General features: G+C 57.8%; 42 protein-coding genes (1 of these 42 running past the window's edge). 18 read left to right on the forward strand and 24 right to left on the reverse strand.

The window, feature by feature from the left end; all coding sequences use genetic code 11:
• Positions 1–187: 187 nt before the first annotated feature.
• Genes ACZRMH_RS20315 through ACZRMH_RS20325 form a run of 3 tightly spaced genes read right to left on the reverse strand, consistent with a single transcriptional unit; the run spans position 188 to position 1,797 of the window.
• Positions 188–700 carry an N-acetyltransferase family protein gene (locus ACZRMH_RS20315; protein ID WP_464014966.1) on the reverse strand — a complete coding sequence of 171 codons (513 nt, stop codon included), beginning with the start codon at positions 698–700 and terminating at the stop codon, positions 188–190.
• Positions 701–712: 12 nt separating this feature from the next.
• Complete coding sequence (locus tag ACZRMH_RS20320) at positions 713–1,351, reverse strand: LysE family translocator (protein ID WP_464014967.1); 639 nt, start codon at positions 1,349–1,351, stop codon at positions 713–715.
• A complete protein-coding gene (locus ACZRMH_RS20325) occupies positions 1,348–1,797 on the reverse strand; it encodes an NUDIX hydrolase (protein ID WP_464014968.1) in 450 nt (149 codons plus the stop codon). Before ACZRMH_RS20325 ends, ACZRMH_RS20320 begins: the two co-directional genes overlap by 4 nt.
• A 307-nt stretch (positions 1,798–2,104) precedes the next feature.
• Here ACZRMH_RS20325 and ACZRMH_RS20330 point away from each other — a divergent pair, with 307 nt between their 5' ends.
• From ACZRMH_RS20330 to ACZRMH_RS20340, 3 genes are all read left to right on the forward strand, one after another.
• Complete coding sequence (locus ACZRMH_RS20330; RefSeq protein WP_464014969.1) at positions 2,105–3,724, forward strand: FMN-binding glutamate synthase family protein; 1,620 nt, start codon at positions 2,105–2,107, stop codon at positions 3,722–3,724.
• Positions 3,725–4,031: 307 nt separating this feature from the next.
• Positions 4,032–8,939 carry a dermonecrotic toxin domain-containing protein gene (locus ACZRMH_RS20335; protein ID WP_464014970.1) on the forward strand — a complete coding sequence of 1,636 codons (4,908 nt, stop codon included), beginning with the start codon at positions 4,032–4,034 and terminating at the stop codon, positions 8,937–8,939.
• Between the two features lie 145 nt (positions 8,940–9,084).
• Entirely contained in the window at positions 9,085–10,206 is a 1,122-nt protein-coding gene (locus ACZRMH_RS20340; RefSeq protein WP_464015003.1) for an OpgC family protein, read from the forward strand.
• A 58-nt stretch (positions 10,207–10,264) separates the two neighbouring features.
• Here ACZRMH_RS20340 and ACZRMH_RS20345 read toward each other — a convergent pair whose 3' ends face one another.
• On the reverse strand, positions 10,265–11,686 hold the full coding sequence (locus tag ACZRMH_RS20345; RefSeq protein WP_464014971.1) for an amino acid permease: 1,422 nt from the start codon (positions 11,684–11,686) through the stop codon (positions 10,265–10,267).
• A gap of 394 nt (positions 11,687–12,080) precedes the next feature.
• On the opposite strand from ACZRMH_RS20345, the gene ACZRMH_RS20350 reads away from it, so the two are divergent.
• From ACZRMH_RS20350 to ACZRMH_RS20360, 3 genes are all read left to right on the forward strand, one after another.
• Complete coding sequence (locus tag ACZRMH_RS20350; protein ID WP_464015004.1) at positions 12,081–15,191, forward strand: transglycosylase domain-containing protein; 3,111 nt, start codon at positions 12,081–12,083, stop codon at positions 15,189–15,191.
• A 130-nt stretch (positions 15,192–15,321) separates the two neighbouring features.
• Positions 15,322–15,900: a PadR family transcriptional regulator gene (locus tag ACZRMH_RS20355; protein ID WP_464014972.1), complete on the forward strand. Its 579-nt coding sequence runs from the start codon at positions 15,322–15,324 to the stop codon at positions 15,898–15,900.
• A complete protein-coding gene (locus ACZRMH_RS20360; protein WP_464014973.1) occupies positions 15,897–16,682 on the forward strand; it encodes a siderophore-interacting protein in 786 nt (261 codons plus the stop codon). The genes ACZRMH_RS20355 and ACZRMH_RS20360 overlap by 4 nt, the downstream gene beginning before the upstream one ends.
• Positions 16,683–16,791: 109 nt before the next feature.
• On the opposite strand, the gene ACZRMH_RS20365 is transcribed toward ACZRMH_RS20360, so the two are convergent.
• Both ACZRMH_RS20365 and ACZRMH_RS20370 read right to left on the reverse strand, forming a co-directional pair.
• Positions 16,792–17,430, reverse strand: coding sequence for a Pr6Pr family membrane protein (locus ACZRMH_RS20365; RefSeq protein ID WP_464014974.1), 639 nt, complete (start codon positions 17,428–17,430; stop codon positions 16,792–16,794).
• Between the two features lie 7 nt (positions 17,431–17,437).
• Entirely contained in the window at positions 17,438–17,668 is a 231-nt protein-coding gene (locus ACZRMH_RS20370; RefSeq protein WP_153377795.1) for a VF530 family protein, read from the reverse strand.
• 219 nt (positions 17,669–17,887) lie between these two features.
• Here ACZRMH_RS20370 and ACZRMH_RS20375 point away from each other — a divergent pair, with 219 nt between their 5' ends.
• From ACZRMH_RS20375 to ACZRMH_RS20385, 3 genes are all read left to right on the forward strand, one after another.
• Positions 17,888–19,924, forward strand: a complete 2,037-nt coding sequence (locus tag ACZRMH_RS20375; protein ID WP_464014975.1) for a TonB-dependent receptor — start codon at positions 17,888–17,890, stop codon at positions 19,922–19,924.
• A 541-nt stretch (positions 19,925–20,465) separates the two neighbouring features.
• Positions 20,466–21,848 carry a carbohydrate porin gene (locus ACZRMH_RS20380; RefSeq protein ID WP_464014976.1) on the forward strand — a complete coding sequence of 461 codons (1,383 nt, stop codon included), beginning with the start codon at positions 20,466–20,468 and terminating at the stop codon, positions 21,846–21,848.
• Between the two features lie 130 nt (positions 21,849–21,978).
• A complete protein-coding gene (locus tag ACZRMH_RS20385) occupies positions 21,979–24,393 on the forward strand; it encodes a glucose/quinate/shikimate family membrane-bound PQQ-dependent dehydrogenase (RefSeq protein WP_464014977.1) in 2,415 nt (804 codons plus the stop codon).
• Positions 24,394–24,451: 58 nt separating this feature from the next.
• Here ACZRMH_RS20385 and ACZRMH_RS20390 read toward each other — a convergent pair whose 3' ends face one another.
• Entirely contained in the window at positions 24,452–26,794 is a 2,343-nt protein-coding gene (locus tag ACZRMH_RS20390) for an EAL domain-containing protein (protein WP_464014978.1), read from the reverse strand.
• Positions 26,795–27,126: 332 nt separating this feature from the next.
• On the opposite strand from ACZRMH_RS20390, the gene lon reads away from it, so the two are divergent.
• The 6 genes from lon to cmoB all read left to right on the forward strand — a co-directional run bounded on the left by lon (position 27,127) and on the right by cmoB (position 33,166).
• Positions 27,127–29,556: an endopeptidase La gene (lon, locus tag ACZRMH_RS20395; protein ID WP_464014979.1), complete on the forward strand. Its 2,430-nt coding sequence runs from the start codon at positions 27,127–27,129 to the stop codon at positions 29,554–29,556.
• A gap of 229 nt (positions 29,557–29,785) precedes the next feature.
• A complete protein-coding gene (locus tag ACZRMH_RS20400) occupies positions 29,786–30,280 on the forward strand; it encodes a hypothetical protein (RefSeq protein WP_464014980.1) in 495 nt (164 codons plus the stop codon).
• Positions 30,281–30,355: 75 nt separating this feature from the next.
• On the forward strand, positions 30,356–30,748 hold the full coding sequence (locus tag ACZRMH_RS20405) for a protease inhibitor I42 family protein (RefSeq protein ID WP_464014981.1): 393 nt from the start codon (positions 30,356–30,358) through the stop codon (positions 30,746–30,748).
• Position 30,749: 1 nt separating this feature from the next.
• A complete protein-coding gene (locus tag ACZRMH_RS20410; RefSeq protein ID WP_464014982.1) occupies positions 30,750–31,385 on the forward strand; it encodes a lysoplasmalogenase in 636 nt (211 codons plus the stop codon).
• Between the two features lie 84 nt (positions 31,386–31,469).
• Positions 31,470–32,213, forward strand: a complete 744-nt coding sequence (cmoA, locus tag ACZRMH_RS20415; protein ID WP_464014983.1) for a carboxy-S-adenosyl-L-methionine synthase CmoA — start codon at positions 31,470–31,472, stop codon at positions 32,211–32,213.
• Positions 32,210–33,166, forward strand: coding sequence for a tRNA 5-methoxyuridine(34)/uridine 5-oxyacetic acid(34) synthase CmoB (gene cmoB, locus ACZRMH_RS20420; protein ID WP_464014984.1), 957 nt, complete (start codon positions 32,210–32,212; stop codon positions 33,164–33,166). The genes cmoA and cmoB overlap by 4 nt, the downstream gene beginning before the upstream one ends.
• 40 nt (positions 33,167–33,206) lie before the next feature.
• On the opposite strand, the gene tadA is transcribed toward cmoB, so the two are convergent.
• From tadA to treP, 7 genes are all read right to left on the reverse strand, one after another.
• The gene (gene tadA / locus ACZRMH_RS20425; RefSeq protein ID WP_464014985.1) at positions 33,207–33,698 is read right to left on the reverse strand and encodes a tRNA adenosine(34) deaminase TadA; all 492 of its coding nucleotides are present in this window, start codon (positions 33,696–33,698) and stop codon (positions 33,207–33,209) included.
• Positions 33,698–35,074, reverse strand: coding sequence for a multicopper oxidase family protein (locus ACZRMH_RS20430; protein ID WP_464014986.1), 1,377 nt, complete (start codon positions 35,072–35,074; stop codon positions 33,698–33,700). Before ACZRMH_RS20430 ends, tadA begins: the two co-directional genes overlap by 1 nt.
• 275 nt (positions 35,075–35,349) lie before the next feature.
• Entirely contained in the window at positions 35,350–35,625 is a 276-nt protein-coding gene (locus tag ACZRMH_RS20435) for a PTS transporter subunit EIIB (RefSeq protein WP_464015005.1), read from the reverse strand.
• A gap of 2 nt (positions 35,626–35,627) precedes the next feature.
• Positions 35,628–38,153, reverse strand: a complete 2,526-nt coding sequence (gene ptsP / locus ACZRMH_RS20440) for a phosphoenolpyruvate--protein phosphotransferase (RefSeq protein WP_464014987.1) — start codon at positions 38,151–38,153, stop codon at positions 35,628–35,630.
• Positions 38,154–38,212: 59 nt separating this feature from the next.
• A complete protein-coding gene (locus ACZRMH_RS20445) occupies positions 38,213–39,436 on the reverse strand; it encodes a carbohydrate porin (protein ID WP_464014988.1) in 1,224 nt (407 codons plus the stop codon).
• A 40-nt stretch (positions 39,437–39,476) separates the two neighbouring features.
• Positions 39,477–41,123: an alpha,alpha-phosphotrehalase gene (treC, locus tag ACZRMH_RS20450; RefSeq protein ID WP_464014989.1), complete on the reverse strand. Its 1,647-nt coding sequence runs from the start codon at positions 41,121–41,123 to the stop codon at positions 39,477–39,479.
• A 101-nt stretch (positions 41,124–41,224) separates the two neighbouring features.
• A complete protein-coding gene (treP, locus tag ACZRMH_RS20455; RefSeq protein WP_464014990.1) occupies positions 41,225–42,667 on the reverse strand; it encodes a PTS system trehalose-specific EIIBC component in 1,443 nt (480 codons plus the stop codon).
• 208 nt (positions 42,668–42,875) lie between these two features.
• Between treP and treR the strand changes: the two genes are divergently transcribed.
• Positions 42,876–43,580 (forward strand): trehalose operon repressor, encoded by a 705-nt coding sequence (gene treR, locus ACZRMH_RS20460; protein ID WP_464014991.1) that lies wholly within the window; start codon positions 42,876–42,878, stop codon positions 43,578–43,580.
• Between the two features lie 51 nt (positions 43,581–43,631).
• Here the strand turns inward: treR and ACZRMH_RS20465 are convergent, their stop codons facing one another.
• From ACZRMH_RS20465 to ACZRMH_RS20485, 5 genes are all read right to left on the reverse strand, one after another.
• Entirely contained in the window at positions 43,632–44,288 is a 657-nt protein-coding gene (locus ACZRMH_RS20465; protein WP_464014992.1) for a trypsin-like peptidase domain-containing protein, read from the reverse strand.
• A 325-nt stretch (positions 44,289–44,613) separates the two neighbouring features.
• Positions 44,614–46,191: a glutamine-hydrolyzing GMP synthase gene (gene guaA, locus ACZRMH_RS20470; RefSeq protein ID WP_464014993.1), complete on the reverse strand. Its 1,578-nt coding sequence runs from the start codon at positions 46,189–46,191 to the stop codon at positions 44,614–44,616.
• A gap of 102 nt (positions 46,192–46,293) precedes the next feature.
• Positions 46,294–47,763: an IMP dehydrogenase gene (guaB, locus tag ACZRMH_RS20475; RefSeq protein ID WP_464014994.1), complete on the reverse strand. Its 1,470-nt coding sequence runs from the start codon at positions 47,761–47,763 to the stop codon at positions 46,294–46,296.
• Between the two features lie 283 nt (positions 47,764–48,046).
• Complete coding sequence (locus ACZRMH_RS20480) at positions 48,047–48,595, reverse strand: sugar ABC transporter ATPase (protein ID WP_464014995.1); 549 nt, start codon at positions 48,593–48,595, stop codon at positions 48,047–48,049.
• A 158-nt stretch (positions 48,596–48,753) separates the two neighbouring features.
• On the reverse strand, positions 48,754–49,500 hold the full coding sequence (locus ACZRMH_RS20485; RefSeq protein ID WP_464014996.1) for a sulfite exporter TauE/SafE family protein: 747 nt from the start codon (positions 49,498–49,500) through the stop codon (positions 48,754–48,756).
• Between the two features lie 80 nt (positions 49,501–49,580).
• Here ACZRMH_RS20485 and xseA point away from each other — a divergent pair, with 80 nt between their 5' ends.
• Positions 49,581–50,960 (forward strand): exodeoxyribonuclease VII large subunit, encoded by a 1,380-nt coding sequence (gene xseA / locus ACZRMH_RS20490; RefSeq protein WP_464014997.1) that lies wholly within the window; start codon positions 49,581–49,583, stop codon positions 50,958–50,960.
• Positions 50,961–50,963: 3 nt separating this feature from the next.
• Entirely contained in the window at positions 50,964–51,788 is an 825-nt protein-coding gene (locus ACZRMH_RS20495; protein WP_464014998.1) for a peptidoglycan DD-metalloendopeptidase family protein, read from the forward strand.
• On the opposite strand, the gene ACZRMH_RS20500 is transcribed toward ACZRMH_RS20495, so the two are convergent.
• The 5 genes from ACZRMH_RS20500 to ACZRMH_RS20520 form a co-directional block, all read right to left on the reverse strand.
• The gene (locus ACZRMH_RS20500; RefSeq protein ID WP_464014999.1) at positions 51,785–52,306 is read right to left on the reverse strand and encodes a hypothetical protein; all 522 of its coding nucleotides are present in this window, start codon (positions 52,304–52,306) and stop codon (positions 51,785–51,787) included. The genes ACZRMH_RS20495 and ACZRMH_RS20500 overlap by 4 nt on opposite strands.
• Entirely contained in the window at positions 52,306–53,121 is an 816-nt protein-coding gene (locus ACZRMH_RS20505; protein ID WP_464015000.1) for a winged helix-turn-helix domain-containing protein, read from the reverse strand. The genes ACZRMH_RS20500 and ACZRMH_RS20505 overlap by 1 nt, the downstream gene beginning before the upstream one ends.
• Before the next feature lie 397 nt (positions 53,122–53,518).
• Positions 53,519–54,772 carry a hypothetical protein gene (locus tag ACZRMH_RS20510; protein ID WP_464015001.1) on the reverse strand — a complete coding sequence of 418 codons (1,254 nt, stop codon included), beginning with the start codon at positions 54,770–54,772 and terminating at the stop codon, positions 53,519–53,521.
• Positions 54,773–54,870: 98 nt separating this feature from the next.
• The gene (locus ACZRMH_RS20515; protein ID WP_464015002.1) at positions 54,871–56,145 is read right to left on the reverse strand and encodes a hypothetical protein; all 1,275 of its coding nucleotides are present in this window, start codon (positions 56,143–56,145) and stop codon (positions 54,871–54,873) included.
• 81 nt (positions 56,146–56,226) lie between these two features.
• Positions 56,227–57,671, reverse strand: partial view of a TcfC E-set like domain-containing protein gene (locus tag ACZRMH_RS20520; protein ID WP_464015006.1) — the 3' portion only. Its footprint extends 1,063 nt past the window's final position; the window shows 1,445 of its 2,508 coding nt (coding positions 1,064–2,508); its start codon lies off the right edge, out of view — the gene reads right to left on this strand; it ends in the stop codon at positions 56,227–56,229.

Raw genomic sequence — 57,671 nt, forward strand, 5'->3', positions numbered from 1 at the left:
ATTTTGTGGGTGCCACACACCCTGTGGGAGCGGGCTTGCTCGCGAAGGCATCACCGCGGTTTGCCAGACTGACCGCGCTGTCTGCATCGCGAGCAGGCTTGCTCCCACAATAATCTCAGCAAGTTTTGAGCTTTGTGGGTGCCACACACCCTGTGGGAGCAGGCCCGCTCCCCCAAAAAAACCACATTCAAGCGTCCTCAATATTAACCAACCGGCGCATATGCACCCGGTCGTAGTACTCCTCCCCCACCCGAATCGCGCAATCTTCCAGCCCCGACTGCGCAAACCCGCAACGTTTGTACAGCGCCAGCGCCGCAGGGCTACTGGCGCTGACGCTGAGTTGAAGCACTTTGATTTCCGGCTCTTGTTCGGCCAAGGACAGCACTGCCTGCACCAGATCTTCACCCAGCCCTTGCCCGCGAAAATCCTTGGACACATACAAACCAAACAGGGTGGCCATATGCTGGGCATCTTCCCAGGGCTCGAAAGCCAGGCCGACAATCCCCACCAGTTGCGAATCGACAAAGGCACCAAACAGGGTACTCAACTCATCATCAAGCTGTGATTCCCACCAACTCAGCGGCAATTTCTCACGCCGAGTAATGCTTGAGACAAACGCCTCAGGGTGCAGTTCGTAGGCCTCCAGCATCAGCTGGCGATAGGCCTTGGCGTTTGAGGGGGCAAGCAGTTCTATAGCCATTACACGTCCAGATCATGCGGTTTTACGTTGTTCCAGCATCAGCCTCACTGCCAGTGCAGCCAGCACACAGCCCATCACATAACGCTGCGCGGCCAGCCACAGCGGATTGCGCACAAACCACACGGCAATGCCGGAAGCGAACAGCGCAATCAGCAGGTTAACAGTGAAGCTGACGCTGATTTGAGTCAGGCCCAATACAATACTCTGAGTCAACATCGAACCGTGCTGCGGGCTGATAAATTGCGGGAAAACCGACAGATAAAACATCGCCACCTTGGGGTTCAGCACGCTGGTCATAAAGCCCATCAACACCAGTTTTGATGATGAGTCCGGTGCCAGCTCCTGTGCCTCAAAGGGTGAGCGGGCACCAGGCCTGACCGCTTGCCAGGCCATCCACAGCAAGTACAGGGCACCGGCCCACTTTAGTGCTTCATAGGCCATCGGCACCGCCAGAAACACTGCCGTGAGCCCCACTGCCGCAGCAAACATATGCACAAAAAACCCGGCCACCACCCCAAGTAATGAGGTGACCCCGGCCTTGCGGCCCTGGCAGATCGAGCGCGAAATCAGATAAATCATGTTCGGACCCGGCGTCAACACCATCAGCAGGCAGGCCGCTGCAAAAATCAGCAAGTCATGGCTCGGGATCATGGCGCAGCCCTGGTCAGCAACGTATTGCGATAAAACGGCAAGACCAGATCCCGGGTCAAAGGCGCCAGTACCAGGCCACCATCACCGTCAGGGTCGATCCATTGCACTTCTTCAATTTCCGCAGCCGGGGTTACAGGCTCGCTGATCTGCAGCAGAAATAACTCGGCCTGCACCTCAAAACCCGGTTCATTGACCGCGGGGGCGGCAAAATGGCCCAGGTACACAGCGCTGGCAGGGTCGATCACCAGCGCCAGTTCTTCTTCCAGCTCACGGGCCAGCGCACTGACAGGCAATTCACCGGTTTCGATCTTGCCACCGGGCTGCATAAAGGCCTGAGTGCCGCGTTTGCGCACCAGCAGGGTTCGACCATCGGGGCCGATCAATACTGCAGCGGCAATACGAATGGTCTTGGGTGTTACCTCGGTGAAGTGTTCTAGAGAAGTCACAAAAATCAGCCAGCCAGGTAGGAAGTGCACAAAGGATCACATGCCTCAGCGAGCCTGAAAATACACAGATGGCACTTTTACCCTGACGTTCTGTATGAAGCGCCCGACTTTGGTCGGGATGCTGCCACAGATGAAATCCCGTTCAATGAATAATCTGACAGGAAGATGGCATTTGCGTGATACATGACCAACACTCCCCCCTGCAAACCTCCGACTCAAAGAGAGGGTTCTATTGTCCTTTTTCTGTTCTCAACCACTTCAGGCGTCACCGCCTGACGGAACAGACCAGCCTGAAACAGGAAACCGTATGAGCCTGTCACTGCTAAGCCGTTATGCGTTTTTTGCATTCTGCGTCATCTTCACCCTCGCCAGCCTGCCGTTTATGCACCATGAGTGGTTATGGCCCTTTACCGCCATTACCCTTGCCCTGAGCCTGCTGGGCATTTTCGACCTGCTGCAAAGCCCCCATGCGGTGCGCCGCAACTACCCGATCCTGGGCAATATTCGCTATCTGGTGGAAGCCATCCGCCCGGAAATCCGCCAGTACCTGCTTGAGTCTGACAGCGACGCGCTGCCCTTCTCACGGGCTCAACGCTCGCTGGTGTACTCGCGGGCCAAGAATGAAAGCGCCGATAAACCCTTCGGCACCCTGGTTGACGTCTACCAGCCCGGCTTTGAATTTATCGGCCACTCCATGCGCCCGGCCCCGCTGACCGACCCCACGAGCTTTCGCATCGTGGTGGGTGGCCCACAATGCAGCCAGCCGTACTCGGCGTCGATTTTCAATATTTCAGCCATGAGCTTTGGCTCGCTCAGCGCCAATGCCATTCGCGCCCTGAACCAGGGCGCCAAGCTCGGTAACTTTGCCCACGACACAGGGGAAGGCAGTATCAGCGCCTATCACCGTGAGAACGGTGGTGACCTGACGTGGGAACTGGGCAGCGGCTACTTCGGCTGCCGTACCGCTGACGGGCGCTTCGACCCCGAGCGCTTTGCTGCCCAGGCCCGCACGCCACAAGTGCGGATGATCGAGATCAAGATGAGTCAGGGCGCCAAACCGGGCCACGGCGGTATCTTGCCCAAGCACAAGGTCACCGAGGAAATTGCTACAACCCGTGGTGTGCCGATGGGCGAAGACTGCATCTCGCCTTCGCGCCACAGCGCATTCTCAACGCCGATAGAGCTGATGCAATTTATCGCGCAGTTGCGTGAGTTGTCCGGCGGCAAACCCGTAGGCTTCAAGTTTTGCCTGGGTCATCCCTGGGAGTTTATGGGCATCGCCAAGGCCATGCTGGAAACCGGTATCCTGCCGGACTTTATCGTCATCGACGGCAAGGAAGGTGGCACCGGCGCCGCCCCCGTGGAGTTCACCGACCATATTGGCGCACCGCTGCGCGAAGGCCTGTTGTTCGTCCACAACACCCTGGTGGGTCTGAACCTGCGGGACAAGATCAAGCTCGGCGCCAGCGGCAAGATTGTCAGCGCCTTCGATATCGCCAGCGTCCTGGCCATTGGCGCCGACTGGGCCAACTCGGCCCGTGGTTTTATGTTCGCCATCGGCTGCATTCAATCGCAGTCCTGCCATACCAATAAATGCCCCACCGGCGTGGCTACTCAGGATCTCCTGCGCCAGCGTGCCCTGGTAGTGCCGGACAAGGCCCAGCGGGTATTCCAGTTCCACCGCAATACCTTGAAGGCCCTGGCCGAGATGCTTGCCGCGGCCGGCCTGGAACACCCGGCACAACTGTCGGCCAAACACCTGGTACGCCGTATGTCCGCTACCGAGATCAAACTGTTCTCGCAACTGCATGTATTCCTCAAGCCCGGCGAACTGCTGACCGGCGAGGTCAATGGCGAATTCTATTCGCGCATGTGGCAAATGGCCCGAGCGGACAGTTTTGAGCCCAACGATATTGCGGCAGCCTGAATCGCTTGCTGCTGACACCGGGTGGGAAATGACCACCCGGTTTGGCTGTTAATACAGTGCAGGTATTAGATATATATATATCAGGACTAAATACTTGCTTAACCGGACACCAGCCCTATCCACTTTTTAGACTTTTTAGCGCCCCACTTCCTTTATAAACTCAGGAGACATTTAACAATACGGATATTGACCCATGCCAGATACCACTCCGGCTCTTGATGCATCAACGTCGCCTGCCCCCGACCTGCATAAAGTTGGTATACACCATGACTTTATCAAAACACATGCTGCGTCTGTACCCACGCACTTGGTAACGCATTTAAACAGCCTCACCTTCAATCTGCCTGAATGGTTTACCAAGGCAACACGCCAGCAGCGTCATAATCTTAAATATTCGCAGCATCTGAATCAGCAATCGTTTGGCGCCGTCAGTCATTACCTGGATCAAATCAGCACCGTAGAAGCCTTTGCAGCCCCCTTGCTGGAGCGCGGCATAAAAGAGAAATTCGGTATTACCTGCGACGTCAAAAAAAACGTCATCACCATCACCACACTTAACTGGTTCACCAAAGAAGTTGAACGTTCGACCACCCAAACACTTCTGCAAGCCGCGCTGCATAACTTTACCGCCGACCAGGCCGAACCCGAGGGCATCCCGAAATACTCACATTTGTGGGACTACAAATCACGCAGTTCCAGCGGCCCACCCCCCAAAAGGATAGATATCGAGCCGGTAGATTTTGCACGCCTGTGCCGTGAACTGGATATCGGCGGTCAATATCAAGCTCACCTGAATGCTCTGTTCAACCCACCCGACACGTCTGAAAGAACACGACTGGAACAAGCCTTTATCCAGCATGAACGCAACACTTTAAGGCTGCAGGCTGATATTGCCCTGATTAAAGGGGACATTGCTCAAAGCACACACTCAACCCTGATCAACTACTGCAACAGCGACAACCCCCCATTATTCAATGGACGGCCACTCACCTGTCACTCGCTGGCTCTGGACGATATTCATTTCAGCTCAATGATCCTTACCCACGGCACCCCCATCGAGGCCGATCGTCGCTGCATTGTGTATATACCCGGCGACCCGATAAGTTGCCTCAAGGAATACCCCAGCGCCCGGCAGGCAGCTGCCGGATTGATGGACAAGCTGAAAGAACAAAGCTACCGGAATTTCTTTGTCCAACTGGCACCACAATACCAAAAACTTAAACTGACAAAACGTTTGAACAACCACTTTATCAATGATGTTCGCGACCCGTTTGAAATGCAGTTCAAGCCGATCCAGCACAACCTGTTTGACTACTTGTACACGCAAAAAAAACAGCAACTCTTGCGCGACGCTTACTTTCTGGCAGTGCCTACAGCGGCTATCAACCGACTCTCCCTGATTGAGCGTGTCGAACATTATTTCGATGCAGCACTCAATGTGCTTAATGTGGCGGCACTGTTTATACCCGGCCTGGGTGAGGTGATGGCCGTGGTCTTTGCCGCGCAGGTCATGACCGATATTTATCACGGCATTGAAGCCTGGGAGCAAGACGAACAAGCCTTGGCCTGGTCCTACACCAAAAGTGTGCTAATCAACCTCGCCTTTGTTGCAGCCGCCGGGAAACTGACCAGTGAAGTGGCCAAACCGGCCCTTGTTGAAAAATCCCCCTTTGTTGAAGAACTGGATGTCATCACCACGCCAGAGGGTAAAACCCAACTGTGGAAGCCCGACCTCAAACCCTATGAGCACGACATCAGTTTTGACTCATCGACAAAACCCGACAACCAAGGGCTGTATTACCGCGGCGATAAAAACTACCTGAAACTCGAAGGCAAGCATTATCAAGTTGAAGCCGCTGCCGATGGCAGCTATCACCTGCAACATCCTGAAATCCCGGATGCCTATGCCCCGTTAATCACCAGCAACAGTCAAGGCGCCTGGGTGCATGAAGCAGAAGAGCTGACACGCTGGGACGAACCCACTTTTGTACGACGCCTGGATGCTGCACTTCACGACCTGAGCGACAAGCAGGCTCTCGACATGCTGCATGCCGCCGACGCTGATGCAACCCATCTGCGCCAGACCTTTATCGATCAGCAGCCGCCTCCTGCACTGCTGGACGATTGCATCCAACGCTTTGACACCAATCAAAACCTGGATCACTTCATCGCCCAGATGCGTGCCGCAAACATGAATGCCGATCCGTCCCTGCAACTACGAGTGCTGACGGCCCCCGCTATATGGCCACGCACCAAAGCGTTGCGCATCGTCGACAACGCTGGCAAGACCATCGCGGAATACGGCACCCACGCCACTTTACACTTGCCCGTTATTCAAGTGCTCGACAGCCAGGTGCGCCAGGGGGAACTGTTCAAAACCATACTGCAATCACTTAACACCGATGAAATCAGATCCCTGGTCGGACCTGATCCGCTCACAGGTGGTGTGGTGTACGAACTTGACGAACAAGTCCGGCAACTGGGCCTGAGGATTGCCGAGCACAGCGAACAGATGCGCGAGTACTTGTTCGCCTCCCAGTACGGCCTGACCCAACACTCCGACGACCCTCTGGTAAAACGCCTGGTCGATACCTATCCGCTACTGCCGCTCAGCGCAGCCAATGAGATGATCCGTGCTGCTACATCAGCCGAAATCTGGCAGTTGGCGGATGGCACCCGTATCCCCCTGCGTCTGCAGGAAGAAGCCCGCACATTTGTTGAACAGACCCGACTGATGCGCGCGTACGACAGCTATTTCTTTGGTTACAACACCACCGCAGATACGCAAAAACTGATTTTGCACAGCCTTGAGCGGATGCCTGGCTGGCCCACCAACCTGCGCCTTGAAGTGCGCGAGCACAGGCTTTCCGGACGCCTGCTGGACCATGTTGGTACGCCAGACGCGCCGGTTCGTAAAGTACTGGTCAAAGAGGGCAACCGCTACAGCACCTACAACGGCCACGAACAAATGTTGCACGGTCTGGATGATATCTACGCCTCGGTACTCCATGCGCTGCAAGACGAGCAGCGTGCCGCGCTGGGCTTTCCCCATACAGGCCAGGGTCAGGCGTTAAAAGAGGCGTTGACCGCTCGGGGGCCGATGGACCGCCAAACATTGAGACGGGTATTGGGCATTCAACCCACCACCCTGAAAACCGAATCGCCGCTGCAACTGGCCAAAGGCCGTGAAGGTTACCCTGCCGTTGAGGTAGAGCCCGCACGCTGCGGCCGCGCGCCTTTTGCCTGTTTCCCGGCAAACCCGAGACGGATCAGGCACCTGAAGTCCAAGCTGTTCCCCATGCATACCAATGAAGTTGTTGAGCGGTTTCTGGAACTTGAGAGTCTCTACAGCCGTGCAGGCCTGTCCCGGCTTGAGGCCCTGAACAAAGAGTTCAAAGACCTCAAGAACACCCTCGACGACTGGATCAGCGGGCCGCTGGAAATGGTTCAGGTCAGCGAGAACCATATACGTCCCGTCCATATCAGCGACAAGACCCGTGTTGCCAATAAAATCATCCGGTGCTGGCAGCGAAGCTCCGGACTCGGCGGAGAACACCCTGGAGCCAGGCTCAATATCAGCGATATCAACCTCGCCAAATTGCCCGTTCTCAATGCCGACTTCAGCCACGTCACATCATTGCAAATGAACGATATGTATCTGCATGGCAGCATCGATTCATTCCTCGCTCACTTCCCCAATCTGCAAGAGCTGAGATTTGAATCGGCGCACTTGAGAGAACTCCCGCAATCACTGTTTAACCTGCAGGCGCTGAAACAGCTCCACCTGCCGTACAACCGGATCACACTCACATCTGAAGCCGCAGGCAAGCTGGCCACCCTGAAGAATCTGCGGATAGTCAACCTGAGCAACAACCCCCTGGGCGCCATACCGGATTTCAGCCAAATGTCGGAGCTGGCGCGCCTGAACCTTAAAAAAACCGGACTCAGCCAATGGCCAGCAGGCGTTGAGCATCTGGAACGGCTGACACACCTGGATCTGCGCGAAAACAACCTGACAACCCTGCCAGAGGGCTATTTCCAGATACCGGCGCAACGGCTGGCAAACACATTTTTGCACGACAACCCCTTGGACCATTCGACCTTTGAAGCGGTCAATGCCTACAGAACCCGCCTGGAACTTCCCCTTGAGTCACGTGTGCATGCGCCAGCACCCAGCCTGCGGGTCAATTTATGGCTCGATCGCACTTTGAGCGAGTCTGAACGGGCACTTAAAACAGACCTTTGGGCAGCATTGGAGGCAGAACCCCATTCCGAAAACTTCTTCAGGGTCATTCGCGACCTGGTCGCTTCAGCGGACTATGAGCGCGACCGCCAACAGTTGACCGAGAGGGTCTGGAAAGTACTGGAAACCACTGCCGAAGACGCTGGGTACCGGGAAGAAGTGTTTGCAGCATCCCTGGAAAACGAAACCTGCGTTGACCGCACTTCGACGATTTTCAGCCGTTTCGGCTTCAAGTTTTTACTGCGCGAAGCATTGCTGGCTGAAGGCAGTACTAAAGAAACCAAATTGCTCAAGCTGATGAAGGGCCGCGTGCGTTTACTCGAACTGGACGATATTGCCGAAACGCAAATTGCCTTGCAGAACCATGCCTATGAGACGGCCGTGAGCGAAGGCGTACTGTCGCCTCTGGAAATACAAAACCTCAAACCTGACGAGCTTGAAGTGAAGCTGATCTATCAAGTGGATCTGGCGCAACGCCTCGAGCTGCCCTGGCAACCGGCGCATATGCGATTCCGGGATCTGGCCAAAATATCCCCGGCACAAATCGAGGAGGCTTATGAGATTGTATTGAATCAGGAAGCCATACCCGGTTACATGACCAAAAAACTGCTTGCCGAAGGCATCTGGCGCGACTTTATCGAGTCGGCTTACAGCAGCGAAATCAAGAACACCAACGTACTGCTTGAACAACGTCATCACGACCTGGAAGCACTTCAGGAAAAACAGCAGGAGTGGGTGGACACCATGGGCAGCGATGACACCCAGGCGCGGGCCCTGCTGCAAGGTGAGTTAAAACAGCTGGCACAACGGCTGGTTATTGATGAGGCCAGAGTTTTTACCGGCGAGCCGATGGCGGATGCCGATTATTACGACGAGCTGGAAAAACTGGACCAGCAGAAAAAGAAAACCCTGGAGCGCATTACCCAACGAATCCTTAATAAAAAACCTCTGGAAACCATTCTAGAAGAGTGATGGCTACCCTTCGGTAACAAATCGCTACAATCCACGGGCTTTGCATTCAGGCCCTATAACCGTCACCCTGCGCGCCGCCAACAGGTGGCGCGCATTTACCACTGCGCCCATTTTTTATTCAATCTTGATCTGAGTACTCGCCGTGATACTTAACGGACGCGACCACCGCATCGATTTCTTTCGCGGGCTGGCGCTGATTTTTATTTTCTGGGATCACATCCCGCACAACCCGCTGGCAGAACTGACTGTGCGCAACTTCGGCCTCAGTGATGCGGCGGAAATTTTTGTGTTTCTGGCCGGTTATGCGGCCGTGCTGGCCTACGGAAAAATTGCTCAACGCGACGGGTTTATGGTCGCCAGCGTAAAAATCCTGCGCCGCGCCTGGGTGCTGTATGTGGTGCATATCTTCCTGCTGGCGGTGCTGATGGGCATCGTGTTTTATGCCAACAGCCACGTTGAAACCCGGGACCTGGTGCAGGAGATGGGCCTGCAGTATTTCCTGAGCAACCCGCAACAGGCCCTGACTGACGAGTTGCTGCTGCGCTTCAAACCCAACCTGATGGACCCCCTGCCGCTGTATATCGTGCTGTTGCTTGGCTTGCCGCTGGTGCTGCCGGTACTGCTGCGCAAGGCCCTGTATGTGGTGACTGTATCCCTGGGGCTATACCTGCTGGCGCCGGTGTGGAACCTGGCAGCGCAGGAAGGCGGGGTGTGGTTTTTCAACCCTATGGCCTGGCAGTTCCTGTTTATTCTGGGCGGGGCGGCAGCTATTCACGGGCAGCGTGCCAAGGCTCCTGAGACACGGTCATTGGCACGCCAGCCTCTGTTTGTGGCAGCAGCGGTATATCTGTTGATCACCGGTTTGCTGGCCCTGTCATGGAAATGGCCACAGTTTCACGACGCGCTTATGCCGCTATGGCTGGGAGAACACCTGTATCCGATCAGCAAGACCAATCTGTCACCGGTACGTTTGCTGCACTTTTTGGCCCTGGCTTACGTATCGGCAAAAGTGGTGCCCCACAGTGGCTGGCTCAACAACTGGTTTGCCCGCCAGACCTGTCGCATGGGCCGCTATTCACTGGAGGTGTTCTGCCTCGGTGTGATCCTCGCGCCACTGGCCGACATGCTCAATGCCCTGGGCGGTGACGAGTTCGTCATGCAGCTGTTCAGTGCCTTGATGGGCGTGGGCATCATGGCCGTGCTGGCCGCCTGGCTGGACTGGAACAAACGCTTGGGCATACCTGCAAAGGTCACAACCAAACCCTGAATGTCAGTCATAAAAAAACCGGTCAACAGACCGGTTTTTTTATGTGCAGGCATTCAGATCAATTGACAGATTGGCCATCAGCCGCTGTTGATTGAGTCGGCTGCAGCTTGAACACATAGAACAGCACGGTCAGCAGGATCAAGAAAGCCGGGCCTACAAACAGGGCGATTCGGGTTTCTTCGAAGTAGGCCATAAGCCCTACTACCATCAACAAGAAACCCAATGCCGCGTAAGAACTGTACGGATATAGCCACATACGGTACTTGAGGGCTGCGGCTTCCTGCGGGCTCAGGTTCTTGCGGAAACGCAGTTGCGCCAGCAGGATCATCAGCCAGGTCCAGATCGCGCCAAAGGTCGCAATGGCCGTTACCCAGACAAACACCTTCTCCGGTGCCATATAGTTAAGCACCACACCCAACAGCAACACAGCAATCGACAGCAACAATGCCTGACGCGGCACACCGTTTTTCGCGGTGGTGGCAAAGTTGGCCGGAGCCTGGCCGTTTTGCGCCAGGCTGTAGAGCATGCGGCCAGTGCTGAAAATGCCGCCATTGCACGACGACAAAGCCGCCGTAATGACCACGAAGTTGATAATACCAGCCGCCGTCTTGATCCCCAGACGTTCGAAGGTCATCACAAACGGGCTGCCCGATGTGCCGATTTCGTTCCACGGGTAGATCGACAGGATCACGAACAGTGCGCCCACGTAGAACAGCAGGATGCGCCAGAACACTGAACCGATTGCACTCGGAATGGTCTTTTGCGGGTTCTTGGCTTCACCGGCAGTCAGGCCGATCATCTCGACACCGAGGTAGGCGAACATCACCATTTGCAGGGACATCAGCACGCCCTGGATGCCATTAGGCAAGAAGCCACCGTGGGCCCAGAGGTTGGAAATACCCAGGGCAACGCCATCATTGCCGAAACCGAACGCGATAATGCCGATACCGCCGAACACCATCGCAATGATGGTGACGATCTTGATCAGGGCAAACCAGAACTCGAACTCACCGAACGCTTTAACTGCGATCAGGTTGATCGAACCCATGCTCACCAGTGCCGCCAGAGCCCAGATCCAGCGCGGCACATCGGGGAACCAGACGCCCATATACACCGCCACTGCAGTGATTTCGGCAACACAGGTCACCAGCCACAGGAACCAGTAATTCCAGCCGGTCAAGAAGCCAGCCAACGGGCCAAGATAATCCTGGGCGTAGCGGCTGAACGAACCGGCTACCGGGTTGTGCACGGCCATTTCGCCGAGTGCGCGCATGATCACCAAAATGGCCAGGCCACCGATGATATAAGACAGCATGATGGCCGGACCGGCCATTTCAATAGCTTTGGCCGAGCCCAGAAACAGGCCTACGCCGATACAGGCGCCAAGCGCCATCAGGCGAATATGGCGTTCGCCCAGTTCGCGTTTGAGGGGACCGCCTTGCACGCTGTCCGCGTGGGGCTGGTGGTTGCCGACTGGCATAAAAGTACAACCTCGTATTGTTATTGGGTATGCATCAATAGAGCGCTCGAAAAGACCGGCGGATCACCCGTCTTGCCTCCTGATCAGCCCAGGCTTTGTAGGCCGTTAGATCAAAAGAGAAATGCCCTACTGAGATCGGCGGCGAGTATTGCACAGGGTTGGTGCACAGTCATGCCCCTACCTAGGACCTATTTACCTGTCGCGAGGGCTCTATCCCTACACTTACAAGGGAGATCCAATTGGCTACGGCAAGCGAATCCGGCATCAATGGAAGCCATAAACAAACCATTGCCTACAGAATTATCAGATAAGGCGCACAAAATTTTCACCTGCATCCGCCAGCGTCTACGCTTCTATCAAGCGCAACCAAGATGCGTACGTGGATCTGTCGACTATGGGCGTACTGTGGAACTCCAACTCCAGTAAGACGACGGTGTCATCAGCAGTAATGGACGATGCTGTACCCCCGCCGCAACCTCCTGAGCCAAGGCGTTATGGGTGGCTCGTGTTCGGGCTGATCGTACTGGCCGCATTGGTTGTGCTCGGGTTGGTGATTGCCCAGGAGGTGCGCAGCTCCAGGCTGCAAGCCCGTGAGTTCAGCCGCTTTGCCGCGTCCCTGAGCTATTCGATGCACGCAGGGCCCAGCGACGCGATGCTTTATCCCGGTGACGGCCCCTTCGATAAGCGCTTGGGGTACAGCGCATTGGGCGACTTTCTGCCGCGTCTTTTAAAGCGTGACTACGTCATCACACAACAAAGCCGCTTTTCGCCAGCGCTATTGAGCTATAGCGAGAAAGGGTTTTTCGTACCTTATTCGGAAAAAATCCAGACCGGGCTCTCGATCACCGATTGCGCAGGCAGCTCGCTCTATCAATACAATTACCCGCAGCAGTTGTATTCAAGCTTTGCCAGCATTCCCCCACTGGTGGTTCACAGCTTGCTGTTTATTGAAAACCGCGACTTGCTCAACCCTGAGGAAGCCCAGGCCAACCCCGCAGTGGACTGGCCACGTTTTGCCATGGCCGCCTACTCCCAGCTCGCCAAGCTCCTGCACCTGCCGGGGCAATCCGCAGGTGGCAGCACCCTGGCCACCCAGCTTGAAAAGTATCGGCACTCACCCGATGGGCTGACGCTGTCGGGAGGCGAGAAACTGCGCCAGATGGTCTCGGCCAGCGTGCGAGCGTATCAGGAAGGCCCGCAAACACTGCCCGCCCGGCAAAAGGTCGTACGCGATTATCTCAACAGCGTGCCGCTGTCGGCCGTACCCGGCCACGGTGAAGTCCACGGCATGGCTGAAGGGTTGCGGGTGTGGTACGGCGCCGACTTCAATCAGGTCAACCAGCAGTTGAGCAGTACCGCCACTGATCCAAAAAGTCTGGCACTAAGAGGCTTGGCCCTGCGCGAAGTGCTGTCATTGATGATTGCCCAGCGCAGGCCCTCACACTATCTGGCCAGAGGCCGTGACGAACTGGCACAACTGACCGACAGCCATATACGCCTGCTGGCGCAAAACAACGTGATCGACCCTGCCTTGACTGCGGCTGCACTCGCCAGTCAGGTGACCTACCGCGACTGGGCGCTTGCGCCGACCATGCAGCCGAACGAAACCAACAAAGGCATCAGTGTGGCCCGCAGTCGACTGTCCGCACTGCTCCAACGACCGCTGTATGACCTCGATCGTCTTGACCTCTCGGCCACCAGCACCTTGCAAGGCGATTTACAGGGTCAGGTCAGTGACTACCTGCGCCAATTGGCAGACCCCGCCTTTGCAGAAAAAATCGGCGTGCTGGGCCCTTACCTCTTGACCCCTACCAGCACTGCACAAGTGCGCTACAGCTTTACCCTGTTCGAACTCACCCCGGACGGTGCACGCGCTCGGGTACAAACTGACAGTACCGACCAGCCCTTCGATATCAATGAGGGTAGCAAGCTTGAGCTGGGCTCAACCGCCAAGCTGCGGGTACTGACCACCTACCTGCAAATCATTGCAGAGCTGCATGATCGCTATGCCGCCCAATCCGGCGCCACACTGAAAAAAAACCAGATCAAGGATCAAGACCCTCTGACTCGCTGGGCTCTGGGTTATCTGATCGAAAACCCCGGCGCCAAACTTGCTCCCATGCTCGATGCCGCACTCAACCGCGAGTATTCGGCCAACCCCGACGAAGGCTTCTTCACCGGTGGCGGCATGCATCGCTTTCACAACTTCCGCAGCCAGGACAATAACCGCGTCGCAACGCTGCGCGACTCGATACGCGAGTCGATCAACCTGCCCTTTGTGCGCCTGATGCGCGACGTGGTGCGCTACACCAGCTATCAGTCACCCACCAGTAACGCCGAGCTGCTCAGTGACGACCGTAACCCGTTACGCCAGGAGTATCTAAGCCGCTTTGCCGACCGTGAAGGCACGACGTTCATGCTCAAGTTCTGGAAGAAGTACCGCGGCAAAGACTCCAAGGCCCGCCTCGATACTTTCCTCGACAGCATGCACCCTACCGCCATACGCATATCGGCAGTCCATCGCTATCTGTTTCCCAGCTCGGATCAGGCCACCTTTAACCGGTTTGTACGCTCACACCTGAGCAGCGACAAAATCACTGACGAGCGGCTCACCAAACTCTATCAAGGCTACGGCCCCGGGGCCTACAACCTGCCTGATCAGGGCTACATTGCCAAAGTCCACCCGCTGGATCTGTGGCTGCTGGGGTATTTGCTCAACAACCCGCAGGCCACATTCAGCCAAGCAGTCAGCGCCAGCGAGCGTGAGCGTCAGGAAGTTTACAGCTGGCTGTTTAAAAGCCGGCACAAGAGCGCCCGCGACAGCCGCATCCGCACCATGCTGGAAATCGAGGCTTTCCTCGATATCCATCAACGCTGGCAGAAGGTCGGCTACCCCTTCGACCATCTGGTGCCTTCCCTCGCCACCGCGCTGGGCAGCTCCGGGGATCGTCCGGCTGCGCTCTCCGAGCTGATGGGGATCATTCTTAACGATGGCGTACGTTTGCCGGTGTTACGTATCGATACCCTGCATTTTGCCGCCGATACCCCCTACGAAACCCGCCTGGTCAACGACCCCGACAAAGGTCTGCGCGTCATGCCAAGCGAAGTCGCCACGGCCCTGCGCGAAGCCCTCTCACAAGTGGTGGATGCAGGTACCGCGCGCAGGGTTTCAGGCAGTTTCAAACTCGACGATGGAACACCACTGGCCATGGGCGGCAAGACGGGTACGGGTGATAACCGCATCGAGAGCATGGGAGCTGGCGGAAGGATTCTCAGCTCCAAGTCGATCAACCGTACTGCAACCTTCGTGTTCTATATCGGCGAGCATCACTTCGGCACCTTGACCGCCTTCGTACCGGGGCGCTCGGCCGAGGCGTTCAAGTTCACCTCGGCGTTGCCGGTGCAGGTGCTCAAGGGCATGGCACCGATCCTCACGCCCTACCTGCAACCTGGCACCAACACCTTGTGCACTGCGCCAGCGGCGGCACAAACCGTAGCGAAGTAACCCCCTTAACATTGCCACACCTACAACCCCTGCGGAATGATGAGAATCATTACCGTTCGTCGCCTGCCTTTAGACACTTCTTAAGATATATCTTAAGTTGTATCTAACTTGCAGAGAGGACGAAGAGAAAATGAGAGAACATCATCCCCACCACCGCGAACATGGCGCGGGTCAAGACGGTTTCGAAAAACGCACCGGCCGTGAACGCGGCGGGCGCGGCCCCCGAGTATTCGCTCCCGGCGATTTGAAATTGCTGCTGCTGGCGCTGATCGCCGAGCAGCCTTGCCACGGCTACGACCTGATCCGCCAGATCGAAGGCCTGTTCGACGGCGCCTACAGCCCGAGCCCCGGCGTGATCTACCCCACCCTGACCTTTCTTGAAGAAAGCGAAATGATCCAGGGCGATGCTGAGGGCGGAAAAAAACGCTATTGCGTGACCGACCTTGGCCGCCAGTCCCTGGCTGATCAAGCCATTGCCCTGGACGGCGTGCGCATGCGCATCGATGTCAGCAAGCGCTCTTTGCGCGGCCATGACCGCCCCGCCGAAATTCACGAGGCCGTGCACAACCTGCGCCACGCCCTGCAAATGCACCATGGTCGCTGGAGCCCGGACGAGATCCTGCGGGTACGCGACTTGCTCAACAACACCGCCAAAGCCATCGTCGATGGCCCTGTCACTGCCCAGCCTGCGCAGGAGAACGCTGAATGAATGCCGCAAACCCTCAGACCATCCACCGGGTCATGCATGAAATCAAACGTCGCAAACTTGAAGTGCTGCGGGTGGTCGAGCTGACCCCGCGCATGCGCCGCATTACGCTAGGCGGGCCTGAGTTGGCGGGTTTTATCAGCCTGGGCAGCGATGACCACGTAAAGCTGTTCTTCCCCCAGACAGTCGAAGAACAGGCGGCACTGGAAAATCTGCAATTGAGTGCCGGGCTCAAAGGCAACGTCATGCCGCCCATGCGCGATTACACCCCGCGCCGTTATGACTTGAACACCTTTGAGCTGGATATCGACTTTGTGCTGCACGGTGACGGCCCTGCCGCCAGTTGGGCTGCTCAGGCTCAGCCGGGCCAGTACCTGCATATCGGCGGGCCACGGGGTTCGATGGTGGTGCCGGATATCTTCGACAGCTACCTGCTGGTCGGTGATGAAACTGCATTGCCAGCCATCGCCCGCCGCCTGGAGGAGCTGCCTGCCAATCGCCGTGCCCTGGTGGTGATCGAGGTAGAAAACGTCCTCGAGGAACAACCGCTCAACAGCGCGGCCTCGGTCGACGTGATCTGGGTGCATCGCGATGCGCCGGGCGAGGACCTGCTCAGCACTGTTGAGGGGCTGAAGATTCCGGCTGGCGAGTTGTACGCCTGGGTCGCCACCGAAAGTGCACTGTCACGCAAAGTACGCAGAGTGCTGCTGGACACCCATGGTTTGAATGAAGAGTTCGTCAAAGCTGTGGGCTACTGGCGCCTGGACGACAGTACAGAAGAATAAGAAACGCTGTGGGAGCGGGCTTGCTCGCGATACAGGCGACGCGGTTTATAGGCCAGACCGAGCCGATGCTATCGCGAGCAAGCCCGCTCCCACAAAAGCACGCGCAGTATCAAGGCTGTTGCGCGCGCCACCGGTCCACCGCCACCACAAGCAGCGCCACCGCCACAAACCCCGCCAAAATCCCGCTCGCATTGATAAACGTCTGCGCATAGCCCAGCTTTTCAACATCCACAAACGGGTACGGGTAAACGCCCAGCAGATGCCCGCGCAGCAGGATATAAGCGAAGTACACCAGCGGATACAGCATCCACAACCCGACATGACTCCAGCGCAACACGCCTTTGGGCACATAGAACCACCAGTACAACGCGTACAGCACCGGCATCACATCGTGCAGCACTTCATTGGCCAGCCATTGCAGGCCTTCGGGTTGCCAGAGCTGGCGCAGCAGCAGGCTGTACGCCGCTCCCACCACGATAATGCTGACGGCAATGCCACTGGCGACCCACGGCTGCAAGAAAAACGCCCTGCACCTGGACGGCCGGGTGTCTGCTGCATAGGTCAAAACGATGGCCGCCAGGGTGTTGGTGATAATGGTGAAGTAGCTGAAGTAACTCATCAGCCCGCCCACCAGACTGGCGCCACTTTCCCAGCGGGCAAACAGCACCAGCTCAAGCTGAATCGCCAGAGCGCCCCAGCCCAGTATCGCCATCACCGCGCAAAGCCTGTGCTTTGACAAAGCACTCATACGCAGATCAAAGCTCGCGTTTGCTGCGGGCGTACTTCACATACAGCCGCTCTACCTTTTCCCGCGCCCATGGTGTTTTACGCAAAAACGTCAGGCTCGACTTGATACTCGGGTCGCTCTTGAAGCAACGAATATCAATGCGCTCGGCCAGCCCTTCCCACTCGTAATGCGCCACCAGCGCAGTGAGGATCTGTTCCAGCGTCACGCCGTGCAATGGGTTGTTGTTGGGTTCAGTCATGCCTGGCCTTTAAAGCAAAAGAGAGAAAGCCGCGCACCTTAGCCGAGCACCTGCTCAGGGGGAAGTGCATTCGGTACAGGGCAAGTCTAGCGCTGACTCAAGGCCGGAATGAAAGTTCCGCTTGGACAGCATTAAAGTGATGTTATATTGTAACTATAACTTTCATATTAAAGAGCGCTCAGCGCCGCTTTCTTTCGTCACCTTGCCAAGGAACTTGCAATGTCCTCCCCTGCTTTCCCGCTTCACCTGCGACGACTTCGACTTACCCCGCTCGCTACTGCTCTGTTACTCGCCTCCCCGGCCTACGCCCTCGAACTGCAACCCCAAGTCATTACCGGCAACCCTCTGGGCAACAGCCAACTGGCGTCGCCGACCACCGTACTGGAAGGCGATGACTTGACCCTGCAACAGCAAGGCAGCCTCGGCGAAACCCTTAACAAACAGCCTGGAGTGTCGTCTTCCTACTTCGGCCCGGGCGCCAGCCGACCGATCATTCGCGGCCTGGATGGCGACCGTATTCGTATTTTGCGCAATGGTGTCGGCGCGCTGGATGCTTCCTCGCTGTCTTACGATCACGCCGTGCCGCTGGACCCGGTCAACGTTGAACGCATCGAAATCGTGCGCGGCCCGGCGGCCCTGTTGTACGGCGGCAATGCCATCGGCGGCGTGGTCAACACCTTCGACAACCGCATCCCCACCGCAGCCATCGACGGTATTCACGGTGCCGGTGAACTGCGTTACGGCGGGGCAGATACCACGCGTAGCAGTGCGGGCAAACTGGAAGCCGGTGATGGCACCTTCGCCCTGCACCTGGATGCCAACGCCCGCGAGTTCAATGACCTGAAAATCCCCGGCTATGCCCGTAGCCGTCATGCCCCTGAAAGCGAAGACAGTGACGAGAAAAAAGGCCGTCTGGGCAACAGCAATGGCCGGCAGGATGGCGGCGCAGTGGGTGGTTCCTACACATGGGAAGACGGTTACGCTGGCCTTTCCTACAGCACTTATGACGCCAACTACGGCTCACCTGCCGAGCAGGATGTACGCATCCGCATGAAGCAGGATCACTACGCCTTCGCTTCAGAAATGCGCAATCTGCAAGGCCCCTTCAGCTCGCTGAAAATCGACGCCGGATACACTGATTACGAGCACCGCGAAATCGAGGGCGGCGAAGTCGGCACCACCTTCAAAAACAAGGGTTACGAAGCCCGCGTTGAAGCGCGTCATGTGCCGATCGGCCCGCTCGAAGGCGTCATCGGCGCTCAGGTCAATCGCAACGAGTTCTCGGCCCTGGGTGAGGAAGCTTTTGTACCGCAGACCGACACCAACAGCGGCGCACTGTTTGTGCTCGAAGAATGGCAAGCTACCGAGCACCTCAAGCTCAGCCTCGGCGGGCGCCTGGAACACACCGTGGTCGACCCGGATGCCAAGGGTAACGAGCGCTTTGCCGCCGCCGACAGCTCGCAGAGCTTCACCGCGGGCAGCCTGTCATCAGGGGCAGTCTTCACCCTCACCCCGATCTGGTCGCTGGCCGCCACATTGGGCTACACCGAACGCGCGCCAACCTTCTATGAGCTGTACGCCAATGGCGCCCACGTGGCCACCGGTACCTATGAAGTGGGCAACGCCAATCTGTCCAAGGAAAAAGCCGTAGCCAGCGATCTGGCCCTGCGCTTTGACAACGGCACCCACAAAGGCAGCGTGGGCGTGTTCTACAGCCACTTTTCCAATTACATCGGCTTGCTGAACACCGGTCGTACGCTTAACGACGAAGGTGAACCCGACGCAGACGGCATCCCGGAGTACACCTATTCCGGAGTGCGGGCGCGCTTCACCGGCTTTGAAGCCAAAGATCACTGGAAGCTCGGCGAAAGCGCCTACGGCAAGTTTGCTCTTGAACTGTCAGGCGACTACACCCGCGCGACTAACCTCGACACCGGCGAGGCCTTGCCACGCATTGCCCCGCTACGCCTGAGCAGCGGCCTGCTGTGGGAACGGGATCGCTGGCAAGCACGTATCGACGTCGAGCATGCCAGCAATCAGGGCCGCGTACCGGCCAATGAATCCGGCACCGATGGCTACACCACCTTGGGCGCCAGCGCCGGTTATCACTTCGATGTGGGCAGCAGCCAGTGGCTGGCATTTGTCAAAGGCGATAACCTGACCAACCAGACCGTACGTTATGCCAGCTCAATTTTGCGAGATATTGCACCTGCCCCGGGGCGTGGCATTGAGTTCGGTTTGCGCACCACGTTCTAAGCAAACTCGCACCCACCTGCAGGCGCTGGCTTGCCTGCGATGCAGATGCCCCGGTCTGTCAGGTAAACCGAGGTGATCCCATCGCGAGCAAGCCCGCTCCCACAGGTCCGCAGTACACACATAATCTGGCTCCATACATAATCACCCTGTGGGAGCGGGCTTGCTCGCGATGGCGATCGACGCAGTTCTTCAGATAAACAGCGACGTTTACATCGCAGGCAATCCCGGCCGGGGATCGGGGCTAAAACCACAAATTGGCAATGTTTTCTAAACGCCGCGTCTAGTGCGTATTTCCCGCTAAAAGCCCCGAACATGAGACAAAAAGCCCCTGAGACGAACCGTCGCAGCACACTGTTACCGAATCAGAAATGATCCATGTCACTTAAAGTGCTGTTTCTAAACGTTTCAGGGCTTTATCATTTCCGCATAAAGGGCTGAAACGATTCATTCCGCCCTTAAATCCTGAAGTGCAAGCCCTGCCTCCAAAGACAGCGCTACCCACTGCCACAGCCATACCTATAAAGACTCACTACCTCGACCTATGTCCACATTCCTGAACTTGCGCAAACACAGCGCGTTGCTTCCTGTTGCCGGGCAAAAAGCCCTGACGCTGATCGGCGGCATTACCGCTCTGGGCCTGGCCTCCTGCGCACAGGCGGCACCGGCCTTCGACACCGACTCCAAGTGGATGCTGGGTGATTGGGGCGGTACCCGTAGCGAACTGGAAAAACAGGGTTACGCCTTTTCCCTCGACTACGTGGGCGAAGTGGGCTCGAACCTGCACGGCGGCTATGACCATGACCGCACGGCGCGCTACAGCGACCAGTTCGGCCTGGGCACCCACCTGGATCTGGAGAAGATCCTGGGCTGGGAAGATGCAGAATTCAAACTGACGATTACCCATCGCAGCGGCAATAACATCAGCAACGACCGCATCAACGACCCGCGCGTTGGCGGTTTCACTTCGGCCCAGGAAGTCTGGGGCCGCGGTCAAACCACCCGCCTGACGCAAATGTGGTACCAGCAGAAATTCTTCGACCAGAAGCTCGACATCAAGGTCGGCCGTTTCGGTCAGGGCGAAGACTTCAACAGCTTCCCGTGCGACTTCCAGAACCTGGCGTTCTGCGGCTCGCAGGTCGGCAACTGGGCTGGCAGCATCTGGTACAACTGGCCTGTCAGCCAGTGGGCACTGCGGGTCAAATATCACCTGACCCCCGAGCTCTACGCACAGGTCGGCGCCTATGAGCAAAACCCGTCTAACCTGGATCGCGGCAACGGCTTCAAGCTCAGCGGTAGCGGCACCCAGGGTGCGGTACTGCCGATTGAACTGGTATGGACGCCGAAAATTAATGGCCTGCCCGGGGAATATCGTGCGGGTTACTACTACAGTAATGCCAAGGCAACAGATGCTTACAAAGATGCCAACGGCCAGCCGGCAGCCTTGACTGGCGAGGCGTATCGCAGCAGTTCAAGCAAACACGGGATGTGGCTGGGCGTGCAACAGCAGCTCACTACCCGCGCCAGCGATCAGTCGAGGGGCTTGAGTGTGTTCGCCAATGCCACCCTGCACGACAAGAAAACCAACGCCGTGGACAACTATGTCCAGGCGGGCGTCGTCTACAAGGGCGTGTTCGATGCCCGTCCCAAGGACGATATCGGCTTTGCCATGGCCCGGGTTCACGTCAACCCGGCTTATCGCAAGAACGCCCAGGCCACCAATCAGGCCCGCGCCATCTACGATTTCGACAACCCGGACTACCTGCCACCCCAGGACACTGAATACAGCGCCGAGCTGTACTACGGCGTGCACGTGACCAACTGGCTGACTGTTCGACCGAATCTGCAATACATCCGTCACCCGGGCGGCGTCAGCCAGCTGGATGACGCGCTGATTGGCGGCCTGAAAATTCAAAGTTCGTTCTGACCAACGGACTGCGACAGCAACCTTGAAGGTTGCGAGCAAACACCTATTTAGCTGATTCACTCCCGCGTCGGTTCGTCTGTTAAAGACCCACCCTCGCGGGAACACCTCAAACGCAACGGAGAACCACACTATGAGCACTGAAGGTGCTTTCAGTCGAAGCCGCCTGCTACCGAGCCTTCTCGGTATCTTGCTGCTGCTAATGGGCCTGGCCATGTTGGCCGGGGGTATCAAACTGGTCACGCTTGGCGGGTCGTGGTACTACCTGCTGGCCGGTATCGGTTTTGGCTTGTCGGGCGCACTGCTGATTGCCGGGCGCCGCGCTGCACTGGCCCTGTACGCGCTGACGCTGTTCGCCAGCACCGTATGGGCACTGATGGAAGTGGGTCTGGACTGGTGGCAACTGGTGCCACGTCTGGCCATGTGGTTCGCCATCGGTATCGTCCTGCTGCTGCCGTGGTTCCGTCGTCCGGTTCTGCGCGGTCAGTCGGCCCCTCTGGCTACCGGCGCACTGAGCGTTGCCGTAGTCCTGGCAGGCGCTGCTGCACTGGCCAGCCAGTTCACCAGCCCGGGTGAAATCAAGGGTCAACTGGACCGTGATGCCGTACCCGGCATGACCAACGCTGCGCCGGCCATGCCCGATGGCGACTGGCAGTCCTACGGTCGTACCGCCTTTGGTGACCGTTACTCGCCGCTGAAAGAAATCACCCCTGAGAATGCCCACAAGCTGGTTCCAGCCTGGACATTCCGCACCGGTGATATCCCTGGCGAAGGCGATCCCGGCGAAACAACCGCCGAGAACACCCCGCTGAAAGTCAATGGCATGCTGTATGTGTGTACCCCGCACAGCCAGGTGATTGCCCTTGACCCGGACACCGGCAAGGAAATCTGGCGCTACGACCCGAAGCTCAGCACGCAGAACGCTGAAAACTTCAAGGGCTGGGCCCACATGACCTGCCGCGGCGTGACTTATCACGACGAAAATGCCTACACCAAAGCCAGCACCGAACAGAGCGCTGCCGAGCCTGCTGTCACATCCAGCAACTCGTGCCCGCGTCGCCTGTTCCTGCCGACTGCCGACACCCGCCTGATCGCCCTGAACGCCGACACCGGTAAAGTGTGCGAAGACTTCGGTGACAATGGCGCGGTAGACCTGCGCAAAAACATGGGCACCTTTGCCCCGGGCGGTTACTACTCCACCTCGCCACCTGCTGTCACCAAAGATCTGGTGGTGATTGGCGGCCACGTGACCGACAACATTTCCAACGACGAGCCATCAGGCGTGATCCGTGCGTACGACGTACGGACCGGCAAGCTGGTCTGGAACTGGGACAGCGGCAACCCTGAAGCCACTGCACCGATTGCTGAAGGCGAAATCTACACCCGTAACTCGCCTAACATGTGGTCGATGTTCGCGGTCGACGAAGACCTCGGCATGCTTTACCTGCCGATGGGCAACCAGACCCCTGACCAGTTTGGCGGTAACCGTACCGAAGATTCCGAGCGTTATGCCGCTGGCATCACTGCCCTGGACATCAACACCGGTAAAGTCCGCTGGTACCGTCCGCTGACTCACCATGACCTGTGGGACATGGACGTAGGTGGTCAACCAACCCTGATGGACCTGAAAACCGCCGATGGCGTGAAACCGGCCCTGCTGGCTTCCACCAAACAAGGCAGCATCTACGTGATGGACCGTCGCACTGGCGAAGCCATTGTGCCGATCACCGAGATTCCTGCCCCGGGCGGCGCTGTAGAAGGTGATCACACTGCACCTACACAGCCACGTTCGGACCTCAACATGATCCCGCCGGTCCTGACCGAACGTGACATGTGGGGCGTGACTCCATTCGACCAGATGCTGTGCCGGATCAACTTCAAATCCCTGCGTTACGACGGCATGTACACCCCGCCATCGCTGCAAGGTTCGATCGTATATCCAGGCAACTTCGGCGTGTTCGACTGGGGCGGCATCTCGGTTGACCCGGTTCGCCAGATTGCCTTCCTGAACCCGAGCTACATGGCTTTCACCTCCAAGCTGGTTCCGCAGGCCGACGTGGCTGCCATGGGCCCGCGTAAAGGAGAAACCTCCGGTGTTCAACCGAACAAAGGCGCACCTTACGGCGTGATCCTGGAGCCTCTGTTGTCGCCACTGGGCCTGCCTTGCCAGGCACCGGCGTGGGGTTATGTTGCTGCAGTCGACCTGACCAACAACGAAGTGATCTGGAAACACAAAAACGGCACCGTGCGTGACAGCTCGCCGGTTCCGATCCCGTTGTCCATGGGTGTTCCAAGCCTGGGCGGGACCTTCACCACTGCGGGCGGCGTAGCCTTCCTCAGCGGTACCCTTGACCAGTACCTGCGTGCTTACGATGTCAGCAACGGCAAAGTACTGTGGGAAGGTCGTCTGCCTGCTGGCGGCCAGACCACTCCGATGACCTACACCGGCAAGGACGGCACTCAATATGTGCTGGTCATGGCGGGCGGTCACGGCGGCCTGGGCACCAAAAAAGGTGACTATGTAATGGCGTTTAAACTGGCTGAGTAAGTCTTACGGCTGGTTGTGAAAAAGGCGGCTATCGAGAGATAGCCGCCTTTTTTTGTGCTCAAACAATCGCCCGCAACTTCGATACCCAGGCCTCGAACGCCACGGCATCCATCGGCCGGCTTATCAGGTAGCCCTGGGCCGTGTCACAGTGCCAGCGCTCCAGCAGTTCGAGGGTATGCTGATGTTCCACCCCTTCGGCCACCACCTTGAGCCCCAGGTTATGACTCATTTCGATGGTCGATCGCACGATCACTGCGTCTTCACTGGTTTCGTCGAGGTTGCGGATAAACGATTGATCGATTTTCAACTCCTGTACCGGCAGGCGCTTGAGATGCGCCAGCGACGAGTAACCGGTGCCGAAGTCATCCACCGACAAACTGATACCGCCGTCGCGCAGCTTTTCGAGCACGCTGAGTGAGTGCTCGGGGTCGCGCATGGCTGTGCTTTCGGTGATTTCGAATATCAGTTGCTCGGCCGACAACTGATAACGCTTGAGCAGACGCTCGACGGTTTTCAACAAATTGTCACCGTGCAAATCTTCCGCCGAGATATTCAGCGACAGTTGGAGATGCAAGCCCTTGTGGTTCCATTCGGCCAACTGGCGGATGCCCTCCTCCATGACCCAGCCCGTCAGCAAGAACATGCTGCCCGTGCGCTCGGCCAGCGGGATAAATTCCGCCGGTGAAATCATGCCCAGTTCCGGGTGCTGCCAGCGCAACAGCGCTTCGGCCTGGCGTACATGGCCACTGCGGATATCCAGTTTTGGCTGGTAATGCAAAAGCAGCTGGCCTTCGCTCGCGGCACTGCGCAAGTCCCTGATCAGCTGGATTTGCCGTTGATGGGCCAGGTCGCGATCCTGCTGATACACCTGTAGATAACCTGGCAAGGTTGCAGCATCACGGCGTGCAATCGCAGCACGGTTGATAAGCTCTTCGGCGTTCTGCCCATTGAGCGGGTACACCGCAATGCCCATATAGACTTCCAGCGACACTTCATGGCCATCGATGCTCAGCGGGCGTTTCAGTAGCGCGTACAACCGATCGGCCATCGCCACGCCTGCATCGATCTGAGTGCTTTCAAGCAATAACAAAAATTCATTGCCGGTGATGCGGGCCGCCGTATCGCGTTCGCGCAAGGTGTCGAGCATCACGTGGGCGGATTCGCGCATGATCAACTCCCCGCCCCCGGGGCCGAAACTTTCATTGATCACACGATAGTTTTCGATGCCCAGATAGATCAACACCACACTGCGCCTGGCGCTGATGGCACTGCCCAGGCGCTCCATGGCCAGGGTGCGATTGGGCAAATCGGTGAGCGGGTCATGCAGGGCGTTATGCGCCAATTGTTTCTCACGCACGGCAATCCCGCTTTGCATGGCGTTGATCGCCTTGGCCAGAAACCCCAGCTCGTCCCTGCGCTTGAGCTGCACCGGGGTTTCGTAGTTGCCCCGGCCAATACGCTGTGCAGCTTCTGCCAGCAGGCTGACCGGGCGCGAAACTGCCCGCGCCAGCCACAAGGCACCCAGCAATGAAGCCAGCAGGGCGCCCAAAGAGATCAACAGAAACTTGCGATCCAGCGAGTCGAACGCCTGCATTGTCTGATCCAGGGGGCTTTGCAGCACCGCCATCACCTGGCCGTTTTGCGGGTCACCGGAATTGGCCAGTTGCAGTAATTGCCCCAAATAGCGTTTACCCTGGATTTCGCTGTAGTGAATCTTCGAACCCGGATCGTGTTCGTGTACAAACTCAATGATGCTCGCACTCATCCAGTCCGGCTGAGTGCCATTCAACATCCCGCTTTCACCTTGCTTGACCGTCAAAAACGAAACGTCAAGGTTACTCAACGAACTCAACTCGCGGGCGAACACATCGTCCATCGGCATTGCCGAGACCACGCGCACCACCGGTAAAGGTGCCAGCACAACGCCTTGCACCATCATGTAAGGCCGCCCCTCAAGTACGCCGATGAGCATTGTTTGAGAGCCGCGACGTGCCAGTTTCAAAGCCTTGGTGTAAGGAAAGGCGTGCTCTGGCGGCAGGCCTTTGAGGGTACTGGTGAGGATCATGCCATTGAGATCCAGCACAAACAGCTCACTGCCGCGAAGGCTGGACTCGAACTCCACCAGGGCGCGCTGTATCAGCGAGGGGCTGCCGTTGATTGCCGCTTCGCGGAAATCCGAGTCGTTGGTCAACCAGTTAAGGCCGTACTGGATACGACGCCAGCGCAGCTCCATAAAGCGCTCAAACACCCGGGCACCGGTTTTGAGCTGCTCTTGCGCCTGATCGCTGGCCACGGTAATGGTCACGGTTTTAACGGCGAAGTACACCGCGCCAATCACCAAAAGCAGGAACAAGGCAAGAAACAGGCTGATACGTGCCTGAAAACTGTTGCGCAACCTCATGCTGCGCCCTCAATCCATTGAGTGAATGCCAATGCCCACATAAGCTTTCCCTCGACTTCCTTGAGAAAGCCAAACGAATGGCCTTCCAGTACATTTCTATTGTTATGGATCCAACTGCTGCACACAGAAGATCACCCAATAAATAGGGGCCGTCTACTGTCAAGTTGTTGGCGACAAAGGCCTAGCGCACGGGGGTTTGGCGGATTGTTTCTGCAATCGACGGGTAAGCGGCTAAGCGGGTTTCTTCTCCTTACACATGAAAATCTGTTCACCATTGAAACCACTGGCACCGCGCCCCATCTAATACCCATACCCAATTGCGCAGGTGCCCTATGAGCGACCAGCAAGAATTTCCGGATAACACCACTGAGTACACCGATGTAGAACACACCGAATCCGAACACCAGCCACATTCTGGAGGGACTGAATTGGCGTTGCCTGAGCAGAATCTGCCGGACAAGGTTTACATCATCCCGATCCACAATCGGCCGTTTTTCCCGGCACAAGTGCTGCCGGTCATCGTCAATGAAGAACCCTGGGCCGAAACCCTGGAACTGGTCAGCAAGTCACCCCATCACTCCCTGGCGCTGTTTTTTGTCGACACCCCCCCTGATGACCCTCGCCATTTCGATACCAAAAGCCTGCCGGAATACGGCACGCTGGTGAAGGTGCATCACGCCAGCCGCGAAAACGGTAAATTGCAATTTGTCGCCCAGGGCCTGACCCGCGTGCGTATCAGCATGTGGCTCAAACATCACCGCCCGCCCTATCTGGTGGAAGTCGAATACCCGCAGCAACCCAAGGAGCCCACCGACGAGGTGAAGGCTTATGGCATGGCACTGATCAATGCAATCAAAGAGCTGCTGCCGCTCAATCCGCTGTACAGCGAAGAGCTGAAAAACTACCTCAACCGCTTCAGCCCCAACGATCCGTCACCGCTGACCGACTTCGCGGCGGCGCTGACCTCGGCCACCGGCAACGAGTTGCAACAGGTTCTCGACTGCGTGCCCATGCTCAAGCGCATGGAAAAAGTGCTGCCCATGCTGCGCAAGGAAGTCGAAGTTGCGCGCCTGCAAAAAGAGATTTCAGCCGAAGTTAACCTTAAGATCGGCGAACATCAGCGCGAGTTCTTCCTCAAGGAACAGCTCAAGGTGATTCAGCAGGAACTGGGCCTGACCAAAGATGATCGCAGCGCCGATATCGAGCAGTTCAAGCAGCGCCTTGAGGGCAAAACCCTGCCCGCCCAGGCGCAAAAGCGCATCGATGAAGAGCTCAACAAGCTGTCGATCCTGGAAACCGGATCACCGGAATACGCTGTTACCCGCAATTATCTGGACTGGGCTTCGTCAGTACCCTGGGGCGTGCTGGGCCAGGACAAGCTCGACCTCAAGCACGCGCGCAAAGTCCTCGACGCCCACCATGCCGGGCTCGATGACATCAAGGAGCGCATCCTCGAGTTTCTTGCCGTGGGCGCTTACAAAGGCTCGGTGAGCGGTTCGATCGTGCTGCTGGTAGGCCCGCCGGGCGTGGGCAAGACCAGTGTCGGCAAGTCGATTGCCGAATCCCTGGGCCGTCCCTTCTACCGTTTCAGTGTCGGCGGCATGCGCGACGAGGCTGAGATCAAGGGGCATCGCCGCACCTACATTGGCGCCCAGCCGGGCAAGCTGGTACAGGCGCTCAAAGATGTTGAAGTGATGAACCCGGTGATCATGCTCGACGAGATCGACAAGATGGGCCAGAGCTTCCAGGGCGACCCGGCGTCAGCCCTGCTCGAAACCCTGGACCCGGAACAGAACGTCGACTTCCTCGATCATTACCTGGACCTGCGTCTGGATCTGTCCAAAGTGCTGTTTGTGTGCACCGCCAACACCCTGGACTCGATCCCCGGGCCGTTGCTTGACCGTATGGAAGTGATCCGCCTCTCGGGTTACATCACCGAAGAAAAGGTCGCGATCGCCAAGCGCCATCTGTGGCCAAAACAGCTGGAGAAAGCCGGTGTATCCAAAGGCAGCCTGAGCATCAGCGACAGCGCCCTGCGCGCGGTGATCGACGGTTATGCCCGTGAAGCCGGGGTGCGTCAGCTTGAGAAACAGCTGGGCAAGCTGGTGCGCAAGGCCGTGGTCAAGTTGCTGGATGATCCCAAGGCAGTGATCAAGATCGGCCCCAAAGACCTTGAGGCCTCACTGGGCATGCCGGTGTTCCGCAATGAGCAGGTGATTAGCGGTACCGGGGTGATTACCGGCCTGGCCTGGACCAGCATGGGCGGCGCGACCTTGCCAATCGAAGCTACCCGTATTCACACCCTCAATCGCGGCTTCAAGCTGACCGGGCAACTCGGCGAGGTGATGAAAGAGTCGGCCGAAATCGCTTACAGCTATATCAGCTCCAACTTGAAACAATTTGGCGGTGATCCAAAGTTTTTCGACGAGGCTTTTGTTCACCTCCACGTACCTGAAGGCGCCACCCCCAAAGATGGCCCGAGCGCAGGCGTGACCATGGCCAGTGCCCTGCTGTCGCTGGCACGCAATCAGCCACCCAAAAAAGGGATCGCCATGACCGGCGAATTGACCCTGACCGGGCATGTTTTGCCGATTGGCGGTGTGCGTGAAAAAGTTATTGCGGCGCGCAGGCAGAAAATTAACCAACTGATCCTCCCCGAACCAAACCGCGGCCATTTCGAAGAGCTGCCTGATTACCTGAAGGAAGGCATCACCGTGCACTTTGCCAAACGCTTTACCGATGTGGCCAAGGTGCTGTTTTAAAAGCACTTGCAGGAGCTGTTATGGGAGCTGGCTTGCCTGCGATGCAACCCGGTTTAACTGACTGATCACCGTGATGCCATCGCAGGCATGCCAGCCCCCAAAAATTGGATCCAAATATCCGTACAAGTCGCGGGCTAGACACATCTACTGTCATTTCTGACAGTAGACGTTTGGTTGTTTCCCATCCTTAATAGAGATAATTCCCACAAAAATAATGCAGGAAACGAATATGGCCCTTCATCATCCTGTGTTTGAGAACCCGGATGTCCTAAGGCTCAAAGAGTCAGGACACAAGATTTTCAATCCCAGAACCCGGGGAGAACTCAAGGCCGAAATGCTCGACCGCCCCGCGTTTGCCGCGCAAGAAATGACCTTTGCCAGCAGCCAGAAGAAAATCGTCATAACCGGCGAGATCGATGACTTTGGCTCAACCACCTATCGCGCTGTTGCCTTCACGCTGGATATCAATATCCAGTCAGGTATTTACCTGTTCAAAAAAGACCAACACGGCCCCATCCAGTCAATGTCCTATATCGAGTGCGTTGAAGTCGACGGGCGCCCGGTCTATCACTTGAACCAGGCCAACGTCGGCACCTTGCACCTGTGTGTGGACGAGAGCTGCTACAGCGCCCGGCTGTTCACCATGGAAGGCCTGGACCACGAAGGCAACAGCATGGAGATGTGCGGCGACTTCAGCATCAGCCCGCCCCATGCCTCCTTCTGATCGGCAGGCGACAAATGGCGCAATTGCCTTCTTGGGTTATGCTGCGCCATTGTGTTTGTCTGACCGGAGCCTTCAATGCCCCCAGTACGTCTTCTCCCCCTGCTCGGCCTCAGCCTGCTGACGGCCTGCGCCCAACAGCCGGCACATAACGTGACCGTCGAAGAGCAAAGCGACTGCCCCCAGCAACTGCATGTCGGCCAGCACTTGATCGTATCGCTGCCGAGCAACCCCACCACCGGTTACCGCTGGGCCATCCAGGACTCTGCAGGCGGCGTGCTGCGCAGCCTCGGCCCGGAGGTCTACACCAGCAGCGATACTGGCCAGTTGCTGGGCAGCGGCGGGCAGTCCACGTGGCGTTTCCAGGTGTTCGCCACGGGCAACGGGCGCTTGCGCCTGACTTCGCAGCAGCCTTGGGAGCCCGAAGCAGAACCGGCCCAGGTGTTCGACTGCCCGATCACGGTGAACTGATATGGCGTGGCTGATCCTCGCGGTCATGGGTGCGGGCACCTACCTCTACGGGGTCAGCCTGCACGCCACCCTGCTGTGCCTGCTGGCCAAGCCGGTACCGGTGCTGGCTTTGCTCGGCTGGTTGCATGATGCCCCGGCCAGCCCCTATCGGCGCTGGATCAGCATCGGCCTGGTGTTCTCCCTGCTGGGCGATATTCTGCTGGCCTGGCCGGTGGACCTGTTTGTATTTGGCCTGGGCGCGTTTTTGTTTGCCCATCTGGCCTATCTCAAGGCCTACCTTGTGGACTGTCGTCGCCCGGCCTTGCCTGCACTCGCTTTGGCGCTGCTGGCAGGGGTGAGCCTGTTCAGCGTGATGGCGGCCAAAGGACTGGGGGATTTGCTGATCCCGGTGGCGGTCTATGCTCTGGCCATCAGTGCCATGCTCTGGCGCGCCCTCGCCCGCCTGGGCAGCAGCGTGCCCAAGCGCTCGGCCTGGCTGGCCGCTGCAGGCGCACTGGCGTTTGTAGCCTCGGACAGCCTGATCGGCATCGACCGCTTTGTGCAGCCGTTCGCTGCAGCCCCCTACCTGATCATCCTCAGCTACTGGCTGGGCCAATGGGGCATTGCTGCCTCGGTGTTTTCACAGAGCAAACACTGAACGGTTTATCAGACAGACCGCGCATCCCGGCGCTAACTTGGCTAAAATGCCGCCCCTTGAAAATTCCCCATAGCCGGAACCACCGTGAGCAAAGAACCCGACCGTATTTTCGCCCAACCCCTGGCCCAGGTGCCGGACTTCGCCTTCAACGAAGACGTGGTGAGGGTGTTCCCGGACATGATCAAGCGCTCGGTACCCGGTTACCCGACCATTGTCGAAAACCTCGGCGTGCTGGCGGCCCAATTTGCCCAGCCTGACAGTGTCCTGTATGACCTGGGCTGTTCGCTGGGCGCAGTGACCCAGGCACTGCGTCGCCATGTGCGTACAGAAGGCTGCAAAGTGATTGCGGTAGACAACTCGGCAGCGATGGTCGAACGCTGCCGCGAATACCTCAACGGGCAGAACTCGATGTTCCAGGAGTTGTTGCCCGTTGAAGTGATCGAGGGCGATATTCTGGCGCTGGAGTTCGAGCCTGCCTCGGTGGTGGCGCTGAACTTCACCCTGCAATTTATCGCTCCCGAAGAACGCCTGGCGCTACTGAGCCGCATACGCCAGTCGCTGTTGCCGGGCGGTGCCCTGATTCTCTCGGAAAAGCTGCGCTTCAATGACAGCGAAGAGCATCAATTGCTCACCGACCTGCACGTCGCCTTCAAACGCGCCAATGGCTACAGCGATCTGGAGATCGCCCAAAAGCGCAGCGCCATCGAAAATGTCATGAAGCCCGACAGCCTCGAAGAACACCGCGAACGCCTGCTGGCGGCCGGGTTCTCGAAAGTCGTGCCGTGGTTCCAGTGTCTTAACTTTGCCTCGTTGATTGCCTTGCCATGATTGATCTGTCCCCTCTTGCCCGGCGTCTGGCCGGTACTCCATTGGCTGAATGGGCCAACACCCTGCAGGCTCAACTCGACGTAAAGATGGAGAAAGGCCACGGCGACCTGGAACGCTGGCAAAGCGCACTGGATGCGCTGCCCGACGTCAAACCGACCGAGATTGACCTGCTCAATGGCCTGACCCTGGACACCGACTGCGACGATGAAACCCGTGTGCGCATGCGTGAAGCGCTGATGGGCCTGTCACCGTGGCGCAAGGGCCCGTTTGACCTGTTTGGCGTGCATGTCGATACCGAATGGCACTCGGACTGGAAATGGTCACGGGTCGCGCCGCATATCGATCTCAAGGGCAAGCGCATCCTCGATGTGGGTTGCGGCAATGGCTACTACATGTGGCGCATGCTTGGCGCCGGCGCCCATAGCGTGATCGGAGTTGATCCCAACTGGCTGTTCTTCTGCCAGTTCCAGGCCGTGCAACGCTTTTTGCAGCAAGAAGCCGCCTGGCACCTGCCCTTCCCGTTCGAAGACCTGCCGGCGAACCTCGAAGGCTTCGACACCGTGTTTTCCATGGGCGTGTTTTACCATCGCCGTTCGCCGATCGAGCATTTGCTGGCGCTGAAGGATTGCCTGGTCAAAGGCGGTGAACTGGTGCTGGAAACCCTGGTGATTGAAGGCGACGTGAATCAGGTGCTGGTGCCCGAAGACCGCTATGCGCAAATGCGCAACGTGTGGTTCCTGCCGTCGATCCCGGCGCTGGAGCGCTGGCTGCGCCGTGCCGGTTTCAGCGATGTGCGCTGTGTCGACGTAAGCGTCACCACGGTCGAAGAACAGCGCGCCACCGAGTGGATGAAATACCAGTCGCTAAGCGACTACCTCGACCCCGACGACCACAGCAAAACCATCGAAGGCCTTCCGGCACCGATGCGCGCGGTGATTGTGGCGAGGAAGTAACACCCCCCTCTCCCACAGGGGGGGTGAAGTCCCTGCAGGTTCAGGTTTTTGCTCGTCTGGCCTTGAAAAACTCGCTGAGAATCGCCCCGCATTCTTCGGCCAGCACCCCGCCTTCGAACAACACCCGGTGGTTGAGAAAGCCCTGGGTGAAAAACTGCCCCTGGCTCTGCACAATCCCGGCCTTGGGCTCCAGCGCGCCGTAGACCACCCGCGCCACCCGCGAATGCACGATCAGCCCCGCGCACATGCTGCACGGCTCCAGGGTCACGTACAGCGTGCTGCCCGGCAGCCGATAATTGCTGGCCGCCGCCGCTGCGGCACGGATGGCAACCATCTCGGCATGGGCACTGGGGTCGCTGCCGCTGATCGGGCAATTAAAGCCACGGCCAATGATTTCACCGTCCTGCACCAGCACCGCCCCCACGGGTACTTCACCCAGCGCCGCGCCTTGGGCGGCCAGGGCCAGGGCTTCACGCATAAAGTCTTGATCGCGGCTGCGGTCGATGATCTGGGGTTGACGCCCTTGTCGCATCAGGAAACCTCAATAGCGGCCATCAGGCCGGTTTCCATGTGGTCAATCACATGGCAGTGGAACATCCACACGCCGGGATTATCCGCCACCAGCGCCACGCGGGCACGCTCGTTTTTGCCCAGCAGGTAAGTGTCGGTGAAATACGGAATGATTTTTTTGCGATTGGACGCCAGCACCTTGAAGCTCATGCCGTGCAAGTGGATCGGGTGCTGGTACTGGGTCATGTTCTTCAATTCGAAGATATAGCTCTGGCCCAGCTTGAGTTTGGCGATGGGCCGATCGGCACAGGTCTTGTCCTTGATATCCCAGGCCACGCCGTTGATCTGCCACAGGCTTGGCGGCTGGTCGGGCCCCAGATCCTCGGACACTGACCCGACCCACTCAAAGTTGAAGTTGATCTTCTCGGCATTCGCCACATCCGGTTCGGCCACCGGATTGGCCGGCAACGCAGGCGGCCATTCGCCGGGCGCGTCGTAACTGGCAACCGAACGCAAGGTGCCCAGGCGTACCGGGCCATCACGCAAAGACAGCTCCTCACCCGCAGGCGGGGCCTTGATTGCCAGACAGATGCGCATGCCCGGCCCCAGCCAATAGTCCTTGCCCAACGGCCTTGGCTCGATGGGGTTGCCGTCCAGTGCGTAGATTCTGGCCTCGACGCCGGGGATATTCAGGCGATAGGTCAGGGTATTGTCGAGGTTAAGGATGCGCACACGGGTGATCTGCCCGGCGGGCAAATCAATGCTCGGCACATGAGTGCCGTTGATGGTCGACAGTCGCCCCGCGGTACCGCCACGGGCGGCTTCGCGGGTGATGCTGAAGGGCAGGAAACCGCCCTCTTCGTCCACATGCCAGTTTTTGATGCTCAGGGTGCGTTCATGCTTGAAACCGGTGGGCTCGCGCTCTTCGACAATCAGCGGCCCGACCAGGCCACGGCCCAGTTCTTCGCTGCTGTTGACGTGGGGGTGATACCAGTAGCTGCCGGCATCGGGCACACGGAATTTGTAGTCGAAGTATTCACCGGGCAGTACCGGCAATTGCGAGACGTAGGGTACGCCGTCCATTTCCAGTGGCAGGCGGATACCGTGCCAGTGGATGGTGGTCGCGACCGGCAGATGGTTGATAAAGCGCACCCGCAACCACTCACCCTGACGCACCCGCAACTCAGTGCCGGGAGCCGATGGACCAAAGGCCCAGGCCTCGGTCTTGTGACCGGGCACCAACTCAACATCCAGTGGCGCACTGATCAGTTCGTAATCGTGGCCGGCGTTTTCAGCGGCCACCTTGCCCAGCCAGTAACGCGAAGCGCCTCCTGCGCCAACACCCACCACTACCAGGCCTGCCAGACCACCGAGTATTTGTCGACGGGTAAAGGACATGGATTCTGCTACCTCTCGTATCCGGCGCGAGCGTGGAGCCCGCAAAAGGCGAATACGATACACCTGCAATTGCGAAACAGTAAGGGCCCGGTGGCGAAGGGCCGCAGGCTGGGAAATCAAAAGCCCCTCACCCTAGCCCTCTCCCGGAGGGAGAGGGGACCGATTGGGGGTTGCTCCAGAACACTACCCATCTTAGAACCTTGTACTGAATCCAGAATCGACTCGGTCAAGCGCCCTCTCCCTCCGGGAGAGGGTTGGGGTGAGGGGCTTTCAGGTCAAAGCCCCACCACCAGATGCACCAACCCGCCCGGCAGGCTCAAGATCCCCGGCACCCCAGCCGCACGCAGGGCTTGCGGGTCAAGCCGGGTGATATCCGCAAGTTCAACGCGGATACGGGTCAACGCCACCCGCTGTTCGGACTTCACATTACCGGCGCCACCCAAGGCAGCCAACACTGCAGGCTGCAATACCGATTCAAGCTTGCCAGACTCATCCACCACCAGATCCGGGGTCAGGGCTTTCCAGAATGCCTTGCGCACGTTATCGAACATCATCAGTACTCCAACACGGTCATGGGCTGCTGCAGAGGTTGCAAGGCGGCACGCACCTGCCCGGCACTTTCCAGCTCCAGCACTTGCTGCGCCAGGCTCTGGCAGGCAGCGAAATCCAGCTCGCGCACCCGCGCCTTGATCGCTGGAATCAACGGCACACTCACCGACAGTTCATCCACCCCCAGCCCCAGCAACACCGGCACCGCCAGCGTCTCGGAAGCCAACGCACCGCATACTCCGACCCACTTGCCATGGGCATGGGCGGCCTTGACCGTGCTGGCGATCAAGCGCAGTACCGCCGGGTGAAAGCTGTCGGCCTGGCTGGCCAGGCGCGGATGGTCGCGATCCATGGCCAGGGTGTATTGGGTCAGGTCGTTGGTGCCAATGGAGAAGAAGTCCACCTCGGGCGCAAACAGGTCTGCCATCAACGCGGCAGCCGGGACTTCAATCATGATCCCCAGCTTGGGCAGGGTTTTTATACCCAGCACCAGCGCCTCTTCCTCCAATAGCTGACGGGCCATACGCAATTCAGACAACTGGGTAACCATCGGCAACATGATATGCAAGCGGGTCAGCTCGGCACTGGCCAGAATCGCGCGCAACTGCTCACGCAGCAGTTGCGGGCGCTCCAGGCACAGGCGAATCCCGCGCATGCCCAAAAACGGGTTGAGCTCATGTTCCATCGGCACATAGGCCAGCGGTTTGTCGCCACCCACATCCAGGGTGCGCACCACCAGGTTGTGCTCCGTGCCCACCGTGCGGGCGATGGCGCTATAAGTAGCGACCTGCTCGTCGTGACTGGGGGCGCTGTTACGCTCCAGATACAAAAATTCCGAACGCAGCAGGCCCACCCCTTCAGCCCCCAGAGTTACGGCCTGCTCGGCTTCGGCCAAAGACGCGATATTGGCGCTGACTTCGATCCGTTGACCGTCGCGGGTACAGGCTGCCAGAGCGGCCTGCTGCAAATCTTGTTGCTGACGTTGACGCTGCTGCTCACGCTGCCTGTCGAGCTGCTTGATGCGCTCCGGGTCCGGCTGCAGATGCAACAACCCCGCATCGGCATCGAGCAAAACCTGCGTACCATTGGCCAGCGCCAGCACCTGGGGTGCCACCCCGCAAATCGCCGGCAAACCCAGCGCCCGGGCCAGAATCGCCACATGGCTGGTGGCGCCACCACCAACGGTGGCAAAGCCCGCCACCTTGCGCGTATCCAGCGCGGCGGTTTGGGACGGAGTCAGTTGTTCGGCAATCAGGATCGCGTTGTCGGGCAACTCCAGTACGCGGTCCTGCACGCCAAGCATCAACTTGAGCACGCGCTGACCAACATCTTGCAGATCCAGCGCCCGCTCGGCCAGTAAGCGGTTGCCCAGGCCCTTGAACAGGGTCGCCGTCTCCTGGGTAGCGCTTTGCCAGGCGAACGCTGCGCTCTTGCCCTGGTCGATCAGCGCAAAGGCCTGTTCCAGCAGGCCCGGATCTTCCAGCAACTCCTGATGGGCCTTGAAAATCTCAGCCTGGGCCTTGCCCGGAGCATTGTCGCAAAGTGCTTGCAGCGCCGTCGCGGCCTCTGCCAGCCCCTGCTTTAAACACTGATTCTCCAGGGATGAGTCCGTGGCGAGTTCGTCAATCTGCAGCGCGTTTTCACTCAGTTGAACCACAGGCCCGAACACCGAGCCCGGTGATGCACAAACACCGCGCAGCATATCGCTGGCAACCTGCTCAGGCATCACCACCGGTGGCGCTTCGACCACTTCGATCGCAACCTCCTCACCGCAACCGGACGCCAGCAATTCGGACAATACCTTGAGCGCTTGCCCGGCATCAGCCCCCACCGCGCTGAGATAAACACTGTCGCCGTGCACCGTCTGCAAGGCCATGATTGCTACCAGTGACTTGGCATTGGCGCTGGCATCCTGCTTGTGCAGATGAATGGTGGCCGCGAAGCCTTTCGCCGCCTGGGCGAACACTGCCGCAGGGCGGGCGTGCAAACCGTTGGGATTGGGCAACGTCTGCGGCGCTGAAAGCTGTGCTGCGCCGGTTTGTTCCTCTGCCAGCGCTGGAGTCTCAGCCAATTGCAAAGCCAGCAACGGCTGGCCGCTTTCAACCAGGTCCGCACCCGGCACCAACGGCACAAAGCTTTCGCCGCTGACCACCAGCATCAGGGTCAACAGGCTGCGGGCATTGAGGGCGACATAGTCAGCGTCAAATTCGATCAACGCCTGCCCCGCGGCTACCTGCTGGCCCTCTTCAACCAGCGGCGTAAAACCCTTGCCGGCCAGGTTCACGGTATCCAGGCCAATATGCAGCAACACTTGCACACCACTGGCAGCCGTGATGCTGATGGCGTGGCCGGTGTGCTGCAGGTTGCTGATCACTCCGGCCAGCGGCGCGCACAGCACCTGGGACGTGGGGTCGATGCACAGGCCATCGCCAATCATGCGGCTGGAGAACACCGGGTCCGGCACGTTATCCAGCGCCATCAGCACACCGGACAGCGGCGCCAGCAATTGGAGTTGTTGGGATGTGACCATGACTTCACCTGCAGTTGATTCGGTTAAATGCCGATGGAGCGCGAGCCCCGACAGCTCGCTTACTTCCACCAGTACTCGACTTGCAAACCTGCGTTGGAACCGTGCCGGGCCGAGCCGAAGGCACCGCTGTCGGACAGCGCGGAGCCAGCATCAAATTCATTGGCCGCGCGCTGTGCGGCGGCGTTCCAGCTGGCATAGGTGTAATACAGTCGCACCTCCGGACGCGTCCAGAAACCCGGGCCTTTAGGCGACCAGGTTGGTGCGAAGGTGAACTTGCTCAGCTTGCGCGTACCATCTGCGGCCTTGACCTGATCATGCCCCAGCTCGGTGACCAACTTAAACTGCTCGCTGATCGCGTAGGCCGGCCGCACGCCCAGGGACAGCCACTCCTGATTACCGCCATCCGGGCGAAAATCCTTCTGGTACACCGCCTCGACCTGCCCGCCAAAACGCGGCGTCACTTGCCAGTCAAAGAACTCGACAATGCGATAGCGCTTGCTGCTGTTATCGAGGCGGAAGTTGCCGGTGTAGCCCAAACCGGTGCCCGAGCCTTCGCCGTACTGCACGGCGAATTTGTTCTTACCGCCCAAAAATTCGCTTTGCACATGCTGCGCGGTGATGGCCCAGCCGCTGTGGGCGTCGGTGCGCTCAGGCTTGTCGAGGTAACTGAGGCCAAACTCCAGCTGACCACCGGGATTGGTGTTGAAGCCTGCCACGTTGAAGTCATGACGGGTTACGTAGTTTTCCTGATACAGGCTGTCTTTACGCGACAGGGCATAGCTGTATTTCAGCCCGCCGATCAGCACGTCTTCAATACCGGCGCCGGTGGCGCTCTGGTTCCAGTAGTAGAAGTCGGAAATATGGATGTCATTACGCTTGTAGTAACGGCGTCCGGCCCACAGCGAGCCACCATTGAGGCTCGGCAGATTGGACCACTGCGCATACAACTGCGGCAGGCGGGCCGAGCCGTTGTCACCCTGAAAGGTCAACTGACGGTTGTACTGGTTGTACAACGAGGCCATGCCATCGACGCTCAACACCGAGCCATCGTCGAAGTTGTACACGTCCTGGCGCAGCTCCAGCTCGGCGTATTGCTCGCACTCGTTGCCCAAGCGGTACTTGGACTCGGCGCCGGGCAGCTTGAAACAGGATTGCTTGCCGCCATTGAGCGAGTTGCCAACGCCACTGCGCATGTAACCGGCGAACTCCAGGGCGTTGGCCGAGAGCGGCGCCAGCAGGCACAGGCTGGCGATACAGATGCTGTAATTGAGTGATGATTTCATGGCACGACCTTTTTTATTTTTATTGAACGAATCGCTACTTTCAGGTTTTCAGGTGCAGGACAAATGACTCATACGGGCGCAGCGAGATGCGGTGACTGCGTACCGGGCAATCGTCGTAGTTACTGATCAACAACCGTTGCACCACGTCTTCACCGATCACGGCTTCAGGCAACTCGATATCGCAGGGTGTGCCGTAGAAATTGTTGACCACCAACAGGCTCTCACCCTCGCCCTGACGCAGATACGCCCACACCTGTAAATGCTCGGGCAGCAACTGGCGATACTCGCCGTGTTGCAGCAGCGGTTCTTCGCGACGCAAGGCAATCAGGTGCCGGTAGTGATGCAGCACCGAAGCCGGGTCATTGCGCTGGTCTTCAACGTTGATCTCGACCGCATTCGCAGGTATGCCAATCCACGGTTCGGTGCTGCTGAAACCGGCATTGGCCTGATGATCCCATTGCATCGGTGTACGGCTGTTGTCCCGCGACTTTTGCTTGATCGCCGCCATGCACTCATCGTGAGGCACACCCGCTTCACGCTTGAGGCGATAGATATTCAGGGTCTCGACATCGCGGTACTGCTCGATGCTTTCGAACCCGGGATTGGTCATGCCAATCTCTTCGCCCTGATACACATAGGGCGTGCCCTGCAGAAAGTGCAACGCAGTGGCGAGCATCTTGGCCGAGACCACCCGGTGCTCGCCGTCATCGCCGAAGCGCGAGACCACCCGCGGCTGATCGTGGTTACACCAGAACAGGGCGTTCCAGCCGCCACCGGCCTGCATGCCGACCTGCCAGTCCGAGAGGATGCGTTTGAGTTGCAGAAAATCGAAATCTGCCCGTACCCACTTCTGCATATTCGGGTAATCGACTTTCAGGTGATGAAAGTTGAAAGTCATCGACAGCTCCTGGCTGTCAGGCCGCGAATAACGGATGCAGTGCTCAAGACTGGTGGATGACATCTCGCCGACGCTGACCAGATCGTGGCCGGCGAACACTTCGCGGTGCATCTCCTGCAGGTACTCATGCACATGGGGGCCGTCGGTGTAAAAGCGGCGCCCGTCGCTGTCGTCCTGGGGGAAGTGCGCAGGCTTGGAGATCAGATTGATCACGTCCAGACGGAAACCGCCCACGCCCTTGTCCCGCCAGAAACGCATCAGTTTGTAGACCTCGGCCCGCACCTTGGGGTTATCCCAATTGAGGTCGGCCTGGGTGTGGTCAAACAGGTGCAGGTAATACTGGCCGGTCTGCGCCTCGTATTCCCAGGCCGAACCGCCGAACTTGGATTCCCAGTTGTTCGGCTGATCGCGCCAGATATAGAAGTCGCGGTACGGGTTGTCGAGGCTGCTGCGCGCCTGCTGGAACCACTCATGTTCGATCGAGGTGTGATTGACCACGATATCGAGCATCAACTTGATCCCGCGCCCTTTCGCTTCGCCGATCAGCAATTCGCAATCGGCCATGCTGCCGTAGCTCGGGTCGATGGCGTAGTAATCGCTGATGTCATAGCCGTTATCGCGCTGGGGCGAACGCAGAAACGGCGTCAGCCACAGGTAATCGACACCCAGCCATTGCAGGTAATCGAGTTTGTCGACCACCCCCAGCAAGTCACCGGTCGCGTTGCCCGCGTGGCTGTAAAAGCTTTTTGGGTAGATCTGATAGATCACCGAACGCTGCCAGTCTTGCATAAAAAATCCTGCTCATTGGACTCTGTAGTCGCTGCCGAAGGCGGCGAGCCTTTAAGGGGGAACAGCTCGCAGCCTGCGCCAGCGACTACGGGGAAACGGGGTTAGGCGACGCGATAACCGGGGCGCACGATTTTCAGGCTAAGAACACAGGTCAGGACAAACGGCACGACAATCGCCACCAGCATGCCGATCACAAACATCGGGATGTACTGCGGAATGATCGAGATAAACCCGGGCAAGCCGCCGACACCGATGGCCGAGGCCTGGACCTTGTTCAGCGACAGGAAAATGCTGCCCAGCGCCGAGCCGATCAGCGCCGCATAAAACGGGAATTTGTAGCGCAGGTTGATCCCGAACATGGCCGGTTCGGTGATGCCGAAATAAGCGGACACCGCAGAGGTCGAGGCCATGCTGCGCTCACGCACATTGCGGCTCATATAGAACACCCCGAGCGCGGCGCTGCCCTGGGCCAGGTTGGACATGACGATCATTGGCCAGATAAAGGTGCCGCCATGATTGGCAATCAGCTGCAGGTCGACGGCGAGGAACATATGGTGCATGCCGGTAATCACCAGCGGCGCGTACAGCAGGCCGAAGATCATCCCGCCGAGCACGGGGGCCAGGTCAAACAGCATGACCACGCCTTCGGTAATCAGAATCCCCAGATGACGGGTTACCGGGCCAATGATCGCCAGCGCCAGCACGCCGGTGATGACGATGGTGGTGATAGGCACCACCAGCAATTGAATGGCATTGGGCACCCGTGCCCGCAACCATTTTTCGATCACGCTCATCACATAGGCGGCCATCAGAATCGGCAGGATTTGCCCCTGATAGCCCACTTTCTCGATCTGGAACAGACCGAGGATATTGAAGTACGGCAGACTCTGGCCATCCAGTCCGGCCACGGCCTTGCCGTAGTTCCAGGCATTGAGCAAATCGGGATGAACCAGCATCAGGCCCAGCACGATGCCGAGAATCTCGCTGCCACCAAAACGCTTGGCCGCCGACCAGCCCACCAGCGCAGGCAGGAACACGAAAGAGGTATTGGCCATCAGGTTGATCAGGCTCCACACCCCATCCAGTTGCGGATAGGCATCGAGCAGGGTCTTGCCTTCGATAAACATGCCCTTGGCGCCGAGCAGGTTGTTCACCCCCATCAGCAGGCCGGCAATGATCAGCGCGGGCAGGATGGGCATAAACACATCGGAGAACACCCGCACCAGACGCTGCATGGCGTTGGCCTTGTTGGCGCCCTTTTGTTTGACATCAGCGATGGTGGAAGCCGCCAGGCCAGTCTGCTCGCGCAGGGCGGCGTAAACCTTTTCGACTTCGCCGGGGCCAATCACCACTTGATACAGGCCGCCGGTAAAGAAGGAGCCTTTGACCAGATCGATCTGATTAAGGGTGGCGCTGTCGACCAGGCTCGGGTCCTTGAGTGCCAGACGCAAACGCGTGACGCAATGCGCGGCCTGCTCAACGTTATCGGCACCACCGAGGCTGTGCAGCAACTCGCTGGCGATCTTGGAATAGTCGTGGCTCATGCGTTGTCTTCCGCTTGAATTTTTATTATGGAGCGTCGTTTTGGCAGCACGCAGAAACGAAAAATACTCGTCTGTACGAGTTAAAGCAACAACTGGTACAGACGAGTTTGATTTTTTTTACCCGCAGGCTTTACTACAGTGCTTGCACTGCCTACCCCCTGCCCTTAAGGTTCCGGGCCCCGAGCCCACACGGCATAGAGCCATCGCCATGACCAAATACAATCAGATCTACACCGATCTGCTTGCCAGCATCACCACTGAACGCTTGGCCCGCGGCGCACGTCTGCCGTCCGAAGCCGACTTGATGGCCAGCTATGAGGCCAGCCGTGGCACCGTGCGCAAGGCCATCGAGCAGTTGCAGGAACGCGGTTTCGCGCAAAAGATCCATGGCAAAGGCACCTTTGTGCTGTCATCCAGCCCCATCGAGTTTCAGTTGGGCGGCATTGTCAGTTTCCAGGAAACCTACCCGCGCCTGGGGGATAACGTCAGCACTGACGTGGTGGAGTTCACCCAGTTCGCGCTCGAAGGGGCGCTGTGCGAGAAGTTCGATGTGGCAGCAGGCAGCCTGATAACCCGCATTAAACGGGTACGCCATATTGATGGCAAACGGGTGATTCTGGACATCAACCACTTCGTCAGCGACCTGATTCCGGGGCTGGATCAGGAGATTGCCCAGCACTCGATTTACGCCTATATCGAGCAAACGCTAAACCTGCAGATCAGCTACGCGCAACGTACCATCGAAGCAGTGCCGCGCAGCAAGGACGACCAGCAGCATCTGGACCTGGAGGGTCAAAGCCATGTGATCGTGGTGAGCAACCAGACGTTTTTGCAGGACGGGCGCCAGTTCGAGTACACCGAGTCGCGGCATACCCTGGACAAGTTCTACTTTTCGGATGTGGCCAGACGCTGAACGTCAAAAGCGCCCTCACCCTGCGGGAGAGGGCTGGGGTGAGGGGCTTTTCTACTTGATCGCATACTTCGAACCACGTGGCCCATCAAGCTGCGCCTGCAGCATCAGCCACTCGCGCTGAATGATCGAGTAAGGGATAAAAATGCTCACCCTCTCGGCCCCCTTCAACCCGGACTGAGTAATCACATCATTCAACGTGGTTGAATAAAAACCGGCATTAATCCCGACAATATTGCCATCGCTGGCAATCACCGGCCCGCCAGACATGCCCTTGACCAGCGGGGCATCGTGAATGGCATATAGGTCACCGCTCTTTTCTTCAGTATTGAGAAACGGCGTTTGATACACCTTGCCTTTCCCCGTAGTGGTCACCAGATACGGGCTCATCCCCACCGCCGTGATGCTCTCACCCACACGCGGTGCGCGCCATGATGGGTAATGGCCGTTGGCTTTGTGCTGGATAAACACCAGATCGCAGTTGGTGCTGCACCGGTATTTCACATTGGGGATAAACGGCGTATGGCGCGTTGTAACGGCGTAGTCCTCGTTCCATTGTACGGCCGAGGCCATATACATAAAGGGCACAGGGAAACCCGAAAACACCAGGAAGTATGAATCATTAGCAGGCCCCGAAAGGTCAGGCTTAACGATACCGTTGCATCCTGCAAGAACAACTCCTATTAACAAGCTGGCCATGATCTTGATCATGATGAATCACCGACTTATAGAGGGAGTGCGACTATTGTTGTGTTGTCAGTTTTTTGACTGTGCCATTTACAGCCTTCCTAACCGCTTGTTTTAGCTGATGGCTGTATTATTTATGGCTGAGGTTTTAATAATGCGTATGAATGAATCGAACTATGCTCAATTGCTTTTCGAGCAACTTTTAAGTTCAAATAATTGGCGCCGGGAATATGCGAAAAACGAGGGTATAAAACAAAAAGTTCTATGAGGCGTTTCATAACAAAAAAGGCGGTCAACACCCGATGTGCTGACCGCCTTTTTTCAAATCAAACCGGTTACCCGGCCAGACTTATTCCCACTCGATCGTTGCCGGTGGCTTGCTCGACACGTCATAAGTAACGCGGGAGATGCCTTCGATCTCGTTGATGATCCGGCCACTCACGGTTTCCAGCAGCTCGTAAGGCAGGTGCGCCCAACGTGCGGTCATGAAGTCGATGGTTTCTACGGCACGCAGGGCAACTACCCAGGCGTAACGACGGCCATCGCCTACAACACCAACCGATTTGACTGGCTGGAACACTACGAATGCCTGGCTAACCTTGTGGTACCAGTCAGCTTTGCGCAGTTCTTCGATAAAGATGTGGTCAGCACGACGCAGGATGTCGGCGTATTCCTTTTTCACTTCACCCAGGATACGCACGCCCAGGCCCGGGCCCGGGAACGGGTGACGGTAGACCATGTCGTACGGCAGGCCCAACTCCAGGCCCAGACGACGAACTTCGTCTTTGAACAGCTCACGCAGTGGCTCAACCAGCTTGAGGTTCATTTCGTCCGGCAGGCCGCCCACGTTGTGGTGCGACTTGATCACGTGAGCCTTGCCGCTCTTGGCGCCAGCCGACTCGATCACGTCAGGGTAGATGGTGCCCTGAGCCAGGTACTTGATGTTGTCCAGCTTGCAGGACTCGGCATCGAACACGTCGATAAAGGTACGGCCGATGATCTTGCGCTTCTTCTCCGGGTCGCTTTCGCCAGCCAGGTTGCCCAGGAACTGGTCGGCCGCGTTGGCACGGATCACTTTGACACCCATGTTCTCGGCGAACATGGCCATCACTTGCTCACCTTCGTGCAGGCGCAGCAGGCCGTTATCCACGAACACGCAAGTCAGCTGATCACCGATGGCCTTGTGCAGCAAAGCAGCCACTACCGAGGAGTCAACGCCGCCAGACAGGCCCAGCAGTACGTTGTCGGTACCAACCTGGGCACGGATATTGGCAATCGCGTCTTCTGCGATTTTCGACGGTGTCCACAGGGCTTCACAGCCACAGATGTCGAGGATAAAGCGCGACAGGATGCGACCGCCCTGCTTGGTGTGGGTCACTTCCGGGTGGAACTGCACGCCGTAGTAGCCGCGCTCGTCGTTGTACATACCGGCAATCGGGCAGCTCGGGGTGCTGGCCAGGATGTTGAAGTCGGATGGCATTTTGGTGACCTTGTCACCGTGGCTCATCCACACGTCCAGACCGAACAGGCCGTCGGCGTCGATATGGTCTTCGATGCCGTCCAGCAGGCGGCTTTTGCCGACTACGTCGACGCGGGCATAACCGAACTCACGCAGTTCGGAACCTTCAACCTTGCCGCCCAGTTGCTCGGCCATGGTCTGCATGCCGTAGCAGATACCGAATACCGGTACGCCCAGGTCGAATACAGCTTGTGGTGCGCGTGGGCTGCCAGCTTCGTGTACGGATTCCGGACCACCGGCAAGGATGATGCCTTTAGGTGCGAATTCGCGGATCGCTGCGTCGTCCATATCGAACGGGTGCAGTTCGCAGTAAACGCCGATTTCGCGCACGCGGCGGGCAATCAGCTGGGTGTACTGGGAACCGAAGTCCAGGATCAGGATGCGGTGAGCGTGAATGTCGAGGGCCATGACAAAATCTCGATTAATTTCAGAAACGACACGGGGCTGAATCAAACAGCCCCGGTGACTTAATTCGTATCGCACCCAGGGTTGGCCCGGATGCGATCACTATCAACCTACGCGATAGTTGGGTGCTTCTTTGGTGATCTGCACGTCGTGGACGTGGGATTCAGCCATGCCCGCGCCGGTGATACGCACGAACTCGGGTTTGGTACGCATTTGTTCGATGTCGGCACAGCCGGTGTAACCCATCGAAGAACGCAGACCGCCCATCAGTTGGTGAATGATCGCCGTCAGCGAGCCTTTGTACGCTACGCGACCTTCGATGCCTTCCGGCACCAGCTTCTCGGCACCCGCGGAGGAGTCCTGGAAGTAACGGTCAGAGGAACCCTGGGACTGCGACATCGCACCCAGCGAACCCATGCCGCGGTAAGCCTTGTACGAACGGCCCTGGTACAGCTCGATCTCGCCCGGCGCTTCTTCAGTACCGGCAAACATCGAACCCATCATCACGCAGGACGCACCGGCAACGATGGCCTTGGACAGGTCACCCGAGAAACGGATACCGCCGTCGGCGATCATCGGTACGCCAGTGCCCTCAAGGGCAGCGGAAACATTGGCAATCGCGCTGATTTGCGGAACGCCAACACCGGCCACGATACGCGTGGTGCAGATGGAGCCTGGGCCGATACCGACCTTGACTGCGTCAGCGCCGGCTTCAACCAGGGCCAGGGCAGCAGCGCCAGTAGCAATGTTGCCGCCGATCACCTGAACTTCAGGGAAGTTCTCCTTGACCCAACGCACGCGGTCGATCACGCCTTTGGAGTGACCGTGGGCGGTATCGACTACCACCACGTCAACGCCTGCAGCCACAAGGGCGGCAACGCGATCAGCCGTGTCCTTGCCGGTACCGACCGCAGCGCCTACGCGCAGACGACCTTGATCGTCCTTGCTGGCCAGCGGGTAAGCCTTGGCTTTTTCGATGTCGTTAACGGTCATCATGCCTTTGAGGGCAAATTTGTCGTCAACGATCAGCACGCGCTCGATACGGTGTTTGTGCAACAGCTCGCGGGCTTCGTCCTTGTCGGCGCCTTCCTTGACCGTGACCAGACGCTCTTTTGGCGTCATCACGTCGCGAACGGTAGCTTCCAGACGGTTTTCAAAGCGCACGTCACGGGACGTCACGATGCCGACCAGGTCGCCATTGTGCAGTACAGGTACGCCGGAGATGTTGTGCTGGTGGGTCAATTCAAGCAGTTCACGTACCGTGGCATCCGCCTCGATAGTGATGGGCTCTTTGACCACACCGGCTTCGAAACGCTTGACCTTGCGAACTTCGTGAGCTTGCTGCTCGATGGTCATGTTCTTGTGGATGATACCGATACCGCCTTCCTGAGCCATGGCGATTGCCAGACGGGCTTCAGTTACGGTGTCCATTGCAGCGGAAACCAGCGGAATATTCAGTTCAATGCCACGGGTCAAACGAGTCTTTAGATTGACTTCGTTCGGGAGAACCTCGGAATAACCGGGGACGAGAAGGATGTCATCGAATGTGAGTGCTTCTTGGCTGATACGCAGCATCGCTGGGGCTCCCGAGCGGGAAAATGGAAGCGCGCCATTGTACTCAAAACACCCGGCTCTCTCAACGGAAACCTTTAGAGAGTTTTGCGCTAAGGGCCATGATTTATTGACTTTGAAGGCAGAAAACGATCCGTAGCAGCTGCCGAAGGCTGCGTCCGGCGGCATAGCCGCCGTAAGGTCAGGCAACTTCGTTACGTCAGGTAAAAACGGGATTCCGGTTTTACGACGGCTTCGCCGCCGGACGCAGCCTCGCAGGCTCGGCAGCTGCTACGGAATCCGGGCGTCACAGTTCGACTTTCACCCACGCCACCGGCTGATCCAGCCAATCGGCGAACTCGTCGAGGAAACTCTGCTTGAACCCCGCCTCGGCCCAGTTATTGAAAATAAAGCCCAGATTGGAAAACCCACAAGGCTGCAAAAACAGAAACCCGTTGATGTCGTCTTCATGGGCACACAGCGGGCAGATAAAGTTGTCGGTACGCCCCGGCATCCAGTCTTCGAGGCTGTCGAACAGCGCCTCGCCCACTTCCTTGCGGCATTCGGCGCAACCGGCCTCTTCAAGAAAGCCTTTGGCCGGGGTGTAGATGCAGCGCTTGGTGATGATTTCCAGGCCATTGACCGGCTCGCCAAACGGCAGCGCCTCGGGGTGCAACACCACATCCCTGGCACCCGGAGCGATGGCATAAGCCATGCCGTTGCCGGTGCGGCCACAGGTAGTCAGCTCTTCTTCGATGATGTTCTTGCGCACCAGCCAGCGCACGATGGCCCGGGCACGCGGCTCATGAACCGGCAAGGTGGAGATTTTGGGAACGATGATGCTTTGCGAATTCATGGGTACGGCACATGTTGGGAGATGAAAATCGGCTGTCTGTGGGAGCGGGCTTGCTCGCGATTCAGGCACTGCGGTGCATCAGGAACACCGCGGCAATTTCATCGCGAGCAAGCCCGCTCCCACAGGTGTTGCGCAGCTTAAAGCCTCAACTTCTGAGGTCAAGCGTTGAGATATCGCACAATCAGTGCAATCCCGCTGGCCAGTACCAACCACGTTACCAGCCGCACAAACGCCTCGCGGGACAATTTGCGGGTCAACCGTCGGCCCACCCACAACCCCAATGCCATGGCTGGCAACAGGCAGGCCGCGAGCAACAGCAGCGCACCATCGGCATACACCCCTGCAATCACGAACAGGCTCAGGCGCACTACGGTACTGCAACTGATCAGCGCACTTTGGGTGGCGCGGGCGGCGTCCTTGGGCAGGCGCGCATTGAGGTAAAGCGCATACAAAAAACCGCCGCTACCGAACAGCGCGCCAAACAACCCGCCGGTGATCCCCGTGGGGATGGCCCAGCTAGCAGCAGCCTGAGTCGGCTTGACCTTCACGGCCAGGCTGTACACCGCGTAAGCCGTGATAAAGAGCCCCATCAACAGCAATAACAGGTCGGACTTCAGGTTGAGCAGGAACACCACGCCAATCACACAACCAATGGCCATGCATGGCAGCAAGCGCAGCAGCTCGGGGCGGGCCACATCACGACGCGAGGGTAACCAGTTGCCGAAAGCCGCGACAAAATCCAGCAGCACCAGCAACGGGATGATTTTTGACAGCGGCAGGCACAGGATCAGCAGCGGCCCGGCCACCAGTGCAGTGCCAAACCCGGCCACGCCAAAGACGATATAGGCCAGGGCAATGGCCAGCTCCAGCAACACCCACTCACTACCACTAAACGGCAAATCCATTGCTCTGCTTCCTTGTTTTTAGAGCGCAGATTTCTATCAGACAGGTGCAGTGATAACAATCCACCCTTATGATGAGGCCCATGATTAAAGACCCCTTTGCAAGACTCAACCTCGACCGAGAAGTCCTGACCGTCAGCCAGCTCAATGGCCGTGCGCGGGTGTTGCTCGAAGACGTGTTCAGCAACATCTGGGTAGAAGGCGAAATTTCCAACCTCGCCCGCCCGGCCTCCGGCCACGTGTATTTCACCCTCAAGGACAGTGGCGCCCAGGTGCGTTGTGCGCTGTTTCGCAATAACGCCGCGCGGGTGCGCCAAGCCCTGAAAGACGGTCTGGCGGTCAAGGTGCGCGGCAAGGTGTCGTTGTTTGAAGGCCGTGGCGACTATCAACTGATTCTCGACACAGTAGAGCCTGCAGGCGATGGTGCGCTGCGTCTGGCCTTCGATGCACTGAAAGAAAAGCTCAGTGCCGAAGGCCTGTTCAGTGCCGAGCGCAAAGTCGCCCTGCCCGCTCACCCGCAGCGTATCGGTATTGTCAGTTCGCCCACCGGCGCAGTGATCCGCGACATTATCAGCGTGTTTCGCCGCCGGGCGCCGCAAGTCGAGCTGACCCTGATCCCCACTGCCGTACAAGGCCGCGAAGCTACGGCGCAGATTGTCCGCGCCTTGAAACTGGCCGATGCCCGTGGCTTCGATGCGTTGATTCTGGCGCGCGGCGGCGGCTCGCTGGAAGACCTCTGGTGTTTTAACGAGGAAGCCGTAGCCCGGGCCATTGATGCCTGCGTGACCCCCATTGTCAGCGCCGTGGGCCATGAAACCGATGTGTCCATCGCCGACTTTGTGGCTGACGTACGCGCGCCAACCCCATCTGCGGCAGCCGAACTGCTGGCCCCGGACACCAGTGACCTGCAACGGCGTATAGATAGCCTGCACCGGCGCCTGGTGATGCGCATCCGCGACCGTTTGATGCGCGAGCGCCTGCGCCTCGACGGTCTGACCCGGCGCCTGCGCCACCCTGGCGAGCGTCTGCGCCAGCAGGCCCAGCGCCTGGATGACCTGGACATGCGCATGCGCCGTGCCTTCGAGCGCAGCCTCAACACCCGCCGCGAACGCCTGATCCGCCTCGAAACCCGCCTGGCCGCGCAGCATCCCGGCCGCCAGTTAGCCATGCTGCGCCAGCGCCTCGACAGCCTCGCCGAACGTTTGCCCCGAGCCATGCGCGAAGGCCTGAAAAGCCGTCGCCTGCAACTGCAAAGTCAGATGCAGACCCTGCACGTAGTCAGCCCGCTGGCGACCCTGGGCCGTGGTTACAGCATCCTCCTCGATGAACGCGGCAACGCCATTCACAGTGCAGCGCAAACCCATAATGGTCAGCGCCTGAAGGCCAAGCTGGGCGAAGGCGAGCTGCAAGTCCGGGTCGAGGACAATCACCTCACGCCCGTCACCCTTTCTTTACTGGACTAACTGATGCCGCGTTTTTTCTCTGCCGTCCTGCTGCTGTGCCTGAGCCTCAATGCTCAAGCGGCCGACAGCTACATAACCCGCTTATTGAATAAACCGGTACCCGGCGGCGTTGCCGTCATTGAGCTGGGCTCCGGCGCACAAGCACCCAAGGCGACCTATGCCGGCAAGCCGGTACTGGTGATCAAGGAACAGGACACCTGGCGGGCGATTGTCGGCATCCCGCTGACGGTCAAACCCGGCACCCAGCAGATCAGCAGCGGCGGTCGCAATCTGAACTTCACGGTCGGCAACAAGAAGTACCCCGAGCAGCGCATCACCCTGAAAAACAAGCGCCAGGTCAATCCCGACCCCGCCGATATCAAGCGTATCGACAACGAACTGGCAATCCAGATCAAGGCTTACCGCACCTTCAGCCCCAACACACCGAGCAATCTGCTGCTGGACAAACCGGTCAACGGGCCGCTATCGAGCAAGTTTGGCGTGCGCCGCTTCTTCAATGGTGAAGAGCGCAACCCCCATGCAGGCCTGGACTTCGCGGTACCAGCAGGCACACCGATCAAGACCCCGGCGGCAGGCAAGGTGATTTTGATCGGCAACTACTTCTTTAACGGCAACACCGTATTTGTCGACCATGGCCAGGGCTTTATCAGCATGTTCTGCCATATGTCGAAAATCGACACCCAGGTAGGCCAGCAATTGGCCCGTGGTGATGTGGTCGGCAAGGTCGGCTCAACGGGCCGCGCCACCGGGCCGCATATGCACTGGAACGTCAGCCTGAACGACGCACGGGTGGACCCGGCAATCTTTATCGGTGCCTTCCAGCCCTAACGCAAACGCGGCATCAGCCACCCTTGCCGGCCCTGGCAGATCTGCCGGGGCATGCCCAGGCGACCAAACGAATAGGTGTTGGGACCCAGCTTCAACACCTGGAAGTAAGCGTCCATCCCCGGCGCGCTCATAAAGGCCAGGTCCTGATCAGCATTGAGCGTGTCGCCATGTAGGCGCGTCACTTTAGTCACCTTGTTTTTCAGATAAGGCCCCGCCTGTGCATATTTGAAGTCAATAAAACGATGAAAGTTGTGCACCTCGGTTTGATCATTCTGCAAAACCAGCACCTTACGGCCGCTGATGCGGGCAAACCCCAGGTTATTGCCATAAAAAAACTGACTGTATGAACCCAGCGTTCGCTCTGCCGTTTGATCAGGTGACAGCACCAGCATTTCGAAATCCAGATGACACTCCCATATCACTCGATCCGCCGAGTACAGCCACGTTGCGACCAACCAGGGGAAAACGATCAATCCAATAAAGATCACCCCCGGCGCGCTCAACTTCGCAGCGGCCATTATTCGCTTCCATCCACAACAAAATAGGAAATACACCCCGAAATGCTGACCTCTATGGGATCCCGACATAAAAAGTACCCATAAACGTCATCTCTTAATGCGCCATTCAAATACACATATGCGTAACTCGCCAGGCTCGTGAATGCGGGCGGTTTTTCCTTTAACTTGAGCAAGTGCGCATTGACTCGTTCAGGGTTGACGTTTAATCCCGGTGCCGAAAAAAAATGCAGGCCGTGCTCTCCCGGTACCGGCAGATAATTTAATTCGACGGCCGGCGACAGTGGCGAGCTCAGCCTCATGGTTTGCCAGCCAAAGGCCAGAAAAGCATTCAACATCAGCAGCCCGACCAGCAACAAATACTTGCGTCTGCCGGTGTTCTTGACCGCAGGCACGGCGACCTGATCCTCCGGCATGATCGCTAAGCGGGTGATATCGCGCCCGGCACTCAACCCATCATCTGGCGCAGGCTGCCCCCCCTCACCCAGTTTCTCGATCGAAAGGGCATCACTTATCTTGTAGCCAATGCGTGGCACCGTGACCACGTAATCGCAGTAGCCCACGGTGGATAAACAGCGACGAATCTGGGCAATGGACTGGTTGACGCTGTTGGCAGACACCTGCTGCCCATAGCGCTCCCAGCCCGCGTGCAGCAACTGCTTTTTAGTAACGATGGCGCCCTGCGCCTCAAGTAACGTCGAAAAACAGCGACTGGCGGCCGCCCCAAGCACCACAGACTGGACAACCTCACCGGCACCTGACACTTCATATAACTCATCATCAAATAACATTACGCCAGCTATCAAGTAACGGGCCATAGTATTACAGCCTTATAAAATGAGTAGACGGAGCATAATTTTCCGTCATTTCAAATGCGGAGTTAAACAACACTCTACATCAATCATTTAGCGCTGCGGTATCATGCTCTCCCTGCCAACAAACAATTCAACACCCACATCCCTTTTTTCAACGCATATTAAACACATGCAAAAACCCGCTCTTGCCAGAACAACGGGATCCGAAACAAAAGCAGGAAGTTTCAATTATTAAACATTCAAATAAACAGGCATCAGCATGAAGCGCTAACTGGCCATGTGCAGAACATCAGCCTGTGTATCATCCGCTGAACCATATCGGGGGAATAGCAGCGTCCAGCGCCACCTTGTGCCGGGCCGCCTGGGGCGTAGAGAGCATTAAACGCCGACGTTTATTGCCCTATATGTCGGCATCAAAAATGATCGTGGCATTACCCTTATAGGTACTGCCGGGATGCCTGAGCAGTTGTTCAGTCGACGCTGCGGGCACGACATAGTGCAAGGTCGCCTTGCGAGCAAACTGGCTGGTGACGGTTCTGAACACCACAGCGCCATTTTCCCCGGTACTCAGCGCCACTCGTTGGGCAGGCTGGCCACCCGAATCAAGCACAATCCCGACCGGCAAGGTCAGTTGAATATCCACCCCAACGGTGGGTTGCTCCTGCCCGGAGGTGCGAATGCCACAGGTGCCTTGCTCGGCATATTGGCACTCCAGATAGACTTTAAACCTACCGGAGCTGGAGATTTTAAAGTCATGATTGGCATACAGCGACGGTGGTGGTCGGCCAGTTGCCAGCCATCTCTGCCAGCCTCCTTCGGGCTGCAGCACTACGCGGTTGGCGCCGGGCGGAAACTCGACCTTGAGCAGATGGTTAACGGTCAATTTGAAATTGAAGGTTATCTGATTATCGCTGGGCTGCATGATATCGCCAAAGTCGAAATCCTGACCCGGCCCTATGCCATAGGTAATGCTGCCGGAGTAAGTGCCCATTTCCATGGCCAGGGGGTTGGGCGTATGCATTTCATAGCTGATGTTCATATTGCGATACCGGAAAGGTGCCGGGATCGGCACCTTGGGCATTTTCACGCAGGCCGTGGTCGCAGTCTGCGGCGCCTTCCAGAAGTAATCGTAGAAGGTTGCGTTACCGCTGCCCACACCGCCATAGGTACACGGGCTGGGTGCATTCACCCAGGTCGATTCCCACAAGTGACCGTGCCAGGTGCCGCTGCTGAGGATATAGCGCCCGCCCAGACCCGAGATCCGCCATTGCACCTGTGAACTCACCCCCGTTTGATCATGGGTGATGGTCACAGTGCGAAAGGTGGACGGGATAAGCAGGTAAGCCGCTTTTCGCCTGTCTGCCAGCGCTTCATCCGGATCAAGCCCCTTTGATGCATCAAAATCAATCGGGAAGTTGACGCTTGAAAAACCATTGGCCGCACACTGCCCCGGCAAAATCAGACAATACCCCGCCACCGGCGTGGTATTGATAAATTTATTATGAGAAGGGTCGGTGGGGTCCGGCGTAAACACTGCGGTAATTAATTGTTCTGCTGCCTGTAACGGCTGAAGAGTCACTGCCACTTGCACGCACAGAAAAAACAACACGTTAAAAAAAAATGCGAACGACTTGAAAAAAACAAACAACCGCACGGTACTCTCTCCTGATAATGGATAACAATGCAGGTTTTACCAATAATCACGCCGTTGCGCTTAAATAGCCGCAACGACCTTTATAGAGTTCCCCTGCCTTAGATATTGACATCAAACACAATCGTCACAGCTCCCCTGTAAGTACTGCCCGGGTTCTCGACCATTAGCGCCGTGACCTGCGGTTGTATTTCATAGTTCATGGTTGCCCCGCGCGATACCTGCACGCCGTCCGCTTCAAAACTCACCGCATTGTGTATGCCCTGGGCCAATGCAACTTTAAGGGCTGGCCGCTGGCCAGGCATTAATGTGATACCGGCCGGAAAACTGACGGTTGTTTGTACCGGCACCTGTGCATTGACCGTGGCTGAATCGGCGAAAATGGCGCAGTCCGTACCGACAGAGTACTGACAGTCCAGGTACATCTTGAAATGACTGGACGTCGATAACCGAAAATTCTGAAACGCACTTAAACCCGGTGCCTTGCGCCCCGAGTTAAGCCAACTCTGCCAGCCCTCTCTGGGTTGTAATACCGCCCGTTTGGAACCCTGGGGAAAATCGACGGTTAACGCACTATTGACCACAAAACTGAAATGAAGGGCAATCTGGCTATCGGCTGTCAACATCAAGCCCCCGAGATCATAATCCTGACCTGGCCCTACACTGTAAAGAGTCGTGGCAGCGTATTCACCCGGTTCCATATCCAGCGGGTTGGGCATGACGAATTCAAAAGCGGTTTCAGTCCGGTCATAAATAAAAGGGCCGGGTATTTCGAACAAGGCTCTTTTAGTGCAGGTATCCCGATAGGGAAATAGCCAAAAAAACTCATGGGTGCGCTGGAACACATTCCACAGCCGCGTCGAATAACACGGCCATACGCCCTCGTTCCAATTACCCCCTTGCCAGAGTAATCCGTGCCCCAGGTAGGGAGCCGTTGGCCCTCCCGGGGACAGTTCTGCTGCCGGTTTGATTAATACATAACGGCCGCCGAGCGCCGTCGCCCGGACTTTTAACTCAGCCTGTGAGCCTGTTTTGTTATTGACCAGCATCACACTGCGCCAACCCAGAGGCACCTTGAAAAAGGCGCCTTGCCTCAGGTCACTGGCATTGGCGACAGGATCAATGCCCGCAGACGACTCAAACACCATCGGCAACTTGACCCCTACTGCGCCGCTACAGTAAATAGGTAACGAACAATGACCTTCGCCGGGAGTCAGCAACTGGAAGGTATTTTTCGTCGGGTTACTCGGGTCTGGCGTATACACCGCTTCAAAGGTCTTTTCGAATGCTGACAGCGGTAACGCACTACACATCAATGCCACTGCCACAGCACAACGCATAAGGCGCTGACATTTAAAAAATAAAGACTTGCGCATAATAATCACTCAGTTCCAAGTTATGAATCACACGCTCCTTGTGCACGGTGTATTCACTCTGATTAAACGTCACCTGAGCACTCACGCGCCTTTTGCAACGCGAACCGAAGTGGGATGACAAACAATGTCTGATACCAGCAGTACATTGTTCTCACGTTTATGCTCGGCCGGGTTCAGGACAACACTGCACGCTGGCTGCCCGCGGTGATTGATTTCCAGGCTGGGTGACGATTCGCTCATTTCCAGTACAAAGAAGCCGTCGGCCTCAGTCACCCCGCTACTGGCATGGTTGAGAATATGCGCGCCCGCCATGGGACGACCCTGGGGGTCGACGATGCGCCCCAGCACCGACAGGGTTTTGAGTACCCGTACTTGCTGATAAATCACCCCGCCTTTATTGAGGTGATAGCGCGTTTGTGACGGTTGTATGGCGGCGGCGTGGGCATCATTGCCACTGAAGTCGAAGTGCACCGTGCCACTTTTATAAGCCCCCACCGGCACTATGTTTCTACCGGGTTTTAGCTCTGCGCCATAACTTCCGCTCATGTCGTCGGCGCGCAATATCAAGTTGTCGATGTCCGAATCCAGGTCAACAATCATCGCGCCATCGTTGCCGTAAAAATTGCCGCTGGCAGCCACGGTACCTGCGCCGAAGGCCAGCGTACTGCTGAGGTTCAAGCCACCGCTGAGCTCACCGTTATAGGAAGAGCGCTGTGCATAGGCGTCACCATTGAGCAGGCGGGTTTCAAATTGAGTCGTGCCACTCAGCCCTACTCCATAACTATCGCCTGTGAGGCTGGTGGAATAGCTTTTGAAAAAGTCACCGTTGAGGGTCTTGTTGTAGCCCACTGAACCGTTAATTTCGCGTTCACCATCACGGGAGGTACGGCTACCGATACTGGCCGAAAGATTGCCGCCCGGTTTGCCCAGCGCCAGGTTGAGGCTCAGGTCGATGCCGCGATTGCGCCGGCTACCGGTGCTGATCGTCGAGGGGCGATCAAACAGCGACACCTGCCAGTTCACGTCACTGCCAAACAGCTTGCTGCTGCGCAACCAGCTCAAATCAACCCCGGTACCGTTGGTATTGCCGCTGCTGTGACTGACCCGGCCGGTCAGGCTGCTGCTGGTACTCAAACGCCGGGTAAGCGCCAGTGAGGTGCTCTGCGTGCGGCCGTTGTAACGGGTTTTCGGGCGGATCGCGACGGTGTCCAGGTAATCGATGTCATTGCGTGTATCGAGCCAGGAGCGCGAGTGAGAAAACAGCGCGCTGCCGCCCTGGTATTGATAACGGGCCTGGACGTCGATTCCGGTGCCGTAACCTGCGGTTTGATACACATTGCTATAGAGGCTGATCCTGTCTGACAGGCTCCAGTCGATTGAGCTGCCGTATTGCATTTTTTGCGCAACACGCTGGGCATCAACTCCCAGGATGACGCGTGGATGCACCAGATAATTGACCAGCGCCCCGTAAGTCAGGCCCTGGTCATACAGAACGCCATCCCCCCAGTTGTTGAATAACTGGCGGC

Source organism: Pseudomonas sp. B414, from assembly GCF_055408445.1.

Bases quoted from the DNA above. Each gene is read 5' to 3' on its own strand.
- ACZRMH_RS20315 (WP_464014966.1), bottom strand. From the start codon at position 700: ATGGCTATAGAACTGCTTGCCCCCTCAAACGCCAAGGCCTATCGCCAG.
- ACZRMH_RS20320 (WP_464014967.1), bottom strand. From the start codon at position 1,351: ATGATCCCGAGCCATGACTTGCTGATTTTTGCAGCGGCCTGCCTGCTG.
- ACZRMH_RS20330 (WP_464014969.1), top strand. From the start codon at position 2,105: ATGAGCCTGTCACTGCTAAGCCGTTATGCGTTTTTTGCATTCTGCGTC.
- ACZRMH_RS20345 (WP_464014971.1), bottom strand. From the start codon at position 11,686: ATGCCAGTCGGCAACCACCAGCCCCACGCGGACAGCGTGCAAGGCGGT.
- ACZRMH_RS20350 (WP_464015004.1), top strand. From the start codon at position 12,081: ATGGGCGTACTGTGGAACTCCAACTCCAGTAAGACGACGGTGTCATCA.
- ACZRMH_RS20355 (WP_464014972.1), top strand. From the start codon at position 15,322: ATGAGAGAACATCATCCCCACCACCGCGAACATGGCGCGGGTCAAGAC.
- ACZRMH_RS20360 (WP_464014973.1), top strand. From the start codon at position 15,897: ATGAATGCCGCAAACCCTCAGACCATCCACCGGGTCATGCATGAAATC.
- ACZRMH_RS20365 (WP_464014974.1), bottom strand. From the start codon at position 17,430: ATGAGTGCTTTGTCAAAGCACAGGCTTTGCGCGGTGATGGCGATACTG.
- ACZRMH_RS20370 (WP_153377795.1), bottom strand. From the start codon at position 17,668: ATGACTGAACCCAACAACAACCCATTGCACGGCGTGACGCTGGAACAG.
- ACZRMH_RS20375 (WP_464014975.1), top strand. From the start codon at position 17,888: ATGTCCTCCCCTGCTTTCCCGCTTCACCTGCGACGACTTCGACTTACC.
- ACZRMH_RS20380 (WP_464014976.1), top strand. From the start codon at position 20,466: ATGTCCACATTCCTGAACTTGCGCAAACACAGCGCGTTGCTTCCTGTT.
- ACZRMH_RS20385 (WP_464014977.1), top strand. From the start codon at position 21,979: ATGAGCACTGAAGGTGCTTTCAGTCGAAGCCGCCTGCTACCGAGCCTT.
- ACZRMH_RS20390 (WP_464014978.1), bottom strand. From the start codon at position 26,794: ATGAGGTTGCGCAACAGTTTTCAGGCACGTATCAGCCTGTTTCTTGCC.
- lon (WP_464014979.1), top strand. From the start codon at position 27,127: ATGAGCGACCAGCAAGAATTTCCGGATAACACCACTGAGTACACCGAT.
- ACZRMH_RS20400 (WP_464014980.1), top strand. From the start codon at position 29,786: ATGGCCCTTCATCATCCTGTGTTTGAGAACCCGGATGTCCTAAGGCTC.
- ACZRMH_RS20405 (WP_464014981.1), top strand. From the start codon at position 30,356: ATGCCCCCAGTACGTCTTCTCCCCCTGCTCGGCCTCAGCCTGCTGACG.
- ACZRMH_RS20410 (WP_464014982.1), top strand. From the start codon at position 30,750: ATGGCGTGGCTGATCCTCGCGGTCATGGGTGCGGGCACCTACCTCTAC.
- cmoB (WP_464014984.1), top strand. From the start codon at position 32,210: ATGATTGATCTGTCCCCTCTTGCCCGGCGTCTGGCCGGTACTCCATTG.
- tadA (WP_464014985.1), bottom strand. From the start codon at position 33,698: ATGCGACAAGGGCGTCAACCCCAGATCATCGACCGCAGCCGCGATCAA.
- ACZRMH_RS20430 (WP_464014986.1), bottom strand. From the start codon at position 35,074: ATGTCCTTTACCCGTCGACAAATACTCGGTGGTCTGGCAGGCCTGGTA.
- ACZRMH_RS20435 (WP_464015005.1), bottom strand. From the start codon at position 35,625: ATGTTCGATAACGTGCGCAAGGCATTCTGGAAAGCCCTGACCCCGGAT.
- ptsP (WP_464014987.1), bottom strand. From the start codon at position 38,153: ATGGTCACATCCCAACAACTCCAATTGCTGGCGCCGCTGTCCGGTGTG.
- ACZRMH_RS20445 (WP_464014988.1), bottom strand. From the start codon at position 39,436: ATGAAATCATCACTCAATTACAGCATCTGTATCGCCAGCCTGTGCCTG.
- treC (WP_464014989.1), bottom strand. From the start codon at position 41,123: ATGCAAGACTGGCAGCGTTCGGTGATCTATCAGATCTACCCAAAAAGC.
- treP (WP_464014990.1), bottom strand. From the start codon at position 42,667: ATGAGCCACGACTATTCCAAGATCGCCAGCGAGTTGCTGCACAGCCTC.
- treR (WP_464014991.1), top strand. From the start codon at position 42,876: ATGACCAAATACAATCAGATCTACACCGATCTGCTTGCCAGCATCACC.
- ACZRMH_RS20465 (WP_464014992.1), bottom strand. From the start codon at position 44,288: ATGATCAAGATCATGGCCAGCTTGTTAATAGGAGTTGTTCTTGCAGGA.
- guaA (WP_464014993.1), bottom strand. From the start codon at position 46,191: ATGGCCCTCGACATTCACGCTCACCGCATCCTGATCCTGGACTTCGGT.
- guaB (WP_464014994.1), bottom strand. From the start codon at position 47,763: ATGCTGCGTATCAGCCAAGAAGCACTCACATTCGATGACATCCTTCTC.
- ACZRMH_RS20480 (WP_464014995.1), bottom strand. From the start codon at position 48,595: ATGAATTCGCAAAGCATCATCGTTCCCAAAATCTCCACCTTGCCGGTT.
- ACZRMH_RS20485 (WP_464014996.1), bottom strand. From the start codon at position 49,500: ATGGATTTGCCGTTTAGTGGTAGTGAGTGGGTGTTGCTGGAGCTGGCC.
- xseA (WP_464014997.1), top strand. From the start codon at position 49,581: ATGATTAAAGACCCCTTTGCAAGACTCAACCTCGACCGAGAAGTCCTG.
- ACZRMH_RS20495 (WP_464014998.1), top strand. From the start codon at position 50,964: ATGCCGCGTTTTTTCTCTGCCGTCCTGCTGCTGTGCCTGAGCCTCAAT.
- ACZRMH_RS20500 (WP_464014999.1), bottom strand. From the start codon at position 52,306: ATGGCCGCTGCGAAGTTGAGCGCGCCGGGGGTGATCTTTATTGGATTG.
- ACZRMH_RS20505 (WP_464015000.1), bottom strand. From the start codon at position 53,121: ATGGCCCGTTACTTGATAGCTGGCGTAATGTTATTTGATGATGAGTTA.
- ACZRMH_RS20515 (WP_464015002.1), bottom strand. From the start codon at position 56,145: ATGCGCAAGTCTTTATTTTTTAAATGTCAGCGCCTTATGCGTTGTGCT.